Origin of the sequence: Sulfitobacter sp. NFXS29, from assembly GCF_040148765.1 — a bacterium.
GTDB lineage: Bacteria > Pseudomonadota > Alphaproteobacteria > Rhodobacterales > Rhodobacteraceae > Sulfitobacter.
On sequence record NZ_JAGDED010000003.1, the window covers coordinates 1 to 54,585 of the forward strand.

61 protein-coding genes and 2 tRNA genes (1 of these 63 only partly in view) are annotated in these 54,585 nt (G+C 61.7%); 32 read left to right on the plus strand and 31 right to left on the minus strand.

Translation table 11 applies throughout. From position 1 onward, the window contains the following. Window positions 1-689: 689 nt before the first annotated feature. Window positions 690-765: transfer RNA gene (locus J3456_RS06540), tRNA-Trp, on the minus strand. 143 nt (window positions 766-908) lie between these two features. Between J3456_RS06540 and J3456_RS06545 the strand changes: the two genes are divergently transcribed. After that, entirely contained in the window at window positions 909-1,406 is a 498-nt protein-coding gene (locus tag J3456_RS06545) for a DUF892 family protein (protein WP_349579439.1), read from the plus strand. 161 nt (window positions 1,407-1,567) lie between these two features. On the opposite strand, the gene tuf is transcribed toward J3456_RS06545, so the two are convergent. Both tuf and J3456_RS06555 read right to left on the minus strand, forming a co-directional pair. Further along, window positions 1,568-2,743 (minus strand): elongation factor Tu, encoded by a 1,176-nt coding sequence (gene tuf / locus J3456_RS06550; protein ID WP_067622157.1) that lies wholly within the window; start codon window positions 2,741-2,743, stop codon window positions 1,568-1,570. 162 nt (window positions 2,744-2,905) lie between these two features. After that, complete coding sequence (locus J3456_RS06555) at window positions 2,906-3,484, minus strand: hypothetical protein (RefSeq protein ID WP_349579440.1); 579 nt, start codon at window positions 3,482-3,484, stop codon at window positions 2,906-2,908. A 125-nt stretch (window positions 3,485-3,609) separates the two neighbouring features. Between J3456_RS06555 and J3456_RS06560 the strand changes: the two genes are divergently transcribed. Continuing rightward, the gene (locus J3456_RS06560) at window positions 3,610-4,968 is read left to right on the plus strand and encodes a cytochrome P450 (protein WP_349579441.1); all 1,359 of its coding nucleotides are present in this window, start codon (window positions 3,610-3,612) and stop codon (window positions 4,966-4,968) included. Between the two features lie 25 nt (window positions 4,969-4,993). On the opposite strand, the gene J3456_RS06565 is transcribed toward J3456_RS06560, so the two are convergent. Continuing rightward, window positions 4,994-7,435 carry a DNA topoisomerase IV subunit A gene (locus J3456_RS06565; RefSeq protein ID WP_317390172.1) on the minus strand — a complete coding sequence of 814 codons (2,442 nt, stop codon included), beginning with the start codon at window positions 7,433-7,435 and terminating at the stop codon, window positions 4,994-4,996. A 224-nt stretch (window positions 7,436-7,659) separates the two neighbouring features. Between J3456_RS06565 and J3456_RS06570 the strand changes: the two genes are divergently transcribed. The 6 genes from J3456_RS06570 (at window position 7,660) to J3456_RS06595 (ending at window position 11,931) form a co-directional block, all read left to right on the plus strand. After that, entirely contained in the window at window positions 7,660-8,355 is a 696-nt protein-coding gene (locus J3456_RS06570; RefSeq protein ID WP_349579442.1) for an SH3 domain-containing protein, read from the plus strand. 57 nt (window positions 8,356-8,412) lie between these two features. Continuing rightward, window positions 8,413-9,246, plus strand: coding sequence for an SDR family NAD(P)-dependent oxidoreductase (locus tag J3456_RS06575; protein ID WP_349579444.1), 834 nt, complete (start codon window positions 8,413-8,415; stop codon window positions 9,244-9,246). 57 nt (window positions 9,247-9,303) lie between these two features. Then, on the plus strand, window positions 9,304-9,510 hold the full coding sequence (locus J3456_RS06580) for a twin transmembrane helix small protein (RefSeq protein WP_174860550.1): 207 nt from the start codon (window positions 9,304-9,306) through the stop codon (window positions 9,508-9,510). Beyond that, window positions 9,510-10,085: a cob(I)yrinic acid a,c-diamide adenosyltransferase gene (locus J3456_RS06585; RefSeq protein WP_349579445.1), complete on the plus strand. Its 576-nt coding sequence runs from the start codon at window positions 9,510-9,512 to the stop codon at window positions 10,083-10,085. The genes J3456_RS06580 and J3456_RS06585 overlap by 1 nt, the downstream gene beginning before the upstream one ends. A 161-nt stretch (window positions 10,086-10,246) precedes the next feature. Next, window positions 10,247-11,005: an electron transfer flavoprotein subunit beta/FixA family protein gene (locus J3456_RS06590; RefSeq protein WP_349579446.1), complete on the plus strand. Its 759-nt coding sequence runs from the start codon at window positions 10,247-10,249 to the stop codon at window positions 11,003-11,005. Beyond that, window positions 11,005-11,931, plus strand: a complete 927-nt coding sequence (locus J3456_RS06595) for an electron transfer flavoprotein subunit alpha/FixB family protein (RefSeq protein ID WP_349579447.1) — start codon at window positions 11,005-11,007, stop codon at window positions 11,929-11,931. Before J3456_RS06590 ends, J3456_RS06595 begins: the two co-directional genes overlap by 1 nt. 76 nt (window positions 11,932-12,007) lie before the next feature. Here the strand turns inward: J3456_RS06595 and J3456_RS06600 are convergent, their stop codons facing one another. After that, complete coding sequence (locus J3456_RS06600) at window positions 12,008-12,841, minus strand: DUF6473 family protein (RefSeq protein ID WP_349579448.1); 834 nt, start codon at window positions 12,839-12,841, stop codon at window positions 12,008-12,010. 157 nt (window positions 12,842-12,998) lie between these two features. Between J3456_RS06600 and J3456_RS06605 the strand changes: the two genes are divergently transcribed. Further along, window positions 12,999-13,874 carry a 3-hydroxybutyryl-CoA dehydrogenase gene (locus J3456_RS06605; protein ID WP_349579450.1) on the plus strand — a complete coding sequence of 292 codons (876 nt, stop codon included), beginning with the start codon at window positions 12,999-13,001 and terminating at the stop codon, window positions 13,872-13,874. A gap of 76 nt (window positions 13,875-13,950) precedes the next feature. Here the strand turns inward: J3456_RS06605 and J3456_RS06610 are convergent, their stop codons facing one another. The 7 genes from J3456_RS06610 to J3456_RS06640 are packed head-to-tail and all read right to left on the minus strand — an operon-like array spanning window position 13,951 to window position 19,329. Then, window positions 13,951-14,835: a lysophospholipid acyltransferase family protein gene (locus tag J3456_RS06610; RefSeq protein WP_349579451.1), complete on the minus strand. Its 885-nt coding sequence runs from the start codon at window positions 14,833-14,835 to the stop codon at window positions 13,951-13,953. A 34-nt stretch (window positions 14,836-14,869) separates the two neighbouring features. Continuing rightward, window positions 14,870-15,139, minus strand: coding sequence for an HPr family phosphocarrier protein (locus tag J3456_RS06615; protein WP_067623964.1), 270 nt, complete (start codon window positions 15,137-15,139; stop codon window positions 14,870-14,872). Window positions 15,140-15,155: 16 nt separating this feature from the next. Then, window positions 15,156-15,548 (minus strand): PTS sugar transporter subunit IIA, encoded by a 393-nt coding sequence (locus tag J3456_RS06620; protein WP_120351889.1) that lies wholly within the window; start codon window positions 15,546-15,548, stop codon window positions 15,156-15,158. Beyond that, entirely contained in the window at window positions 15,545-16,450 is a 906-nt protein-coding gene (gene rapZ / locus J3456_RS06625; protein ID WP_349579452.1) for an RNase adapter RapZ, read from the minus strand. The genes J3456_RS06620 and rapZ overlap by 4 nt, the downstream gene beginning before the upstream one ends. Beyond that, window positions 16,447-16,875 (minus strand): HPr kinase/phosphorylase, encoded by a 429-nt coding sequence (locus tag J3456_RS06630; protein WP_349579453.1) that lies wholly within the window; start codon window positions 16,873-16,875, stop codon window positions 16,447-16,449. The genes rapZ and J3456_RS06630 overlap by 4 nt, the downstream gene beginning before the upstream one ends. 21 nt (window positions 16,876-16,896) lie before the next feature. Beyond that, window positions 16,897-18,585 carry a sensor N-terminal transmembrane domain-containing protein gene (locus J3456_RS06635; RefSeq protein ID WP_349579454.1) on the minus strand — a complete coding sequence of 563 codons (1,689 nt, stop codon included), beginning with the start codon at window positions 18,583-18,585 and terminating at the stop codon, window positions 16,897-16,899. A 42-nt stretch (window positions 18,586-18,627) separates the two neighbouring features. After that, on the minus strand, window positions 18,628-19,329 hold the full coding sequence (locus J3456_RS06640) for a response regulator transcription factor (RefSeq protein WP_067260621.1): 702 nt from the start codon (window positions 19,327-19,329) through the stop codon (window positions 18,628-18,630). A gap of 379 nt (window positions 19,330-19,708) precedes the next feature. Between J3456_RS06640 and J3456_RS06645 the strand changes: the two genes are divergently transcribed. Next, window positions 19,709-21,307, plus strand: a complete 1,599-nt coding sequence (locus J3456_RS06645) for a phosphoenolpyruvate carboxykinase (protein WP_349579455.1) — start codon at window positions 19,709-19,711, stop codon at window positions 21,305-21,307. 76 nt (window positions 21,308-21,383) lie between these two features. Here the strand turns inward: J3456_RS06645 and J3456_RS06650 are convergent, their stop codons facing one another. Beyond that, the gene (locus J3456_RS06650; RefSeq protein WP_349579456.1) at window positions 21,384-22,292 is read right to left on the minus strand and encodes a LysR family transcriptional regulator; all 909 of its coding nucleotides are present in this window, start codon (window positions 22,290-22,292) and stop codon (window positions 21,384-21,386) included. A 164-nt stretch (window positions 22,293-22,456) separates the two neighbouring features. Between J3456_RS06650 and J3456_RS06655 the strand changes: the two genes are divergently transcribed. Next, window positions 22,457-22,813, plus strand: coding sequence for a helix-turn-helix domain-containing protein (locus tag J3456_RS06655; protein WP_349579457.1), 357 nt, complete (start codon window positions 22,457-22,459; stop codon window positions 22,811-22,813). 129 nt (window positions 22,814-22,942) lie between these two features. On the opposite strand, the gene smc is transcribed toward J3456_RS06655, so the two are convergent. From smc to J3456_RS06690, 7 genes are all read right to left on the minus strand, one after another. After that, the gene (gene smc, locus J3456_RS06660; RefSeq protein WP_349579458.1) at window positions 22,943-26,398 is read right to left on the minus strand and encodes a chromosome segregation protein SMC; all 3,456 of its coding nucleotides are present in this window, start codon (window positions 26,396-26,398) and stop codon (window positions 22,943-22,945) included. 238 nt (window positions 26,399-26,636) lie between these two features. Continuing rightward, window positions 26,637-26,927, minus strand: a complete 291-nt coding sequence (locus J3456_RS06665; RefSeq protein ID WP_349579459.1) for a hypothetical protein — start codon at window positions 26,925-26,927, stop codon at window positions 26,637-26,639. A 95-nt stretch (window positions 26,928-27,022) separates the two neighbouring features. Further along, entirely contained in the window at window positions 27,023-27,583 is a 561-nt protein-coding gene (locus tag J3456_RS06670; RefSeq protein ID WP_120352287.1) for a F0F1 ATP synthase subunit B, read from the minus strand. A 15-nt stretch (window positions 27,584-27,598) separates the two neighbouring features. After that, window positions 27,599-28,135: a F0F1 ATP synthase subunit B' gene (locus J3456_RS06675; protein WP_259946397.1), complete on the minus strand. Its 537-nt coding sequence runs from the start codon at window positions 28,133-28,135 to the stop codon at window positions 27,599-27,601. 90 nt (window positions 28,136-28,225) lie between these two features. After that, window positions 28,226-28,450 (minus strand): F0F1 ATP synthase subunit C, encoded by a 225-nt coding sequence (locus J3456_RS06680; RefSeq protein WP_007118046.1) that lies wholly within the window; start codon window positions 28,448-28,450, stop codon window positions 28,226-28,228. 64 nt (window positions 28,451-28,514) lie between these two features. Beyond that, window positions 28,515-29,276, minus strand: coding sequence for a F0F1 ATP synthase subunit A (locus tag J3456_RS06685; RefSeq protein ID WP_349579460.1), 762 nt, complete (start codon window positions 29,274-29,276; stop codon window positions 28,515-28,517). Between the two features lies 1 nt (window position 29,277). After that, complete coding sequence (locus J3456_RS06690; protein WP_093738098.1) at window positions 29,278-29,628, minus strand: AtpZ/AtpI family protein; 351 nt, start codon at window positions 29,626-29,628, stop codon at window positions 29,278-29,280. Window positions 29,629-29,868: 240 nt separating this feature from the next. Here J3456_RS06690 and J3456_RS06695 point away from each other — a divergent pair, with 240 nt between their 5' ends. Next, on the plus strand, window positions 29,869-30,225 hold the full coding sequence (locus J3456_RS06695) for an ArsR/SmtB family transcription factor (RefSeq protein ID WP_067627198.1): 357 nt from the start codon (window positions 29,869-29,871) through the stop codon (window positions 30,223-30,225). A gap of 194 nt (window positions 30,226-30,419) precedes the next feature. Here the strand turns inward: J3456_RS06695 and J3456_RS06700 are convergent, their stop codons facing one another. Beyond that, window positions 30,420-31,346 carry a DMT family transporter gene (locus J3456_RS06700; RefSeq protein WP_349579461.1) on the minus strand — a complete coding sequence of 309 codons (927 nt, stop codon included), beginning with the start codon at window positions 31,344-31,346 and terminating at the stop codon, window positions 30,420-30,422. Then, window positions 31,334-32,221 (minus strand): LysR family transcriptional regulator, encoded by an 888-nt coding sequence (locus tag J3456_RS06705; RefSeq protein WP_349579463.1) that lies wholly within the window; start codon window positions 32,219-32,221, stop codon window positions 31,334-31,336. The genes J3456_RS06700 and J3456_RS06705 overlap by 13 nt, the downstream gene beginning before the upstream one ends. Window positions 32,222-32,347: 126 nt before the next feature. Here J3456_RS06705 and J3456_RS06710 point away from each other — a divergent pair, with 126 nt between their 5' ends. The 12 genes from J3456_RS06710 (at window position 32,348) to rpmE (ending at window position 39,476) form a co-directional block, all read left to right on the plus strand. Continuing rightward, window positions 32,348-32,932 (plus strand): FMN-dependent NADH-azoreductase, encoded by a 585-nt coding sequence (locus J3456_RS06710; protein WP_349579464.1) that lies wholly within the window; start codon window positions 32,348-32,350, stop codon window positions 32,930-32,932. Window positions 32,933-33,197: 265 nt separating this feature from the next. After that, window positions 33,198-34,718: a signal recognition particle protein gene (gene ffh / locus J3456_RS06715; RefSeq protein ID WP_349579465.1), complete on the plus strand. Its 1,521-nt coding sequence runs from the start codon at window positions 33,198-33,200 to the stop codon at window positions 34,716-34,718. Continuing rightward, window positions 34,715-35,023 (plus strand): chorismate mutase, encoded by a 309-nt coding sequence (locus J3456_RS06720; RefSeq protein WP_349579466.1) that lies wholly within the window; start codon window positions 34,715-34,717, stop codon window positions 35,021-35,023. The genes ffh and J3456_RS06720 overlap by 4 nt, the downstream gene beginning before the upstream one ends. Before the next feature lie 48 nt (window positions 35,024-35,071). Beyond that, a complete protein-coding gene (rpsP, locus tag J3456_RS06725; protein ID WP_067939640.1) occupies window positions 35,072-35,458 on the plus strand; it encodes a 30S ribosomal protein S16 in 387 nt (128 codons plus the stop codon). A 16-nt stretch (window positions 35,459-35,474) separates the two neighbouring features. Further along, window positions 35,475-36,104 (plus strand): 5,6-dimethylbenzimidazole synthase, encoded by a 630-nt coding sequence (bluB, locus tag J3456_RS06730; RefSeq protein WP_349579467.1) that lies wholly within the window; start codon window positions 35,475-35,477, stop codon window positions 36,102-36,104. Next, window positions 36,104-36,253, plus strand: a complete 150-nt coding sequence (locus J3456_RS06735; protein WP_162931880.1) for a hypothetical protein — start codon at window positions 36,104-36,106, stop codon at window positions 36,251-36,253. Before bluB ends, J3456_RS06735 begins: the two co-directional genes overlap by 1 nt. Further along, complete coding sequence (gene rimM, locus J3456_RS06740) at window positions 36,250-36,777, plus strand: ribosome maturation factor RimM (RefSeq protein WP_259946411.1); 528 nt, start codon at window positions 36,250-36,252, stop codon at window positions 36,775-36,777. Before J3456_RS06735 ends, rimM begins: the two co-directional genes overlap by 4 nt. Window positions 36,778-36,792: 15 nt before the next feature. Continuing rightward, window positions 36,793-37,584 (plus strand): hypothetical protein, encoded by a 792-nt coding sequence (locus J3456_RS06745; protein WP_349579468.1) that lies wholly within the window; start codon window positions 36,793-36,795, stop codon window positions 37,582-37,584. Further along, entirely contained in the window at window positions 37,581-38,369 is a 789-nt protein-coding gene (gene trmD / locus J3456_RS06750; RefSeq protein WP_349579469.1) for a tRNA (guanosine(37)-N1)-methyltransferase TrmD, read from the plus strand. Before J3456_RS06745 ends, trmD begins: the two co-directional genes overlap by 4 nt. Before the next feature lie 68 nt (window positions 38,370-38,437). Beyond that, entirely contained in the window at window positions 38,438-38,599 is a 162-nt protein-coding gene (locus J3456_RS06755; protein ID WP_082849512.1) for a DUF1328 family protein, read from the plus strand. Window positions 38,600-38,865: 266 nt separating this feature from the next. Then, window positions 38,866-39,243, plus strand: a complete 378-nt coding sequence (gene rplS / locus J3456_RS06760) for a 50S ribosomal protein L19 (RefSeq protein WP_067627182.1) — start codon at window positions 38,866-38,868, stop codon at window positions 39,241-39,243. A gap of 11 nt (window positions 39,244-39,254) precedes the next feature. Next, window positions 39,255-39,476 (plus strand): 50S ribosomal protein L31, encoded by a 222-nt coding sequence (rpmE, locus tag J3456_RS06765; protein WP_067262252.1) that lies wholly within the window; start codon window positions 39,255-39,257, stop codon window positions 39,474-39,476. 178 nt (window positions 39,477-39,654) lie between these two features. On the opposite strand, the gene J3456_RS06770 is transcribed toward rpmE, so the two are convergent. Continuing rightward, window positions 39,655-40,329 (minus strand): hypothetical protein, encoded by a 675-nt coding sequence (locus J3456_RS06770; RefSeq protein WP_349579470.1) that lies wholly within the window; start codon window positions 40,327-40,329, stop codon window positions 39,655-39,657. Window positions 40,330-40,562: 233 nt separating this feature from the next. Between J3456_RS06770 and J3456_RS06775 the strand changes: the two genes are divergently transcribed. Further along, window positions 40,563-41,372: a division plane positioning ATPase MipZ gene (locus tag J3456_RS06775; RefSeq protein ID WP_259946419.1), complete on the plus strand. Its 810-nt coding sequence runs from the start codon at window positions 40,563-40,565 to the stop codon at window positions 41,370-41,372. 2 nt (window positions 41,373-41,374) lie between these two features. Here J3456_RS06775 and J3456_RS06780 read toward each other — a convergent pair whose 3' ends face one another. Together J3456_RS06780 and J3456_RS06785 are read right to left on the minus strand one after the other, a co-directional pair. Beyond that, a complete protein-coding gene (locus J3456_RS06780) occupies window positions 41,375-42,259 on the minus strand; it encodes a DMT family transporter (protein ID WP_349579471.1) in 885 nt (294 codons plus the stop codon). A 26-nt stretch (window positions 42,260-42,285) separates the two neighbouring features. Further along, a complete protein-coding gene (locus tag J3456_RS06785) occupies window positions 42,286-42,735 on the minus strand; it encodes a MarR family winged helix-turn-helix transcriptional regulator (protein ID WP_349579472.1) in 450 nt (149 codons plus the stop codon). A gap of 66 nt (window positions 42,736-42,801) precedes the next feature. Between J3456_RS06785 and hmgA the strand changes: the two genes are divergently transcribed. The 7 genes from hmgA to J3456_RS06820 all read left to right on the plus strand — a co-directional run bounded on the left by hmgA (window position 42,802) and on the right by J3456_RS06820 (window position 50,437). Then, window positions 42,802-44,163, plus strand: a complete 1,362-nt coding sequence (hmgA, locus tag J3456_RS06790) for a homogentisate 1,2-dioxygenase (protein WP_502989494.1) — start codon at window positions 42,802-42,804, stop codon at window positions 44,161-44,163. Between the two features lie 26 nt (window positions 44,164-44,189). Further along, the gene (gene fahA, locus J3456_RS06795) at window positions 44,190-45,443 is read left to right on the plus strand and encodes a fumarylacetoacetase (protein ID WP_349579473.1); all 1,254 of its coding nucleotides are present in this window, start codon (window positions 44,190-44,192) and stop codon (window positions 45,441-45,443) included. Window positions 45,444-45,489: 46 nt separating this feature from the next. Next, complete coding sequence (locus J3456_RS06800; protein WP_349579475.1) at window positions 45,490-46,440, plus strand: MBL fold metallo-hydrolase; 951 nt, start codon at window positions 45,490-45,492, stop codon at window positions 46,438-46,440. After that, entirely contained in the window at window positions 46,440-46,694 is a 255-nt protein-coding gene (locus J3456_RS06805) for a hypothetical protein (protein WP_349579476.1), read from the plus strand. The genes J3456_RS06800 and J3456_RS06805 overlap by 1 nt, the downstream gene beginning before the upstream one ends. A gap of 10 nt (window positions 46,695-46,704) precedes the next feature. Continuing rightward, the gene (locus J3456_RS06810) at window positions 46,705-48,336 is read left to right on the plus strand and encodes an FAD-dependent oxidoreductase (protein ID WP_349579477.1); all 1,632 of its coding nucleotides are present in this window, start codon (window positions 46,705-46,707) and stop codon (window positions 48,334-48,336) included. Continuing rightward, window positions 48,333-48,521: a DUF2783 domain-containing protein gene (locus tag J3456_RS06815; protein WP_349579478.1), complete on the plus strand. Its 189-nt coding sequence runs from the start codon at window positions 48,333-48,335 to the stop codon at window positions 48,519-48,521. Before J3456_RS06810 ends, J3456_RS06815 begins: the two co-directional genes overlap by 4 nt. Window positions 48,522-48,757: 236 nt before the next feature. Further along, window positions 48,758-50,437 carry an ABC transporter substrate-binding protein gene (locus J3456_RS06820; RefSeq protein WP_349579479.1) on the plus strand — a complete coding sequence of 560 codons (1,680 nt, stop codon included), beginning with the start codon at window positions 48,758-48,760 and terminating at the stop codon, window positions 50,435-50,437. Window positions 50,438-50,505: 68 nt separating this feature from the next. Here J3456_RS06820 and J3456_RS06825 read toward each other — a convergent pair whose 3' ends face one another. The 6 genes from J3456_RS06825 to J3456_RS06850 all read right to left on the minus strand — a co-directional run. Beyond that, window positions 50,506-51,441 carry an acetamidase/formamidase family protein gene (locus J3456_RS06825; RefSeq protein WP_349579480.1) on the minus strand — a complete coding sequence of 312 codons (936 nt, stop codon included), beginning with the start codon at window positions 51,439-51,441 and terminating at the stop codon, window positions 50,506-50,508. Next, window positions 51,438-52,406 (minus strand): Gfo/Idh/MocA family protein, encoded by a 969-nt coding sequence (locus tag J3456_RS06830; protein ID WP_349579481.1) that lies wholly within the window; start codon window positions 52,404-52,406, stop codon window positions 51,438-51,440. Before J3456_RS06830 ends, J3456_RS06825 begins: the two co-directional genes overlap by 4 nt. Before the next feature lie 74 nt (window positions 52,407-52,480). Continuing rightward, on the minus strand, window positions 52,481-52,912 hold the full coding sequence (locus J3456_RS06835) for an acyl-CoA thioesterase (protein ID WP_349579482.1): 432 nt from the start codon (window positions 52,910-52,912) through the stop codon (window positions 52,481-52,483). 135 nt (window positions 52,913-53,047) lie between these two features. Continuing rightward, window positions 53,048-53,124: transfer RNA gene (locus J3456_RS06840), tRNA-Met, on the minus strand. Window positions 53,125-53,227: 103 nt separating this feature from the next. Further along, on the minus strand, window positions 53,228-54,028 hold the full coding sequence (locus tag J3456_RS06845) for an SDR family NAD(P)-dependent oxidoreductase (RefSeq protein ID WP_349579483.1): 801 nt from the start codon (window positions 54,026-54,028) through the stop codon (window positions 53,228-53,230). 19 nt (window positions 54,029-54,047) lie between these two features. Then, window positions 54,048-54,585, minus strand: partial view of a class I SAM-dependent methyltransferase gene (locus J3456_RS06850; RefSeq protein WP_349579484.1) — the 3' portion only. 455 nt of this gene lie beyond the right edge of the window; 538 of the gene's 993 nt are visible here — the last part of the coding sequence; its start codon lies off the right edge, out of view — the gene reads right to left on this strand; it ends in the stop codon at window positions 54,048-54,050.

A 54,585-nucleotide genomic window follows, 5' to 3' on the forward strand; every position in this document is an offset into this window, starting at 1 on the left:
GTGAAGCTGACACTCTATCATCGACCGAAGCCTAAGAGCGCGATATACAGACGTTGATCCATCGAATGAACCAAACCGCCCACATATCTCTTCAGATATCAAATTTTCAAACAGCGTTGAGACAAAAAAACTGAGATGCGCCCTATAACCTTGGCGCGCCCCGCCCTAATACCTCGAATTCTTATCCGCTTTCCGAACCGAACCTAGCGTCTCCGCTCCCGTCCGCCCCGTCTGGCGCCCCGTCGCTGCATCTCTGCGCCGCCGGTAGAGGGGGTTCTAAGGTGAGTGAGCGAAACCCGCAAGCAGAAAGTTGAGAAAAGTGAGGGCTTCGGGGAACCTTTCAGCAAGTCGCTGAAATTGCCTGCTATTTCGGCACTTTGAAGCAACCCACTGGCTCACCGGAAGGCCAGAAGCTGGAGTATTCGAGACCTGTTGCGGCTGAGGTGGAGTGAATCGCCCTTAATCCCAGGAAGGTCGGAGTCGGATTCCCAGTGAATCGGGGCGCCAATGCAAAAGCCTACTTGGCGGTTCCGTTCGAACGGCGGGGTACAGTTCTGAAGTGTAGGAAATGCGACGACTCACGACAGCCCTTCAGGCGGCAAATCCCACGCCGATGAGACACCAAGCGGCGAAAACAAACCAACCGCCCCGCTAGAAGCGCGGGTCACCATTACAAATTTGAAGAGATGTGGCAGGGGCTGAGGGACTCGAACCCACGACCCTCGGTTTTGGAGACCGATGCTCTACCAACTGAGCTAAACCCCTATGCCGGGGGTTTGGGTAGTCGCAAACGGGCGGCGGATCAAGAGCAGATCTGACCTTTCCGGCAATATTCCTTTCTTTGGGGAACATTGCACGGCCAGCTTACGTTTTCTCGTCGAACCAAGCCCGAAATTGGAGGACGACCGATGACTATGAACAATCTCAAAGATGTCTACACCGACCAACTGCAAGACCTCTACTCTGCCTGTAAGCAGTCGCTTGAAGCGACCAACGCACTGGGCCGCGCGGCCGAGGACAAGGAACTGTCGGAAGCGCTGATCGATGGCAGCAACGGAATCGCCAAGGGGATGGATGTGCTGAAGTCCATCTGCGCGAAACACGACCTCGACCCCGACGCTGAGCACTGCCACGGCATGGAGGGTCTTGTGAAAGAGGCGCATAAACATGTGCTGGAAGAAGACTTCGGCGACAACGATGCCCGCGATGCGATGATCATCACGCAGTACCAGCGCATGGTGCATTATGCATTGGCCGGATATGGCTGCGTTGTGGCCTTCGCAAATCGCTTGGACGAGGATGAAGACGGCGCGCAGCTGCAAGAGCAGCTTGATCACACCTATGACGGCGACCGCCGCATGACTGAGATTGCGACCAAGGGCGGTGTAAACGCAGACGCCGCGTAATTGCCATAGATATGAATGCGAAAGGCCGGCTCTTATAGGAGCCGGCCTTTTTTCGTTTCAAGGGCCGCAGGTGCCCCCTCCCCCACAAAAGCAAAAGGCCGCAGCAAACGCTGCGGCCTTTCAAATCTCTCAGACGTCAGGCCCGAAGGCCCCGCCCAAAATCACTCAGTGATTTTGGAAACAACGCCAGCGCCAACAGTACGGCCACCTTCGCGGATCGCGAAGCGCAGACCGTTTTCCATGGCGATCGGTGCGATCAGCTCAACGCCGAAGGACACGTTGTCGCCGGGCATGACCATCTCGGTGCCTTCTGCCAGCTGAACGGTGCCGGTCACGTCAGTTGTACGGAAGTAGAACTGCGGACGGTAGTTCGCGAAGAACGGCGTGTGACGGCCACCTTCCTCTTTGGTGAGGATGTAGGCTTCGGCTTCGAACTTGGTGTGCGGGTTCACGGAACCGGGCTTGCAGAGAACCTGGCCGCGCTCAACGCCGTCACGCTCAACGCCACGCAGCAGCGCGCCGATGTTGTCGCCAGCTTCACCACGGTCCAGCAGCTTGCGGAACATTTCCACACCGGTGCAGGTGGTTTTCTTGGTGTCGCGGATGCCGACGATTTCGATTTCGTCGCCAACGTTGATCACGCCACGCTCAACACGGCCGGTCACAACGGTACCACGGCCAGAGATCGAGAACACGTCTTCGACGGGCATCAGGAACGGCTGGTCAACAGCACGCTCTGGTGTCGGGATGTAGTTGTCGACTTCTTCCATCAGCTTGCGGATCGCGTTCTCGCCGATGTTTTCGTCACGGCCTTCCATCGCCGCCAGAGCGGAACCGGGCACAACGGGGATGTCGTCGCCGGGGTAGTCGTAGGAAGACAGCAGCTCGCGGATTTCCATCTCAACCAGCTCAAGCAGCTCTTCGTCGTCCACTTGGTCGACTTTGTTCATGAAGACGACCATGGCGGGGATGCCAACCTGACGGCCGAGCAGGATGTGCTCACGCGTCTGGGGCATCGGGCCGTCGGCCGCGTTCACAACCAAGATCGCGCCGTCCATCTGAGCGGCACCGGTGATCATGTTTTTGACATAGTCAGCGTGGCCGGGGCAGTCGACGTGGGCGTAGTGACGTGCTTCGGTTTCATACTCAACGTGCGCGGTCGAGATGGTGATGCCGCGGGCCTTTTCTTCGGGCGCGCCGTCGATCTGGTCATACGCTTGGAAGTCACCGAAGTATTTGGTGATCGCCGCGGTCAGCGTGGTTTTACCGTGGTCAACGTGGCCGATTGTGCCGATGTTGACGTGTGGCTTGTTACGTTCAAACTTTGCCTTTGCCATGGTGGCGCCCTTTTAATTGAGGGGCCCCAACGGGGACCCGAACCCTATCTGGCGGGCGATGTATTGGGTTCGGGCGGTAAAATCAAGCGTGACTTGCGTCTTGGGGCCACTTAAAGCCCATCGGGGCCATGCGGCAGCGGTTCGGCGCGCCTTGATGGGGGGTTATTTATCCTCCGGCTCCCCGGCAGGCGACGATGCCACACCACCACTGAACCAACCCTCTTCGCGGTTTTGCTTGACCAGATAGGTCTCGATCGACTTTGCCGCGTTCTGGCTGAGGTTCTTGAGCTGCTCTTCGGCGGATTTGGTATAGCCGGAGCCAACAACCGGACCCTGATCGAGGGATTCGAAAACGGTGATCTGATGCGGCTCGGGGTTCAGCTTCATGTTCTTCGCGTCATCCCAGACCGTGAGATTAAGGATCAGGATCGACTTCGGGGCAAAGACCAGCGGGATGCCCGGCTGCGCCAGCACGTAGCCTTCGACGCTGATGCCGAAGTGATAGAGGCGTTCCCCGTCATAACGGTCAAAGCGTTCGGCGGTGGCGGCGCGCACGGCCTCGGCCAGTTCTTCTTTGCTGACCTCGCGGCTCAGCGGCCCCTTCTGCGCTTTGGGCGCCACCACGATATTGTGGTGCAGGTTGAAGTTCCCCAGCGGGGTCGGCGCTTTGTCGAGGTCGGAGGCCCCGTTGCAGGCGGCCAGCGTCGCGACGAAGGTCAACAGGGCGAGAACTCGGAGCATGGGCAATCCTTCGGGGCGTTAAGATTTCGAAAAGGGGTAGCCGATGGCCGGGAGGGGCGCAATCATTTGCCGCAGTTGCGCGCCTGCCGGTCCGGTCTATCTTGGATATGAGTGAGGACAGCATCATGACCCAACCATCCCCCCTGCCCGTGCGCGTACCGCTGGTGACCGAACCTGTGGGAATGCTCGGCAGTTTGCAGATGGCCCGGCGCAACGTGCTGAGCATCATCCCCAAGATCGCAACCACCCAGCCCATGGTTTCGGGCAAGACCGGCAAGCGCTGGCATATGCTGATGGATCCGGGTGCAATCCGGGAAATCCTGCTCGACCGGCTGGAGGACTACCCGAAGTCCGATGTCACCAAGAACCTGCTGCGCCCGGCCATCGGGGAATCGCTCTTCATTGCAGAGGGCGCGCATTGGCGCTGGCAGCGTCGGGCGGCGGCCCCTGTCTTTTCGCAGCGCAACGTGCGCAACCTCGCCCCGGTGATGAGCGCCGCCGCTGACCGCTCGGCCAAGCGAATCGCCGCTGCTGGGCCGCGCGCGGTCAACATGCTCGATGAGATGGTGACGACGACTTTCGAGGTGATCGGCGACGTGACCTTCTCAGGCGATGGCACCTTTGACCGCGACAAGGTGCATGGCGCCATCGACGACTATATCGCTGAGGCGGGTAAGATCAGCCTCTTCGATATCCTCGGCCTGCCCGATTGGCTGCCACGTCCGGGGCGGATGATGTCCGGCCAGGCGCTGAAGCAGATGAAGGCGATGGCCGACCAGGCGATCGAAGCGCGGGTGGCGCGCGGCCATAACGGCACGCCCGATCTGCTGGACCTGCTGCTGGAGGGCGAGGACCCCAAGACCAAGCGTCAGATGAACACCGGAGAGCTGCGCGACAACCTTCTGACCTTCATCGTCGCGGGGCATGAGACAACGGCACTGACGCTGGCTTGGTCGATGTACCTCATGGGGTTCGACCCCGCGATGCAGGCGCGCGCCCGCGCCGAGGTGCGCGATGTACTGCAAGGACGTCCCTGCACTGGCGACGATGTGGACAAGCTGCCCTTGGTGCGGATGATCATCGACGAGGCGCTGCGGCTCTACCCCGCCGCCGGGATTATTTCGCGCACGGCGCAAAAGCACGACAGGCTCTGCGACCGCGAAATCCGCCCCGGCGACACGGTGATGATCCCGATCTACGCGCTAGGCCGCAATGAACTGCTTTGGGACGATCCCGATGTTTTCCGGCCCGAGCGCTTCGCCGACCGCAAGGCGATCGACCGCTATGCCTATCTGCCCTTCGGGGACGGACCGCGCATCTGCATTGGGGCGAGCTTTGCGTTGCAGGAGGCGGTGATCATCCTCGCCACCCTGCTGGGGCGGTTCAAGTTCACGCCTGTGCCGGGCAAGGACCCGGAGCCGGTGATGATCCTGACCCTGCGCCCCGAGGGCGGCGTCTGGATGACCGCCGAGCCGCTGGACTGACCGCGCCCCGAAAGGCGCGGCTGTTTCACGTGAACTTGTTGTCGCGCGGGAAGCCGCGGGGGGCCATGCGACCCGAACTTGCGCGCTTGCCGGTCCATTCGGCCAGATCGGCCTCGGTACGTGTCCGGCCCGCCGGGTCTTGCCAGCTAAGGCCCGCTTCCCGCGTGAAGGTCGTGGCGTCCGACAGGCCGCCATCCTTGTACTTCTGCAGGCGCACGCCCTTGCCCCGGCCCATCTCGGGCAATTCATCAAGGCCAAAGACCAGCACCTTGCGGTTCTCGCCCACGGTGGCAACGCTATCCCCCGACACCGGATGACAGACCAGCGCCGAGACGCCTTCGCCACGCACGTTGAGCACCTGTTTGCCGCTGCGGGTCTGGGCCACGACGTCATCCTCGGGCACCACGAAACCATCGCCTGCCGTCGAGGCAACCAACAGCTTGCGCCCCGGCTGGTGGATAAAGAGTGACACGATCTGCACTTCGTTGGGCAGATCAACCATCAGACGCAAAGGCTCGCCCATGCCGCGCCCGCCGGGCAGGTTGGCGGCGGAAACGGTGTAGAAACGCCCGTTCGAACCGAAGACCAGTAACCGGTCCGTTGTTTCGGCGTGGAAGATAAAGCGCGGGCCGTCGCCGTCTTTGAACTTCAACTCGCGGTTCAGGTCGATATGGCCAGTCATGGCGCGGATCCAGCCCATCTGGCTGCAGACCACGGTGATCGGCTCACGGTCGATCATCGCCTCAATCGGGACATCCTCAACCTCTCCGGCGGTGTCGAATTCGGTCAGGCGCTGGCCGCGCTTGACGCCGTCGATCACCCAGTCCTTGCCGAACTGCTTTTTCGTCGCGCGCAGTTGGTCAGCGATAGTGGACCATTGCAGGTCGTCGCTCTCCAGCAGGTCTTCGAGCCCCGCGCGTTCGGTCATCAGCGTGTCACGCTCTTTCACCAGCGCGTCTTCTTCCAAGCGCCGCAAGGACCGCAGGCGCATATTGAGGATCGCCTCGGCCTGCACATCCGACAGGCCATTCTCGCGGCCTGCATAGCTGTGCGGGATGGCGCGGGTGTCACCGCTCTCAGTCAGTACGCCGGTGGCTTCGGCCTCGGCATCCGCGATTACCGCCAGTTTCGACACATCGACCCCCGCCAAGGGCGAGACATAGGCGGATTCGTCCATCGCGCGGCTCAGCGTATCCTGATGCGCGCGGCTCCAATCCTCGTACATCAAGGCGGCTTTGGGGTCGTCGTCGTAGCGGATGATCTCTATCACCCGGTCAAGGTTCAGGAAGGCCGTGATCAAGCCCTGCAGCACCTCAAGCCGGTGGTCGATCTTGTCCATCCGGTGCCGCGAGCGGCGTTGCAGCACCTCGCGCCGGTGGTCGAGGAAAGCGCGCAACACTTCCTTGAGCGAGCAGACCTTGGGCGTTTGGCCATCGATCAACACGTTCATGTTGAGCGAGAAGCGCACCTCAAGGTCCGAGTTGCGGAACAGCATCCCCATCAGCACGTTCGGATCGACGTTCTTCGAGCGCGGCTCGATGATCATGCGGATGTCTTCGGCGGATTCGTCGCGGACATCGGCAAGAATCGGGATCTTCTTGGTCTGGATCAGTTCGGCGATCTTTTCGATCAGCTTGGATTTCTGAACCTGATAGGGAATTTCGGTAACGACAATCTGCCAAGCGCCCCGGCCAAGGTCCTCAACTTCCCAACGACAACGCAGCCGGAAGGAGCCGCGGCCCGTGCGATAGGCATTGGCGATATTCTCAGGCGGCTCGACGATCACGCCACCGGTGGGGAAATCCGGGCCGGGGACGTAGTTCAGTAACGTCTCGTCGCGGGCGTCGGGTGTCTTGATCAGATGAATACAGGCGTCACACAGCTCGGCAATGTTATGCGGCGGGATGTTCGTGGCCATGCCCACGGCGATGCCCGAAGAGCCATTGGCCAGCAGATTCGGGAACTGCGCGGGCAGCACCACCGGTTCGGTCAGCGTGCCGTCGTAATTCTCGCGGAAATCGACGGCGTTCTCGTTCAGCCCTTCCAGCATGGCTTCGGCCACGGCGGTCATCCGCGCCTCGGTATAGCGCGAGGCCGCCGGGTTATCGCCGTCGATGTTGCCAAAGTTGCCCTGCCCGTCGACCAGCGGATAGCGCACGTTGAAATCCTGCGCCAGACGCGCCATCGCGTCATAGATCGCGGCATCGCCATGCGGGTGATAGTTCCCCATCACGTCGCCCGAAATCTTCGCTGATTTGCGGAAGCCGCCCGTTGAAGACAGCCGCAACTCGCGCATGGCATAAAGGATGCGGCGGTGCACCGGTTTCAACCCATCGCGCGCATCGGGCAGCGCCCGGTGCATGATCGTGCTCAAGGCATAGGTCAGATACCGCTCTCCCAAGGCGCGGCGCAGCGGCTCGGACAGGTCATTCGGGTCGAGTTCTGGGGGTGTGCTTATGTCTGACATGACGGGTCTTTTAGCCAAGCACGGCAGAGCGGGCAAGCGACAGATTGCCCGCTGTTTGCCCGCAGTCGACTCAGAAAAAAAGATCGCCAACACGGTTTCAAGTGAGAAAAAAGCAATACTTTCCGGATATGCGAATTCTTGCCAATCGGAATTGAACCATTCGCGAAGTTTCGCGTTGGTCTCTCAACAGCAACATGGTTTGACACGGGACAAGGAACAGCAAAATGAAACGGTTCATCTTTTTGACATTTGGTTTCATGGGCTGGGCATTCTACGAGATGAGCGGCGGGGCGGATTTCGTGCCTGCAGGCCCGCAGATGGCCAGCTCTGAGACGGCAGCATCGGCGCTGATCGCCAGCGCAGAAGCCGGCACAACCTCGTCCAACCTTGTCACGGCCGCCGCGGCAAATGCAGCCCGCAAGGCCGAAAGCCCCATCACCCCCTTCGCCGAGCGCGCCCCGGCACGGGATGTGACTACGACCCGCGTGGCGCTGAACCTTACGACCCTCAGCGACTTGCCGCAGGCCAATGACGCGATGGTGCAAAAAGCCGTGGCCACCCCCGCGGACCGCGCTGGCGCGAAAGTCGTCAAAGCCGTCAGCACCAGTGCCCCCAAAGTAGAAAAAGCCGCCTATTCCACCACCAACGCCAATGCGCCTGTCGTCATTCCAAGCCTGATCAGCGCCACCGACAACGGCACGACCTATGTCAGCACCACCCAGGCCGACATCCGCAAAGTGAATGGCACCCGCGTCAATGTCCGCGGTGGGCCGGGCACCAATTTCGGTGTGGTCGGCAAACTGGGCAAAGGTGACGCCGTTGAGGTGGTCGAAGACAACGGTGCCGGTTGGGTGCGCTTTCGCAGCGTCGACGGCACGGCATCCGGCTGGATGGCGGACTTCCTGCTCAACAACGGCTAACTTGCCAATCTTACAGCATCGCGCGATGAAGGGCCTTTCAAACGAAGGGCCCTTTGCATGTCTGCGACCCGTTCTATCCTGATCACCGGTTGTTCCAGCGGCATCGGCTATGCCGCCGCCCATGGCATGCGCGCCCGCGGCTGGCGCGTCTTTGCCGCCTGCCGCCAACAGGCGGATTGCGACCGGCTGAGCGCCGAAGGGTTCGACGCGCCCCGTCTCGATTATACCGATGAGGCCAGCATCCAAACGGCCCTCGCCCAAGTATTGGATCAAACCGGCGGCAACTTGGATGCTGTCTTTAACAACGGCGCCCACGCCACGCCCGGACTGGTCGAAGACCTTCCCACCGATGCGCTGCGCGAGATATTCGAGGCGAATTTCTTTGGCTGGCACAGCCTGACCCGCGCGGTGATCCCGGTGATGCGCAATCAAGGGCATGGGCGGATCGTGCAATGTTCTTCGGTGCTTGGCATGGTGGCGATGCCCTGGCGCGGGGCGTATAACTCCACGAAATTCGCGCTGGAGGGGCTGACCGATACCCTGCGGCTTGAAATGCGCGGCACGGGGGTCGAGCTGATCCTGATCGAACCCGGCCCCGTCACCTCAAAGCTGCGGACCAAGGCGATCCCGCGCTTCGAGCGTTGGATCGACTGGAAAAACAGCCCCCGCGCGGCGGAGTATGAGGCCACCATGCGCCCCCGACTTTATGACGATAGAGGCAAAAAGGACCGTTTCGAACTTCCGCCCGAGGCGGTGGTCGAAAAACTGGCCCATGCCGTCGAATCCCCCCGGCCCCGCCCGCGCTATTTCGTCACAACCCCAACCCATATCGCCGGTGTTTTGCGGCGTATCCTGCCGACGCGGGCGCTGGACTGGGTCACCAGCCGCTGATTTTGGTTGCGCGACTGCCCCGCGCCGCTACATCTCGGGGCAACGAAAGGACAGCCCATGCCAAATGATCCGTTTTTCGTGATCGTCCTACTTGCCGTCGTGGCGGTCGCCGTCGTGCTCCTGATGGGGCTGGGCGGCTTTGCCACGGGGGGCAAATTCAACAAACGCAACGCCAACAAGCTGATGCGCTGGCGGATCATCGCGCAGTTCATCGCCGTGCTGCTGATCCTTGCCTATGTCTATTTCCGAGGGGGCACGATCTGATGGTTGTACTGAACAAGATTTACACCCGCACCGGGGACAAGGGCACGACTGCGCTTGGCAATGGCGACCGTGTCGCCAAACATGACGCGCGGGTCGAGGCCTATGGCACCTCGGATGAGTTGAACTGCTTTGTCGGCGTTGCCCGGCTCGAAGCTACCGGCGCCACGGACGAAGCACTGGCCCGCATCCAGAACGACCTTTTTGATCTGGGCGCCGATCTTTGCCGCCCCGATATGGAGGCCGACCGCGATGCGGAGTACCCGCCCCTGCGGGTCACGCAAGAACAGGTCGCCCGGCTTGAACGCGAGATCGACGTGATGAACACCGAGTTGGAGCCGCTGCGGAGCTTCATCCTGCCCGGTGGCCGCGCGCTGGCCGCACATCTGCATGTCTGCCGCACTGTGGCGCGCCGCGCCGAACGGCTGGCGGTTTTGCTGTCAGAGCAAACGGCGATCAACCCGGCCTGTGTCACCTATCTGAACCGTCTCAGCGACTGGTTCTTCGTCGCCGCCCGTATGGCCAATAACGCGGGCAAGGAAGACGTGCTATGGGTGCCAGGCGCGAACCGCGCATAAAATAGCGCTAACAGACGAAAATCGGGGAAAACGCCGCGTTCAAAACTACCGACCTGCCGATTTTGGCCTGTTTTGATCCGATCCGCTTCGTTACACCCGTGTGGAGAATTAGGGAGACCGGGCCACCAGCCCGCGTCGCAAACTGAGGAGAGAGACCGCTCATGAAGGTATTGGTGCCTGTCAAACGCGTGATCGACTATAACGTGAAAGTTCGTGTCAAAGCGGACGGATCGGGTGTTGATCTTGCCAATGTGAAAATGTCGATGAACCCCTTCGACGAAATCGCCGTTGAACAAGCGATTCGTCTGAAAGAAGCCGGTCAGGCTGAAGAGGTCGTTGCTGTCTCCATCGGTGTGAAGCAAGCGCAGGAAACGCTGCGTACCGCGCTCGCCATGGGTGCAGACCGCGCGATTCTTGTTGTGGCGTCGGACGATGTCCACAAGGACATCGAGCCGCTGGCCGTGGCAAAGATCCTCAAAGCCATCGTCGACGAAGAGCAGCCGGGCCTCGTGCTCTGCGGCAAACAGGCGATCGACAATGACATGAACGCCACCGGGCAGATGCTCTCGGCGTTGATGGGCTGGTCGCAAGCGACATTCGCCTCGGAAATCGCCATCGAAGGCGACAAAGCGAAAGTCACCCGCGAAGTCGACGGCGGCCTGCAGACCATCGAAGTCTCCATGCCCTCAGTCGTCACCGTGGACCTGCGCCTGAACGAGCCGCGCTATGCTTCGCTGCCGAACATCATGAAGGCCAAGAAAAAGCCGCTGGATGAAAAGACCGCCGAAGACTACGGCGTCGATGTCTCCAACCGCTTGGAAATCGTTAAAACCGTTGAGCCTGCCGAACGTGCCGCTGGCATCAAGGTCGGTTCGGTTGACGAGCTTGTGGCGAAACTCAAAGAAGCGGGGGCTGTGTAATGGCTGTTCTTCTGATTGCAGAGATTTCCGACGGCGAACTGTCGATGGACGCAACCGCCAAGGCGGTATCCGCGGCCAAGAAACTGGGCGACGTGACCATTCTGGCGGCGGGCAGCTCTGCCGCGGCGGCAGGCGAAGCGGCGGCCAAGATCGATGGCGTCTCCAAGGTGCTGGTCGCCGAAGACGAGATGCTGGGCCACCGTTTGGCCGAAGCCACCGCAGCGCTGATCGTGTCGCTGGCTGGTGACTACGACCACATCGTTGCCCCTGCCACCACGGATGCCAAGAACATCATGCCCCGCGTCGCGGCCCTGCTTGATGTCATGGTGATTTCGGATGCTTCGGGCGTTGTCGACGCCGACACATTCGAGCGCCCGATCTATGCGGGCAACGCCGTACAAACCGTGAAGTCGAACGACGCGAAGAAAGTCATCACCTTCCGCACATCGACTTTCGATGCCGCGGGTGAAGGCGGCTCTGCTTCGGTCGAGACCATCTCGGCTGCCGACAACCCCGGCCTGTCCACATGGGTCGAAGACAAAGTCGCCGAATCCGATCGCCCCGAGCTGACAAGCGCAGGCGTGGTGGTTTCCGGTGGTCGTGGTGTCGGGTCCGAAGAGGACTTCGCCCTGATCGAAAAACTGGCCGACAAACTTGGCGCGGCTGTTGGCGCCTCGCGCGCGGCGGTCGATTCGGGCTATGCGCCGAACGATTGGCAGGTTGGTCAGACCGGCAAAGTTGTGGCTCCTGACCTCTATATCGCGGTCGGCATCTCCGGTGCGATCCAGCACCTTGCGGGGATGAAGGACTCCAAGATCATCGTCGCGATCAACAAAGACGAAGAATCGCCGATCTTCCAAGTCGCCGACTTCGGGCTCGTAGCCGACCTCTTCGACGCGGTGCCTGAACTGATCGAAAAGCTGTAAAGTTCTTCACGTGAAACACCAAAGGCCCGCCGTTCTCGGCGGGCCTTTTTCGTCGCGTGCGCCTGTATCGTGAGCGTCAGGACATGCTTTGCAGCGCATCGGTCAGGGCGGCGGCAGCATTGGCATGAGCCATCGGGCCCAGCATTTCCGACGCGGCCTGCGCCTCGAATTCGCTGACCACCATGCCAGCGGTCGGCCCGGCAAAGGGGTCTTTGGGAGAGACGACCTCAATCTTGGCCGTGGCATGTAGGGCCACCGCGTCCAACATTTCGCGTGTCACGAACAGCGGATCATGGCCCAACTCCCCGACCGGCTGCTCTGCCTCCGCGACCGGCGGGCGGTCGGCCAACCAAAGCAAAAGCGTGCGCCCCTGTATCTGCCCCAGCATCAAACGCATGCGTGCCAGCCAGGCTTGCTGAAGCTCTGCGCGCACCGCCTCAAACCGCTCAGGCGAGACTTGCATGAGGTGGGTCAGCATATGGCGGTTGAAGTGGAACTGGGAAAAATCGACCTCGCGGTAGATCGTCTGCAACAGCGCGGAGGCCCCGACAAACCGGTCGTTCCGGCGCCGGTGGACCGAATAGAAACGGTTGGTCATGTTCTGCGCGCCCATGACCTGAACCACCGTCACATCCGCCTGCGAAGCGGCCTGCGCGACGAAAGGATCATGCGCAAAGGCGTCGATCCCCGCGTTGGGGAAACCGAAATTCACGCAGGTCTTGCCGATCTCGGCTTCGACCCGCGCGGGAAACGGCTCCTCAATGAATTTGCCATAGGTCTCCGTCCCGCCGAGAAAGGCGATATAGGGCGCCTCCAGCCTGCGGCGGGGGCCGCGAAACATCAGCTTTGAGGTGCCATAGCGGCATGGCAAATAGTCCAGAGGCGCTAGCCCCGCTGCGTCATAGGTCATTGAACCCACCTTTGTTGTTCACCCAAAGCCAGATTGCACGGTAGGGCCTGCGATTCTGTTAACGGGCGAAATTGCCGTGAGTTTTCGTAAACAGCTGCCCTTGCGGCACCCCCGCCACGCGCCCTATTGTGCGCCGAACTCAAGCAAAGGACAGGCCATGGACATCCAGAAAATCGGTATCGTTGGAGCAGGGCAAATGGGCAACGGGATCGCCCATGTCATGGCGCTGGCGGGCTACGACGTGCTGCTGAACGATGTCAGCGCCGATGCGCTGGCCAAAGCGATGAAAACCGTGACCGGCAATATGGACCGTCAAGTCAGCCGCGAGAAGATCACCGCCGCCGAGCGCGACGCCGCCATGGCGCGTATCACCACGACCCAGACGCTGAGCGATCTGGGCCAGAGCGATCTGGTGATCGAAGCCGCGACTGAGCGGGAGACGGTGAAACAGGCGATTTTCGAAGACCTGATCCCGCATCTGAAACCGACGACGATCCTGACCTCGAACACCTCGTCGATCTCGATCACCCGTCTGGCCAGCCGCACGGACCGCCCCGAGAAATTCATGGGTTTCCACTTCATGAACCCTGTGCCGGTGATGCAATTGGTCGAACTGATCCGCGGCATCGCCACGGATAAGGAGACCTATGACGCCTGCAAGGCCGTGGTGGACCGCCTGGGAAAAACCGCCGCCTCGGCCGAGGATTTCCCAGCCTTTATCGTGAACCGCATCCTGATGCCGATGATCAACGAGGCGGTCTATACGCTTTACGAAGGAGTCGGCAATGTCGAGTCGATCGACAGTTCGATGAAGCTGGGGGCCAACCATCCCATGGGGCCGCTGGAGCTTGCGGATTTTATCGGTCTGGACACCTGCCTTGCCATTATGAACGTCCTGCACGACGGGCTGGCGGATACGAAATACCGCCCCTGCCCGCTGCTGACCAAATATGTCGAAGCCGGCTGGCTGGGCCGCAAAACAAAGCGTGGTTTCTATGATTACCGGGGCGAAACACCGGTACCGACGCGCTAAGCCGCAGGGTGTTGGGGGCCCTGCCCCATCGCGCCAAAGGCGCGATTCCCCCGCGGTATTTTCAAAAGGATGAAGATCAGTTGGTCAGCGCTAGGGTGTGGGCGCGGAGCCAAGCCATGAAGCCGCGCGGGTCGTCCGCCCAGCGGTCGATCTCTTCTTTGGCAAGCGGATGGCCGACGATGGGGCCTTGGGGTTTGTCGCAGGCGTGGGCGATTTCGTGTAGCAACAACCCTTGGCGCAGCATCGGGCTGAGCTTGTTTGCGATCTGATAGGCGCGGCTGTTCTGGCCGGGAAAGCGCATCGGGACCACCTGCGCACCAGAGCGGCGGATCATCTTGGCGGTGAAAACGTTCCATTCCGCTTCGACCGCGGGGCCCCACCAGCTTTCCGATGCGGCAACGACGCCGGAGGGGAACAGCGCCACAACGCCGCCGTCTTTGAGGTGGGCCATGGCTTTGGCGCGCATTTCAACGCCTTTGCGCTGCGCATCCGGGTCGTGTGGGAAAGGCACCGGGATCATGTAGCTGCCGGCCACTTCGTCGATAGACGTGAGCAGCGACCGGGTGAGGATACGGTAGTCGGGGCGCACACGACCGATGAGATCAGCGAAAATCATGCCGTCGACCATGCCGTGGGGGTGGTTCGCCACGACCACGACCGGCCCTTCTTTGGGGATGCGGTCAAGCTGCTCTTGCGGGGTGGAGAGATCGATGCCCATCGTGTCGAGTGCGGCGCGCCAGAAGGCTTGGCCCGAGGGGGTGCCGCGCTGCTCAAACTTGCGGATCAGGCGCAGGATTTTGAGCTTGCCTGTGAAAAGCTCCATCGCGGAGATCACACGCGCCTTCCATGGGTCATCGAAGGTCGAGGCATAAGACAGGCTGCGGCGGTCGTATTTGGTGAAGGTCACCGTGCCGTCACCTGTCTGGGCCGATTTGGCCGCCTGCTTTTGCGCGTCATCCATAGGGTCGGAGGATCCTTTTTCCCGCCCGGCGGGCCTAGTACCCTTCGCCGAACTTATCCGCCACGAGGGCGGTCAAAGCATCGGCCAAGGCATCGGCGTCGGGCCCGGAAGTTTGGACATCAATCGAGGTGCCGCGGGACGCGCCGAGCATCAAGAGCCCCATGATACTGTCGCCCGAGGCAGACATGCCATCTTTGCTGACTTCGGCACGGGCATCAAAAGCCTCGACCACTTCGACCAATTTGGCGGAGGCGCGCGCGTGCAGGCCTTTTTCGTTTACGATCTTTAAAGAGAATTCGGGCATGACGTACTGGGGCCTTCTAACCTGCGCTGACATTCTGGCTGTCGATATACTTCTTACCAGCTTCGAGTGCGGCACGCACGGCATCGGGCACATCCATATGCCGCGATTTGGCGAGTTTAATCAGCATTGGCAGGTTCGCGCCGTAGATGATGCGGCGGTTTTCCGGGCGGCACGCCAAGAGGCTGAGGTTTGAGGGTGATCCGCCGAAAAGGTCGGTGACGACCACGACGCCGGCGCCTTGATCCACCGCATCGGCAGCGGTGCAGATTTCGCGCTCTTTATCGGCGCGGTCGTGGTCGGCCTCGATCGCGATGGCGCGGACACCGAATTGGGATCCCACGACATGTTCGATGGCGGCAAGATACTCTTGCGCCAGCCCCCCATGTGCGACGATGACGATCCCGATCACGGCTTGTTTTCCTCACGATGCTGACGGTCCAGCTCACGGTGCCTAATTGACACCTGCCAGCCCTGCTCTGCAAGGCGCAAAGCGTGACCTTCGGCCATAGCAACGGAGCGGTGTTGCCCGCCCGTGCAGCCAAATGCGATGGAGATATGCGATTTGCCCTCTTCGCGGTAAGCGGGCAGCAACAGCAGGCTAAGGTCGAGCACCTTATCGGCGAAATCTGTGTAGCGCTTATCGCCTGCCACATGGGCCGCGACAGCCGCATCCCGCCCGTCGCCACTGCGCAATTCGGGCACCCAATAGGGGTTTCTAAGGAAACGGCAGTCATGCACCACATCGACGCCGCGCGGCAGGCCGCGTTTGTAGGAAAAGCTCTGCACCGAGACCGTGAGGTGGCGCTGGCCGCCGGGGGCGAACCACTGCTCCACCTCGGCGCGCAGCTCGTGGACGTTGAGCGTTGTCGTGTCGATCAACACATCGGCGCGGGCGCGGATCGGGTGTAGCAGCTCTTGCTCGCGGGTGATGCCGTCAACGGGGCGGTCGGCGGGGGCCAGCGGGTGGCGGCGGCGGGTTTCGGAAAATCGCTGCAACAACACATCGGGAGCACAGTCGAGATAAAGCAGCTCTGCGCTCCACCCCTGCTCAGCCGACAGGCGGCCCATCAGTTCAAGTACACCTTCGGTTGAGAAGTCGCGGTTGCGCGCGTCGATGCCCAAGGCCACCGATTGCGCATCACCGGGCCGGTCAAGCAGCGCGGGCAGCAGACGCAGCGGCAGATTGTCAATCGCCTCAAAGCCAGCATCCTCCAGCACGTTGAGCGCAGAGGACCGCCCGGCGCCCGAAGGGCCGGTGACAAGGACCAACCGCCGAGTGGCGGGGTCTGTTGATGAGGTCTGACTGATCAATTCGGTTCTTTCACACCCGCTATATACAGATGAATTGCTGCCGCAAAATGAGCGCTATCGCATTTGTGAAAACAGGGCAACGTGACACCCTGTATCAGATGACTGTGGCGCTCTGGAAGGCGCTGGTGTTCGGTATGGGCCAGATCGACGACAAGACCCAATGGCACGGGGCCGTGATCTTCGACCCGCAGAATGCCCACGTAGCGCGCTTCGATCAGGCCGCGGATCGTGCCAGGAACGCTGGCGATCACCTGCTCGCCATGGCGGGTGACATCGGTTCGGTCATCTGCCACGAGCTTGGCGCCGAGGGCAATCAGCTGCAAGGCTAGGGCCGATTTGCCCGCGCCGGAGGGGCCGAGGATCAACACTCCACGCCCGTTGATCGCGACGCAGCTGGCGTGGAGGTTTTCGCGCTCGACTGTCATATCAGGCCCCGTGCCCGTGTTTTATGTAGGCAGCCCCACGACAAAACGCGCGCCGAGCGGTTCGGAGGTGATGTCAGCTTCGGTTGGGCGAATGTTCTCAGCCCAGATCACGCCGCCGTGGGCTTCGACGATCTGTTTCGAGATCGCGAGTCCGAGGCCGGAGTTATTGCCGAAATGCTCTTCCGGGCGCTGCGAATAGAAGCGTTTGAAAATCTTGCCAAGCGCCTGTTCAGGGATGCCGGGGCCGGTGTCCTCGACCACGATTAGCACGCGGTTGGCACGCTTGCGCGCCCAGACCCGGATCGCATCGCCATCTTCGCAAAAAGAGATCGCGTTGGTGATGAGGTTCACAAAAACTTGCGCCAAGCGAGCCTCAAGCCCATGTACGGTGATCGGCGCGGCAGGCAGATCGGTGATAAAGTCGATGCCCTTGGATTTCGCGTCCTCGCCCAGATATTGGCCTAGATTGCCCAGCATTTGCAGCAGGTCGAAGGGCTCTTCCTCTTCCTTGACCAGTTCGGAATCAAGCCGCGAGGCGTTCGAGATATCGCTGACCAGCCGGTCGAGGCGGCGCACGTCATGCTCAATCACATCCAGCAGCTTCTCGCGTTGGTCGTCGCGTTTGACCATGCGCAGGGTGCCAACAGCAGACCGCAGAGAGGCGAGCGGGTTTTTGATCTCATGGGCCACATCGGCGGCGAATTGTTCGTTGCCGTCGATCCGGTTGTATAGCGCCGAGACCATCCCGCGCAGGGCGCCTGACAGGCGGCCGATCTCGTCGGGGCGCGCGGTCAGGTCGGGGATGCGAATGCGGCCGGGGTTCATCTTGCGCGCATCCTTGTCGCGGCCCAGTTCGGCGGCAGTGGACAGTTCGGCCAGCGGGTTGGCAATGGTGGAGGCCAGCACGAGGCTGAGCCCGATAGAGACCAGTGTGGCGATGACGAACATCTGCAATACGCGCTCACGTTCGCTGCGCACAAGGCGGTCAATCTCTCCCGCCGCGCTGGCCACGGCGACCACGCCGACGGGGGTGTCGCCCTGCATGATGGGGGTCACAACGCTGAACAGCGTCCCGCCTTCGATGCCAAGCGTGCCTTCCAGTCGGGTGCCGCCGGTCACGCTGGTGCCGACCATGCCGCGCAGCTGTTCTTCGAGCGGTGGGGTGGCGGTGACCTCATCCGTGCCGAAGGGGGCCGAGACCCGCTCCCAAAGCCAGTTCAACCCGTCGTTCAACAGTGTCCGCTCGCCCGCTTCGGAAGCGGCGAGCGCTTCGGCAACAGTCAGGCTGCCAGCGGTGCGGGCCACCAGCGTTTCCGCCGGGTCATAGACGAAGACTTCGATGCCGCCGCGCAGGTCCAGCCCCTCAAGCGTGGCGGCCACATCGACACCGTCGCCGGTGGTCAGGTTCACAGGCGCCCCTGTGGGAAGCTGCGCTTCGATCACATCGGCGATCAGCTCAGTCTCGGACACCAGCGCCGCGGCGCGTTGCAGCGCCAGACTGTCGCGCGAGGAATTGAGGTAAAGGATCCCCGCCACCAAAACGCTGAGCGCGATCAGATTAAAGGTAATGATCTTGCGTGTCAGCGGCGAGGAGCGGAGCGAAAACAGCCCCCGCCGTTCGCGCTTGACCCGAATTTCATCCGGCGCGGCACTGTCAGGGGTGACCCAATCGTCCCCCAGTACAACATCACCGTCTCTGCCAGCAGTCATGTCCCGCACAAGCTTCCTTTCGACCCGCGTTAAGCGCCGGGTTTACTCTTCGTTATATCTATAGCCGATGCCGTAAAGCGTCTCGATCGCCGAGAATTCATCATCTGCGCTACGCATCTTTTTGCGCAGGCGCTTGATGTGGCTGTCGATCGTGCGGTCATCCACATAGACCTGATCGTCATAGGCCACGTCCATCAGTTGGTCGCGCGACTTCACGAATCCGGGGCGCTGCGCGAGAGCCTGCAACAGCAGGAATTCCGTCACGGTCAGGGACACGTCCTTGCCCTTCCAGCTGACCGCGTGGCGCAGCGGGTCCATCCGCAGATCGCCACGTTCCATCACTTTGGTCTCTTCGGTATCGCCCACCTCATTCGTCTCTACCGCGTCTTGGCGGCGCAGAAGCGCGCGAATACGCTCGACCAGCAGGCGTTGGCTGAACGGCTTTTTGACGTAGTCGTCGGCCCCCATGCGCAGGCCCAGCACCTCGTCGATCTCATCATCTTTGGAGGTCAAAAAGATCACCGGCATCGCGGTTTTCTGACGCAAACGTTGCAGCAGATCCATGCCGTCCATGCGGGGCATCTTGATGTCCAGCACCGCCATATCCGGCAGTTTCTTGTTGAAGGCATCCAACGCGGCTTGGCCGTCGTTGTAGGTCTCCACTTCGAAGCCTTCAGCTTCAAGAGTCATCGAAACGGATGTCAGGATGTTCCTGTCATCGTCTACCAATGCAATCTTTGACATTGCCTGCTTCCTTATGCTGCTCAATTCGTTCTTATTTTTGGAGTCAGTGATCTCCAATATTACAGATCGAATCAATCCTTAAGTGCGAATCGTGCCTTTGAGATGCACCAATTCGGTCATAATTTGGTTAGGAATGGCTAAATTGCCGCACTTTAATTACTCTCACCCAAGATAAGACAAGGGTGGTGCGCGTCGCTTTGGGCCGGGATCTAAGCGCTTCGAAACAAAGTTTTACATGATGGCGCTAACTGTGACAAAGCCGCCTGTTCAACCTGAAAACGCCCGTGTTAAGAGGCTCTCAAGGCCCCCGATGCCCAGGGCAATTGCGCCCGCTCGGACACGTACTGCGCAGCTCACGCGCTACCACAGGAGACATCATATGACATTTGGACGGGTAAACCCGCAGTTCAGCCTCGAAGATCAACAGATCAGCGGGCTCGGCGATGTCTATTACAACCTGACCGAGCCTGCGCTGGTCGAGGCGGCATTGAAACGGGGCGAAGGCAGCCTTGGCAAAGGCGGTGCCTTTCTGGTGACCACCGGCAAGTTCACAGGCCGGTCGCCCAAAGATAAACATGTGGTCAAAACCGACAGCGTGGCCGATAGCATCTGGTGGGAAAACAACGCCGAAATGTCGGCCGAGGGGTTTGACGCGCTCTATCAAGACATGATCGCCCATATGCAGGGCAAGGACTACTTCGTCCAAGACCTCGTTGGCGGGGCGGACCCAAAGCACGCGATTAACGTGCGGATGGTGACGGAACTGGCATGGCACGGCCTCTTCATCCGCACCATGCTGCGCCGCCCCGATGCCGAAGCGCTGCAGGACTTCACCGCCGATTTCACCGTCATCAACTGCCCCAGCTTCCAGGCTGATCCAGCCAAGCACAACTGCCGCAGCGAGACCGTGATCGCGATGAACTTCGACCGCAAGATGATCCTCATCGGCGGCACTGAATACGCGGGCGAGAACAAGAAGTCGGTCTTCACCCTGCTGAACTACCTGCTGCCGGAAAAGGGTATCATGCCGATGCACTGTTCGGCCAACCATGCCACCGGAAATCCCGTTGATACGGCCGTTTTCTTTGGCCTGTCGGGCACCGGCAAAACCACCCTCTCGGCTGACCCTGAGCGCACTTTGATCGGCGACGATGAGCACGGCTGGTCCGACAACGGCACCTTCAACTTCGAAGGCGGCTGCTATGCCAAGACCATCAACCTCAACCCCGAGGCAGAGCCGGAAATCTACGCGACGACCTCCAAGTTCGGCACGGTGATCGAGAATATGGTCTTCGATCCCGATACCTTCGAGCTGGACTTCGATGACGACTCGCTCACGGCCAACATGCGCGCCGCCTACCCGCTGCACTATATCTCCAATGCCAGCGAGAAGGCCGTCGGCGGCCACCCCAAGAACATCATCATGCTGACCTGCGATGCCTTCGGCGTGCTGCCTCCGATTGCGCGGCTCAGCCCGGCGCAGGCGATGTACCACTTCCTGTCGGGCTTCACCTCCAAGGTCGCAGGTACCGAGCGTGGCGTGACCGAGCCTGAGCCCACATTCTCCACCTGTTTCGGCGCGCCCTTCATGCCGCGCCGGCCCGAAGTCTACGGCAATCTGCTGCGCGAAAAGATCGCCCAGCACGGCGCGACCTGTTGGCTGGTCAACACCGGCTGGACTGGCGGCGCCTATGGCACCGGTTCGCGGATGCCGATCAAGGCGACCCGCGCGCTCTTGTCTGCCGCGCTTGAAGGGCGTCTCGCAGATGCCGAATTCCGCAAAGATCCGAACTTTGGCTTTGATGTCCCTGTCGAGGTGAACGGCGTCGCCGACATCCTGCTCGACCCGCGTCGCACATGGGATGATCCGGAATCCTATGACCGTCAGGCAGCCAAACTGGTCAAGATGTTTTCGGACAACTTTGAGCAGTACCTGCCCTACATCGACGATGATGTGAAAGCGGCAGCGATCAGCTAAGGCTTTTTGACATAGCCGATACAGAAAGGGCCGCCTTGATGGGTGGCCCTTTTTCACGTCTGACGTTCTTCACAACCTACCCTGTGAATGTCACCTTCGCATCCAACGGCATCTCCTGCAGGAAGGTATCGTCGACCCCTTCGATATTCACGGATGTCGATCGATCAACAGCAGCAATCAGCGCAAAGCTTTTGTCTGGATACCGCCCGGCCATCAGCAGGCGTTTGTAGGCCAATGGCACCGGCTCGCCCCCCTCTTCGCGTGGGATTTGGGTAGCCACTTCGTCCAATCGAACGCCACAGGTCGCCTCCACCTCCCGAAAGGGGAAGTTCAGCATATTCTCAAACTCAGGCCCGCCCGGAAACAGCTTCAGCGGCCGTCCGATGCTGCTGCGCGCGTTGGTCCAGCCCCACCACTGCGTGTAGAACGATTTCTCCCCAACTTCGGTACAGATCCATCCATTGGGCGAGTCGCGATACACCAACACATAGGGGCGCATGGCGCGAAAGGCTTCGCTCTCCAACTCTCCCCGGCTCAGGCACCACGCCTGAAGCGCGGCCTGCAGCATCGCGGAGCCCCCATCCCAGATCAGTGACAAGGGCTGCTGCTGCTGGTGAAAACTCCATCCGTTCGGCTCTTCGTGCGAAAGGCGCAGCATCCCGTCGGCGTGGCGCGTCTTGCCATCCAGCCACAGCTTGCCCCGATCAATGATATCGCGCGCTTCGGGCAAAGCCTCCACGCCCGCCTTCGTCAGGGAATAGCGCCGGTTCTCAATCGTGAACAGCGGCGCGCCCATCGCCTCTTCCAGATGCTGGATATGCCGGCGAACCGTTTGTCGCGTGCTTGCCAGTTGCGCGACCGCATGGCTGAGGTTCAGCGTCTGCGCCAAGGTCACGAACGAGCGTATCATCTCGAACAAAAGGGCCGGCGCAGGGTCCTTTTGCGGGGTCGGGGGCACGGGTGCGACCGGCTCAATATCGGACATATGTTGGTTCATAGGCAAATGATGGTACATGAATCATCCGGTAACGCAACATAATCCATCCAGCCAAGGTAAATCGGTTAACCCAAATCGGCCAGATCTAGGCAATTGATCCTCAACACATTGCGGGTAGTGAATGTATAGTACTCAACCTGAGGTATTGAACTATGTCCCACCCTGTAGACGTTCACGTCGGTCGCCGGCTCAAGCAGGCCCGCACCCTGCGAAGGCAATCCCAGACCGATGTGGCGCGTGAACTCAAACTGTCGTTTCAGCAGATCCAGAAATATGAAATCGGCTCCAACCGGATTGCCGCCAGCCGCCTGCATGAGCTTGCCCGGATACTGAATGTGACCCCCGGCTATTTCTTCGAAGGGCTGGACGACGACCACACCGAGAACAGCAACGACCCCTCCCTTGAAATCGTAAATGCCATCGGCTCCATCAAGGACGATGCGGTAAGGGCCCGAATTCTAACGTTTATTGAGGACGTCTCTGGCGTTACAGTGTCGCGCAAAAGCTGATCGCGGCTGCCTATCCACACTAGATACGGCCACGCGGCTTGCAGCAGCTTTACGGCAGCAAGCAACCCCGCGACAATCTGATGCGCGCACGCTTTAAGGGCCGGTCCTCGCAACCGGCGTCTCCCACCTTTACGCGACTAAGGTTTCCGCTTTCTTAAGATCGACAGAAACCAACTGGCTGACCCCCTGCTCCGCCATGGTCACCCCAAAGAGCCGGTCCATCCGGGCCATCGTCACCGCATGGTGCGTGATGATGAGGAACCGCGTGTCGGTCTGACGGCACATCTCATCCAGTAGATCGCAGAACCTGGTCACATTTGCGTCATCAAGCGGCGCGTCGACCTCATCCAGCACACAGATTGGCGCCGGATTGGCCAAGAACACGGCAAAGATCAGCGCCATCGCGGTCAGGGTCTGCTCCCCGCCCGACAGCAGGCTCAAGGTGCTCAGCTTCTTGCCCGGCGGCTGGCACAGGATCTCCAACCCGGCTTCCAATGGATCATCGCTTTCGACCATCACAAGGTTCGCCTCGCCGCCACCAAAGAGGTGGGTAAACAGCATCGAGAAGTTCGCGTTCACCTGCTCAAAGGCTGTCAGCAGACGTTCCCGCCCTTCGCGGTTGAGGCCCGCGATGCCGCTGCGCAGGGTCTTGATCGCCTCTTCCAAATCGGCCTTCTCGGTCAGCAGCGCGCCGTGCTCTTCGCGTATTTCTTTGGCGTCATCCTCGGCGCGCAGGTTCACCGCGCCCAAGGAATCCCGCTGCCGTTTGTAACGGTTCACGTCCTCTTCCAGCGCGTCCACCGGCGGGGTCTGATCCGCCTCGATGTCCAGCGCATCGCGCAGGGCCTCGGGCGTGGCTTGCCGCTCATCCTGAATGCGGTCCGCCGCATGGGTCACCGTCTCGCGCGCGGCATCGCGCAGGGCCTCGGCCCGGGCGCGGGCTTCCCGCGCGTCCGAGGCCTGCCGTTCCGCGTCGCGTTCGGCATCCGTCGCCGCTTTCAGCGCGGCCTCTGCGGCGGCCAGCGTGTCGGTCGCATGGGCGCGTCGCGTTTCGGCGGCGGTGATCGCACCGGACAATTCTTCCCGCTTCGCCGCGATTTCCGCCGGTACGGCACCCGCCTCGGCCAACTCCGCCTCGGAGGCGGCTTTGCGCTCGACCAATTCGGCGGTGCGCTTGCCCGCTGTTTCCAACCGGTGCCGCCAGCCGCTGACCTCTTTCGAGACTTCCTGCACCCGGCGTCTGCGGGCTTCGCCTTCGCGGCGCAATTCGTCATGGGCCGAGCGGCGCGACATCATGGTGATCCGGGACGCTTCGACCGTCATGCGGATATCGTCAACAGTCGCACGGGCAGCGGCAAGATCGTCCAACCCCGCCAAGGTACGTTCGGCGTCCATCACTTCGGCCCGCGCGGTAATCGCGGCCTCCTCATGGCGCTTCACGGCGAGGCCAAGGGATTCCAGACGGCTTTGGGCAAGGTTGCGATCCGCCTCCGCCCGGCTCAGGGCGCGGCCTGCCTCGGCCACCTGTCGATCCGCGTCGCGTCGCGCTTCGCGGGCACGTTTGTCGGCCTCGGCCTGCTCGGCCAACTGCTGCTGCAGGGTCTCATGTGCGGCCCGTGCCGCATCGGCACGTTCGCTCACCTGTTCCAGCGCCTGTTTCAGAACGTCCAACCGGTTCAACTGCTGCAGGCGCAGGGCCGCAGCCGATGGCGCGTCCTCGGCCATGGCACGGAACCCGTCCCACCGCCAAAGATCACCCTCTGCCGAGACCAGCCGTTGCCCGGGCAGCAGCTGCGCCTGAAGCTGCGCGCCCGCCTCAGGGTCTACCAGCCCAATCTGGCTCATGCGGCGTTCCAGCACCTTCGGGACGGTGACATGCTGCGTCAGCGGCGTCGCCCCTTCGGGCAGCGGCTGCGCCTCTGGGTAGCCCGGCAAGATCGACCAGCCAGAGGGCCGATCGGTAGCAACTTCTGGCGCGCGCAAGTCATCGGCCAAAGCCGCGCCGAGCGCCTTTTCAAACCCATGCTCAACCTGCAACTGGTCGAGGATCTGCCCGCCTTCCGCCGTGTCGCGTTGGACCAGCTTTGCAAGCGCGCCAACCTCTGCGCGCAGCGCATTCGCCTCGCCCTCGGCCTCGGACCGCTCTGCACGGGCATCGGCTTCGCGCGACTGCGTGTCGGCGCGGGTTTCTTCCGCGGCCAAAAGGGCCGCATCCGCCGCTGCTGAGGCCGTGACGGCGCTCGCCTCGGCCTGCTGGGCCGCTGCGAAATCCACACCCGCTTTGTCGAGGGTCGCTTGGCTCTGAGCGACTGCATCGCGGGCCTTGCGGGCTTCGGCTTCCGACTTCTCCAGCGTTTTGCGGCTGTCCTGCAGCAGACGTTCGGCTGAGCTGTGCCGCGCCGCCAGACGGGCAACATCTTCGGTCTGCTGGGAAAGGTCCGCCTCGCGGCTCTGCAAGACTTCCGCCGCCTCGCGCGCGGCCTCTGCCGCCGCCTCAAGCGCGCTGTCGTGTCCCTCATCGACTGTGGCAAGCTCGGATGCTTCCCGTTCGAGACGCTCGATCGTTTCTTCCGCGTCGCGGTTCAGCCCGCCTTCCCGCTCGATATCGCGGGTCAACTGGGTGATGCGACTGGTCAGGGTGTCGATCAATGACGCGGCACGGGTTTCTTGATCGGCCAGCGTGTCGCGCTGCGTGGTCAGACGTTGCAGAATCGCGGTCGCAATCGCCTCCTCCTCGCGCAATGCGGGCAAAGCGGTCTCGGCCTCCTCACGCCCTTCGGCCACGCGCCGCACCTGTGCTTCGGCCTCTGCCGTTGCGGCAACACGGGCGCGCAGGTCCTCCTCGGCCTTGCCGCGCGCCTCGTCCGCTTCGCGCCAGCGGCGGTAGAGCAACAAGCCCTCGGCGCGGCGCAGTGCTTCGCCAATCTCGCGGTATTTCGCGGCCTGCCGCGCTTGCCGGGCCAGCGTGGCCAATTGAGCGGCCAATTGTTCAACCACATCATCGACGCGGGCGAGGTTCTGTTCGGCCCCGTTGAGTTTCAACTCGGCCTCATGGCGGCGCTGGTAGAGGCCGGAAATACCTGCGGCCTCTTCCAGAATGCGGCGGCGGCTTTTCGGCTTGGCGTTGATCAGCTCTGCAATCTGCCCTTGCCGGACCAGCGCCGGGCTATGCGCCCCGGTGGAGGCATCAGCAAAGAGCATCTGCACATCCCGCGCTCGGACATCATTGCCGTTCACCTTGTAGGCGCTGCCGACATCGCGGGTGATGCGGCGCACGATCTCAAACGCGTCTTGTTCGTTAAAGCCCGCAGGTGCCAGCCGGTCGCTGTTGTCGAGATGCAGCGCCACTTCGGCAAAGTTACGCGCCGGGCGCGAGGCGGCCCCGGCAAAGATCACGTCTTCCATGCCGCCGCCCCGCATGGCGGTCGGGCGGTTTTCGCCCATGACCCACCGCAAGGCTTCGAGCAGGTTGGATTTGCCACAGCCGTTCGGCCCCACGACCCCGGTCAGCCCGTCTGAAATGACGAGGTCCGTCGGGTCCACGAAGCTTTTGAAGCCGGTTAATCTGAGTTTGGAAAAACGCAAGTTTGCCCTGCCGTGATTGATTCTTGCCTGAGCGGCGAACTTGCCGTTTGGCACGGGTCCGAGTCAATCAAAAGCCCCAAGGGACAGGGGGCGGTCGGCGGTTATCCACAAGATATTGTCGCATCGCGGCCATTTCAGCGACGGGCTTCCGCCAGTGCCACCGCATCGGCGCGGGTTGTCATTCTCACACCTTCCAAGTCACAGCTCGGCGTTCCGCCCCAGCCACAGCAAGCGCCTTCTAGTCGCAATCCAACACGCCAACGGCCAGCGCCTGATCGCCCAAGACCTCTTTCACCTCACAACCACTCGCCTGTGCCATCGCACGTCCTGCCCGCGCGCGGATGGGGCCAAAGCGTGGCGCGTATTGGGTGTTCACCCGCACCGCTTCCGCCCGCTCCCCCCGAACGCGCACATCGAAAACAGAGCCATCCACGGTGATGCGTTGGGCCGGAAGGCCCCTGAAGTCCCGACTAGGCGCTGTACAGGCCGCAAGGCCAATCACCACCGGAATGATAAGGAGCAAACGCATGGTTTGAGCCTGTCGCGGTTGGGTTAATAAAAGCCTAACGCAAAAGAAAAAGCCCCGGCGAAACCGGGGCTTTCAAAATTCGATGGGGCGCTGGCTTAGTGCAGCTTGGCTTCGACTTGGGCGATACCATCGTCGATCAGCTTGTTGCCCTGTGCAGCGGTCATCTGCTTGGCGATCACATCGCGCGCAGCGGCCACAGCAATGGTCACGGCTTGGTCGCGGACTTCCTTCACAGCGGCGGCCTCGGCCGAGCTGATCTGGTCCTTCGCGGCGGCCATGCGACGGTCAAGCGATTTGGCCATATCCGCCCGTGCCTGTTCGGCTGCAAGACGGGCATCTTCCTTGGCGGAAGACACGATGCGGTCCGCTTGATCCTGCACCTCTTTCTGCTTGCGCTCATAGGAGGCGAGCAAAGTCTGCGCTTCTTCACGCAGGGCGCGGGCTTCTTCCAGCTCGGTCTTGATGCCATCGGCACGTTTATCGAGCATGCCGATCAGCAGCGTCGGAACCTTAAAGTAAATCAGGATCCCGAGGAACAGCAGGAACGCCAGCAACACGATGAAATCGGTGTTGCGCAGCGAAAAGAAAGGCCCCGTGGCGGCAAGCGCCGGCGAGGCCGCAAGACCGGCGAGCAGGGTCGAAAGTGTCAGGCGCATGGATTTGGTCATGGCTTATCCTTTCATCCGCGCGTCGACGGCGGCATCAACGGTTGCAGCATCTGCCGTGCCACCAAGGGCGGCGACGAGCGCTTCTGCGGTGTCCTTGGCAACGGCTTGTACGTTGTCCATGGCGCCCGCGCGAATTTCGGCAATGGCTTTTTCCGATTCCGCCACTTGCGCGGCAATCTCGGCATCGGCCTTGGCCATTTCAGCATCCAGATCGGCCTGCATGTCCGCCTTGGCTTGGGCCACGATCTGCTGTGCCTCGGCACGGGCGTCGATCAGGGCTTTGTCATAGGCGGCTTCGGCTTCCTGTGCCTTGACCTTGAGGTCTTCGGCAGCCGCGATGTCATTGGTGATGGTTCCTTGGCGCTCGGCCAGAACCGCACCGATACGGGGCAGAGCCACGCGCGACAGGATCAGGTAGGTGGCGATCAGCGCCAGGATCAGCCAGAAAATCTGGTTGCCCCAGTGATCGAAATTTAGCTGCGGCATGCCCGGTGTGGCTGCTGCCTCGGCCAGTCCGTCGCTAGTTGTTACAGTTGCCATCGTGGCTTCTCCTTGGAAACTTTGCCGTTACAGCCGGGCAGACACGGCGATGCGCGCCTGCCCGCTCGTAAGGATTACAGTTCCGAGAGCTTAGACAGCGAACATCAGCAGCAGAGCGACGAGGAACGAGAAGATCCCCAGAGCTTCTGCAAACGCGATGCCGATGAACAGGGTCGCTGTCTGGCTTGCGGCTGCCGATGGGTTGCGCAGTGCGCCGGACAGGAAGTTGGCGGCAACGTTGCCGACACCCAGGGCTGCGATGCCCGTGCCGAGACCTGCAATGCCTGCGCCGATATGTGCGAGTTGACCTTCCATGGGGGTATCTCCTTACGATTGGAAGTTAAAACTTTGGCGAAATATTCCGCCGTTGTTGGGGTTGTTAGTGTGCGGGGTGCAGCGCGTCCTTGAGGTACACGCATGTCAGGATGGTAAAGACATAGGCCTGGATAAAGGCCACCAGCACTTCGAGACCGTACATCGCGGTAATCGCGAGCACCGACACCGGAGAGATCACTGCGATGGCAGCGAAACCGGCAAAAACTTTGATAACCGCGTGGCCCGCCATGACGTTACCCGCCAAACGAATGGAGTGGCTAACCGGGCGCACGAAGTAGCTGATCAATTCGATGATCGCCAGCACCGGGCGCAGGGCCAGAGGTGCCGACGACACCCAGAAGAGGCTCAGGAACGCCGCGCCGTTCTTGACGAAGCCCACGACGGTCACGGTGATGAAAACCGCCAGCGCCAACACCACAGTCACAGAGAAGTGGGATGTAGGGGTAAAGGCTGTCGGGATCAGGCCGAGGAAGTTGGCCATCACGATGAACATGAACAGGGTCATGATATAGGGGAAGAACTTCAGCCCTTCTTTGCCGCAGATGTCTTCGACCATCTTGTGGATGAAGCCATAAGCCAATTCGGCCACCGACTGCATCCGGCCCGGCACAACAGAGCGACGTGCGCTGCCCAGTACCAGCAGAGCGAAAGTCGCCAAAACGGCCAGCGCCATCCAGAAGGTGGCGTTGGTGATGGTGTACCAAGCAACGCTGCCGCCTTCATCAAAGAGAGGCGACACGATGAACTGGTCCATCGGGTGGAATTCGAGACCGCCTGTTTCTGCGCCTTCTGTCGTCGTTGCCATCTCAGGCTCCCTCGTCCTTGCCCGAATGGGGCGTATCCTGTTCGGCCGGTTCGGCCTGCTGCTTGTCCTGGATTTCCTTAGCGGTGCGGAGCATCGTCTTCACTCCCGCCGCAAGGCCCAGCATCACAAAAAGCACCATGAAGATGGGCAGCGTGCCAAAGAGCACATCAAGCCCGTATCCGATGCCGAAACCGATCCCAAGACCGGCCACAAGTTCGATCACCATCCGCCAAGCCATATTGGCCTGAGAATAATGCTCATCCGCTCGGGGCTTGGGTGCGCCGCGTTGTTTCGCAGCCGCCAGTTTGGCCTCAAGCTGCTCCATCTGCTGCCGTTGGTCCGGGCTGGTCACACCAAAATCCCCTTAGGAATATCTGCTGCGGTGCTACTGTCAGGGCGGGTTAGAGTCAACAACCTTGGACGCCGGAGGTTTTCTCGCTTTTACAGCGGGTTAGGCGGAACGAGACACTGCCACCCTTGAAACAGCACAGGCAAATCCCAGTGAAACCGCGCCGGAAGCTTATTCAACCCCGTGGTTAAGTTAGCCGCAATGCCCGCTTTCCCACCCCCGCGCCCCGCGCTATGCAGGCGCATGACCCAAGACCTAGATCAGGTGTTTGCCGCCCTTGCGGACCCCACCCGCCGCGCTATCCTCGCGATGCTGCTGGAGGATGATATGGCCGTGACCGATGTGGCCGAGCCGTTCGAGATGTCGCTGGCCGCGATCTCGAAACATCTGGGCGTGCTGACAGCGGCGGGGCTGATCAGTCAGGAAAAGCGGGGGCGTGTGAAATGGTGCAAACTGGAGCCGGATGCCTTACGGAATGCGTCGGTCTGGATGCAGGGGTTCGGGCAGTTTGAGCCGGTGAACCTTGATGCCTTCGAGCGATTTCTGGAAATCGAACTGCCTGAGACTGCGGAAGGCGTGACGCGCTCTGGGTCTGAGTAAAGTTAGTGATCCCCCCTTGCCACGAGGTAAATAAGACAAGGGGAGGATCAATCGACGATCAGATGACGCCGAATGCAAAACGCAAAATAGCCAATACCACTACAATCAACCCGATAAGGTAAATAATACTACGCATGGTTGTGTCCTTCACTTTGATTTCACGCCCCAACGCGGGGCCAGGCGGTCCGGTTCCATCAAATCCGCATCTTTTTGAATTTTTGTGATTTTTCCGTGCTGTCGTCGCGCAGCAGCAGGTAAAGCGCCAGAATGGTCAGCAGGACGCCACCCCAAATCAGCCCGCCCGGCAGGGCATTGCCAAAGCCCAGCTCCCACAGGATCACCCAGCTTGGCGTGAGATAGGTATAGGCCATCACTTTCGCCGAGGGCAGCCGCAGCGCCGCGAATTGCAACAGAACCACCGTCGCCGCCGTGGCAAAGACCGCAACGTATAGAATAGTGATCCAGACCAAGGGGCGAAGCGCACCCCAGTCCGTCGCACGAATATCCTGCCAGCCGTAAAGCCCCAGCAACACCGATCCCGCCAGCAAGGTGCCAAAGGTGAACATCACCGCGCTCTCGTCTCGGTTCAGCCGCCGTACCATGGGCGTATAAAGCGCGTGACTGATGCAGCCGATGAAATAGATCGCCTCCCCCCGGCCGATGTCGAACGCCAACAGCGCCGCGAGGTCGCCGCGAAAGATCACCCACAGCGCCCCGGCCCCGCCGATCGCCAAAGCCAGCGCCATGCGCGGCGTCATGATCTGCCGCATCAATGCCCAAGCAAAGCCCGCCGCCATGACTGGGACAAGGGTAAAGACCGCCGCCGCAGCCACCGGCGGCGCAGTCTTGAGCCCTTCGAACATGAGCACGAAATAGAGTGTAAAGAGCCCCGCCAGCACGAAATAGCGCCAAGGTGCTGCAAAGCCCGCCCGGTTGATATCGCCCCGCCCCCAAGCCAAAGCTCCGACCAATACCGTGGCCAAGGCGAACCGAACGGCATTGAGGGCCGTGGGGGTGATCTCATTCGCCACCTGCGCCCCGAGCGAGAATGACCCCGCCACCAGCGCCGAGAAGCAGAGCATCGCCAGATGCCCCTGCGCCGCCGCACTCAGTCGGGGCATGTGACCGCATCCTCGGCATGTTCCTTCAGGAACCGCAGCACCGCTTGCACCTTGCTGGTCCGGTGCAGATCGACATGGGTGACCAGCCACAGGGCACTGCTCCAATCCGGGCGCGGGGCGTGAATCTCGACCAACTGCGGATCATTGCGCCCCATGGCGGCGGGTAGGCCACCGATTCCTGCCCCGGCCCGCAGCGCCGCCTCCATCGCCGCGCCGCTGGTGCTGCGCCACGTCACGCTTTCTTCAGGCACCGTGGCCCAGAGCCACTTGTGATAGGGCGCGCGGCTGTCGCGGTTATCGGCAGCGATGAAGCGGTGCTTGTGGTAGTCCTCCGGCCCCTGCGGAATGCCGAATTGCGCCACGTAATCCCGGCTCGCATAGGCGCCCACCGCCAGTTGCGCATAGGGCTGTACCACATTGTCGGGCTGGTCCGGTGCGGCCCCGGCGCGGATGGCGACATGCGCCTCGCCATACTCCAGCCGGAACAGGCGATCCCCGATTAGGTAACGCACGACCAACTCAGGGTTCTGGCGCTGGAACTCGGTTAACAACGGCGCCAGTTGCGGGGCAAGGAAATCAAGCGACGTGATCACTAATTCGCCCGACACATCACTGCCACGCCCCTTGATCCGCCCGGCCAACTGGCTGAACTGATCATCCGTGGCCCGCGCCACCCGCAGCAGATCCTCGCCCGCCTCGGTCGCCGTATAACCGCGCGCGTGACGCTGGAACAACTTCACACCAAGCCGCCCCTCCAAGGCATCAATGTGGCGGATCACCGTGGCATGATGCACGCCCAGTACCTCCGCCGCGCCGCTGACGGTGCCAAGTTGCGCGACCTGATAGGCCGTCCTGATCTCATCCCAATTGTCCATGGTTCACCCTGCCTTCCTGACTTGTGCATTTACGAACATGGTCACGCTCATTCTGGCAGTTGCGTTCGGGAGCACAATGCCCAATTCCATGTCATTAGATTGACCCTTGGAACAAGGAGCCGCCAAATGGCCACCCTGCGTATCGAAACATCCGTGAACCGCGAGAGCTCTGTCACCCGTAAGCTGACAGACCGCATCATCTCAACCCTTGGTGACAGCGATGTGGTTACCCGCGACATCGCCATTGAGCCCCTGCCGCTGATCGATTCCACATGGGCCAGCGCCCGCGTGAAACCCGCCGACGAGCGCAGCACCTTGGATCAAGAAGCCCTCGCCCTGTCCGACGCGCTGGTCGCCGAAGTCCAAGCCGCCGACACCATCGTCATCAGCGCCCCGATCTACAACTTCACTATCCCCGCGTCTTTGAAAGCGTGGATTGACCTGATCGCCCGCGTCGGCGTGACCTTTAACTACACGGCAGACGGCCCCGTCGGCTTGTTGGAAAACAAGCGCGTCATCGTCGCCTTCGCCTCTGGCGGCACCGGCATCGATTCCGCCGCTGATTTCGCCAGCGGCTATCTGCGCTTCGTGCTGGGGTTCTTGGGCATCACCGATGTGACCTTTGTCGCGGCGGACCAATTGGCCGTAGACGCCGAAGGCACCATCGCCCGCGCCAACGCCCAGATCGACGCGCTGCGCGACGCGGCCTAAGCAGCCTCGCCCTCAGAAACAGCCGCGTCCCGTCACCGGGGCGCGGCTTTCGCAGGGCGGTGCTTTGCCGCCCGCCCTGCCCGGCTTGACTCGCGCCGCGCCAGCGCGTAAACGCCCTTCAACCTCCGGAAGCATTGCCTTCCGGTCCCGGCATGGCGTCGGGATCGCCCCCAGTCAGCGCGTTGCGCCCACTGGGGCATTTGTGCATTTTCGCGCGCGTCCTTAAATAGGGGCAAGTGCAACCGACCCGAAAGGCCCTGTGCCCATGTTTGAAAATCTCAGCGAACGGCTCTCTGGTGTCTTTGACCGCCTGACCAAGCAAGGCGCGCTCAGCGACGAAGATGTCAAAACCGCCCTGCGCGAAGTGCGCGTTGCCCTGCTGGAGGCTGACGTTTCGCTGCCCGTGGCGCGCGAATTCGTCAAAACGGTGCAGGACAAGGCCACCGGCCAAGCGGTGACCAAATCGGTCACGCCGGGCCAGCAGGTCGTCAAAATCGTCCATGACGCGCTGATCGACACGCTGAAAGGCGAAGGCGAGCCCGGCGCGCTGAAAATCGACAGCCCGCCCGCCCCGATCCTGATGGTCGGCCTGCAGGGTGGCGGTAAAACCACGACCACCGCAAAATTGGCCAAACGCCTAAAAGAGCGTGACGGCAAGCGCGTGCTGATGGCTTCGCTCGACGTGAACCGCCCTGCGGCGATGGAACAGCTGGCGATCCTTGGCGTGCAAATCGGCGTCGACACGCTGCCGATCGTCAAGGGCGAGACCCCAGTGCAAATCGCCAAACGCGCCAAGACGCAGGCGGGCTTGGGCGGCTATGACGTCTATATGCTCGACACCGCGGGCCGCCTGTCGATCGACGAAGAGTTGATGCAGCAGGTCAAAGCCGTGCGTGACGTGGCCAATCCACGTGAAACATTGTTGGTGGTCGACGGCCTGACCGGCCAAGACGCCGTGCACACCGCCGAGAACTTTGACGAGCGTATCGGCATCACCGGTGTCGTTCTGACCCGGATGGACGGCGATGGCCGTGGCGGTGCGGCGCTCTCGATGCGTGCCGTGACGGGCAAGCCGATCAAATTCGTCGGTCTTGGCGAAAAGATGGACGCGCTTGAGACTTTCGAGCCTGAGCGCATCGCGGGCCGTATCCTCGGCATGGGCGACATCGTCGCGCTGGTCGAAAAGGCCCAAGAAACCATCGAGGCCGAACAGGCCGAGAAGATGATGAAGCGCATGGCGAAGGGTCAGTTCAATATGAACGACCTGAAGATGCAGCTTGAGCAGATGATCAAGATGGGCGGCATGCAGGGCATGATGGGCATGATGCCCGGCATGGGGAAAATGGCGAAACAGGTCGAAGACGCCGGTTTCGACGATAAGATCCTCAAGCAACAGATTGCCCTCATTCAGTCGATGACCAAGAAAGAGCGTGCCAACCCTGCCCTGCTGCAAGCCAGCCGCAAAAAGCGCATCGCCCGCGGTGCCGGCATGGAGGTTTCTGACCTCAACAAGCTGATGAAGATGCACCGCCAGATGTCCGACATGATGAAGAAGATGGGCAAAATGGGCAAAGGCGGCATGCTCAAGCAGGCTATGAAAGGCATGATGGGCAAGGGCGGCATGCCCGGCGGCATGGACCCTAGCCAGATGGACCCAAAGGCGCTCGAAGCCGCGGCCAAGCAGATGGGCGGCAAGCTGCCCGGCGGCCTGGGCGGCGGCAATCCATTCGGCGGCGGCGGCATGGGCCTGCCCGGCGGCCTCAGCGGTTTCGGGAAAAAGAAATGACCGACACCACCACAGATATCGCCAACCGCGCCGCCGAGCTGTTGAAAGGGCACCGCGCCTCGATCGACCGGCTCGACGCGATCCTCGTCTATACCTTAGGCGAGCGGTTCAAACACACACAGGCCGTGGGGAAACTCAAGGCCACACACGACCTTCCCCCGTCCGATCCGGCCCGCGAAGCGGCCCAGATCGCACGGCTCGAAGATTTGGCGAAAGAGGCCGACCTCGACCCCGAATTCGCCAAGAAGTTCCTGAACTTCATCATCGCTGAAGTCATTCAGCACCACAAAAGCCACCAATCGTAAGGCGGGGCGCAGCCCCTTCTTGCTTACAAACTCAAAGGACTACTCATCATGGCCATGAAAATTCGTCTCGCCCGCGGCGGCTCCAAAAAGCGCCCCTTCTACCGTATCGTTGCAGCCGACAGCCGCATGCCGCGCGACGGCCGCTTCATCGAGAAGCTGGGCACCTACAACCCGCTGCTGCCCAAAGACAGCGAAGACCGCGTAAAGATGGACGTTGAAAAGATCGAAGCATGGATCGCCAAAGGCGCCCAGCCGACCGAGCGTGTGACACGTATGCTGGAAGCCGCTGGCGTTCGCGAAAAGACCGAGCGTAACAACCCCAAGAAGGGCACACCGGGCAAGAAAGCTCAGGAACGCGTTCAAGAGAAGGCTGACAAAGCCGCTGCCGCTGCCGAAGCTGCCAACGCACCTGCTGAAGAAGCTTCCGCAGAATAAGCTGCGAGCGCCCGGCATGGATGCATTCTCTGAAGACTTCCGTGCCGGGCTGCACGACCTGATGCGATGGCGGCGCGATGTGCGCCGCTTTCGCACAGACCCGCTGGACGAGGCGCTGGTGCAAACCTGCTTCGACAGTTTTACCCTCGCCCCTTCTGTGGGCCTGTCGGAACCATGGCGGATCATCCGCGTGCAGTCCGACACCGCGCGCCAAGCCGCGCTTGAGAATTTCCAAACTGCCAATGCACACGCCCTTGCCGGATATGACGGTGAGAAGGCCGCGCTCTATGCCGGGCTCAAGCTTTCGGGCATGAGCGACGCGCCCGAGCAATTGGCGATTTACTGTGATGAAAGCACCGACAAGGGCAGCGGCCTTGGTGCCGGAACGATGCCCGAGATGCGCCGCTATTCCGTGGTGGGTGCGATCAACTATTTGTGGCTCACCGCCCGCGCCCATGGCCTTGGGCTGGGCTGGGTTTCCGTGCTTGACCCTGCGCGGCTGAACCGTGATCTTGCCGTTCCAAAGGACTGGTCGCTGGTGGCATATCTTTGCATGGGCTGGCCCGAGGACAACAGCCTGACGCCGGAACTGGAAACCAAAGGGTGGGAGGTGCGCGCCCCGCACCTGAAGGTCGAGGCCCGTTAATGAAAAAGCTACTGTTCCTTCTGTCCGTGCTCGTGCTCGGCTTTGTCCTTGGCATCCGCTACGATCGGCAGTTAATGCAGGACGAATGCAAAGCCGGGGCCGGAGAATGGACCGGGACGATCTGCGTGAATTCGGAGTTGTTGCAATGAGTGACCAAGACCTGATCTGTGTCGGTGCCATCGCGGGTGCCTACGGCGTGCGCGGCGAAGTGCGCGTGAAAAGCTACTGCGCCGTTCCCGAAGACATCGAGGGCTACCGCCCGCTGAGCACCGAGGATGGCAGCCGGACCTTCACCCTTGCTCTGCTGCACCCGGTCAAGAACGGCTTTGCCGCCCGCATCGCCGAGATCACCACCAAGGAAGAGGCCGACGACATGCGCGGTGTCTCGCTCTTTGCCGCGCGCGACCAACTTCCCGGTCTGCCGGATGATGAGTTCTACCACGCCGATCTCATCGGGCTTGAGGTCTATGACACCGGCGGCGCGCTGCTGGGCCGCGTGAAAACGGTGCAAAACCACGGGGCGGACGACCTGCTGGAACTGCAATTGGCGGGCACATCGGCCACCACATTCCTGCCCTTCACCAAGGCCGCCGTGCCGACCGTCGATCTTGCATCGGGCCGGATCGTTGCCGACCCGCCCCTGGGCGTGCTGCCGGATGGCAAGGATGGCTGAGACCGGAGCCGGATGATGCCCCGCCGGATCATCCTGCACGCTGGCTTTCATAAGACCGGGACCAGCTCCCTTCAGGCCACATTGCGCGCGAACCGCAGCGCGCTGAAACCCCATGTCGCGCTGCGCCTGCGTTGGCAAATGAAAGACCTGCTGCATGCCACGCGCGGCTATTCCACATGGCGCGATCCGCTTACGCTGCTCAAGGCCGAACACCGCTTCGTCGCCTTGCTCGACGCCCTGCCCCGGATGCCACGCCGGACCCTTATCCTCTCGGCTGAGGAACTGGCGGGCCATCTGCCGGGCCGGGGCGATCTGGCCGATTACAGCGCCGCGCCCGAGTTGTTGGACAGCTTCACCAGCAGCCTGCGCCAACGGTTTCCTCGGGCAGAGATCATGGTCTACCTCTCGACCCGTGACCCGGCGGAGTGGATCGCTTCGGCCTATTGGGAACATGTCAAAGCCTCGTCCATGACGCTGGACCTTGCCGAGTTCACCGCCCGCTACGCCCCTGCGGCGGCATTGGACACGGTGGTCGAGACAATCGCCCGCCGCCTGCCCTGCCCCGTGCATCACGCGCGGCTGGAGGCGTGCCGCGACCTACCGCTTGGCCCGGCAACCCCGCTGCTGGATCTGTGCGAGCTGCCGCCCGAGGTCATGGCGCAGTTAACGCTGCCACCGCCCGTGAACCGACGCTTGCCTGCGGAACTCTTGCAGGCTCTGCTTGACGCCAACCGCCAACACGCCGATGACCCTCAGGCGCGCCGCCGCGCCAAGACCGCCCTACTGACACAGGCAGGAACCGCATGAAACCCACCCGCTCTCACGGACGCCAAAGCGCACGGCCCAGCCTGACACCCCGCGCCTTGATGCAAGACGCGCCCGATTACGCCGATGTCTGGCAAGCCCGGATCGTGACCCTGTTTCCCGATCTATTCCCCGGCGTGCTGGGGGCCAGCCTGACCGGCAAGGCCTTGCACGAAGGCCGCTGGCAGCTGCACACCCACGACCTGCGCGATTTCGGCATCGGCAAACACCGCAATGTCGACGACACCCCCGCGGGCGGCGGGGCGGGCATGGTGATGCGCGCCGATGTGGTTGGCCCGGCTCTGGCCCGCGCGCAAAGCCACGCTCATGGGCGCTGGCCGATCCTTTACATGTCACCGCGCGGGCGACGGTTCGATCAGGCCATGGCGCGCGATCTGGCAAGCTGCGCAGGGGTGACGATGCTCTGCGGGCGGTTTGAGGGCGTCGATGAGCGGGTGATCGAGCATTTCGGCATCACCGAGGTCAGCTTGGGCGATTTCGTCATGACGGGTGGCGAGCTGGCTGCACAGGCGATGGTCGACGCCACCGTGCGCCTTTTGCCCGGCGTCTTGGGCAATGCCGAGAGTATCGAAGAAGAAAGCCATGCTTCTGGACTGCTGGAACACCCGCAATACACCCGCCCCGCCGAATGGGAGGGGCGCGAAATCCCCCCCGTGCTGATGTCGGGCAACCATGGTGAGATCGCGAAATGGCGGCAGGCGCAGGCCGAAGACCTGACCCGCAAACGCCGCCCCGACATGTGGGCCGCGTTTGAGGGCAAAGACTAAGCAAGCGGCCCCCAGGGAACCCGGCCCCGCGCGATGCGTTGATCCCCCATATTGGAGGGAGAAACCAAATGCTTGAACTAATTCTCATTCTGCTGATCGTCGCCGCTGTGGCGGCTCTCTTGGGCTTTGGCCGCGTGTCGGGGGCTGCGATGACCGGGGCGAAGGTGCTGATCGGCATCGTGCTGGTGCTTTTCCTGCTCGTCGTCTTGGGCGTGATTGCGCTGGCCTGACGCGCTGAGCTGAAAATCTGGGGATCAAGGCGGCAACAGCCCCCTTGATCCTTGAGCGATTGCCCCCTATACCCCGCGCATCCGGAATCGCTTTGGCGGCTCCGGTGCTTTGCGTTTCGGCGCAAGCGAATAAAGTAATGACGACGATACCTCCGGCGGGGGCCCTTGTGATCGAGAATGATCCCGGCGCTGCCCGATAGAACCCGAAGCTCTGGGTCGCGACATAATTTCGTGGAATACCGCGAACATCATAGGAGATAGGTCAGATGAACCTGATCGCAGAGATCGAGGCGGAACAAGTCGCCGAACTGGGGAAAGAGATCCCCGACTTCCGTGCCGGTGATACCGTTCGCGTTGGCTTTAAAGTCACCGAAGGCACCCGCACCCGTGTGCAGAACTACGAAGGCGTCTGCATTTCGCGCAAGAACGGCCACGGCATCGCCGGGTCTTTCACCGTGCGCAAGATTTCCTTTGGCGAAGGCGTGGAACGTGTATTCCCGCTGCATTCGACCAACATCGACAGCATCACCGTTGTGCGCCGTGGCCGCGTGCGTCGCGCCAAGCTGTACTACCTGCGCAGCCGTCGCGGTAAATCCGCACGGATCGTCGAAAACGCTCACTACAAGCCCCGCGCGAACGCATAAAGGACTGGTCGATGAAAACCGATACACATCCCGAATACCACATCATCAACGTCAAAATGACCGACGGCACCGTTGTGGAAATGAAATCGACATGGGGCAAAGAAGGCGACCAACTGTCGCTCGACATCGACCCTTCCGTGCACCCCGCGTGGACCGGCGGCACTGGCCGCATCATGGACACCGGCGGCCGCGTGTCGAAGTTCAAGAACAAATATGCAGGTCTGGGCTTCTAAGCCTACCCTACATTGTGAATGCAAAGGCGCGGCCCCTATGGGTCGCGCCTTTTGCGTTGCGGAAAAGGGGGCCGGGACCGGGCGTATGTTGCAAGCGGTTGGGCGGTATTTTTAAAAGGATGAAATGGGGGGAGGGCTGCGCATCGGTGGAGAACGGCGCGCGTGGAGGAGGCCGGGGTTAGAGGCGGCGCTCTTGTAAAGCGGCTTGGGCACCGTAGCCGTGCAGGTGCGAGAGCACCGCGCCGTAGGCGATCAGCAGGTAGGCGAGCAGCTCGGTGCCTTCTTGGACGGTGGTTTTGACTTGGGGGTCATAGGCGGCGCCCATGACGGCCTCCCACAACGCACCGGTGCCGAAGGTCCGCGAAAAGAACAGCAGCAGCACCACACCGATATAGACAAAGGTGGCAGAGCGGGTTCGCAAATGGTGCAGCATCGGCAGGAGCGTTGTCCCGCGGTTGCGCCACGCGGTGAAGCTGCCCACGGCCAGCGTCACGAGGGCGGGATAAATCCAGAAGCCGTGTTGGATACGGTCGAGCGCGGCATCATATTCGCGCAGAAACATGCAGGCGAAGAGCGTGGCCGCCAATGTGAGATAGCCCCGCATGCCCACGTGTTTGTATGCGCCCATCATGAAGATGGCAGCTGCGATGGCGAGCAGGGTGTTGTGCATGTGTTCTGTCAGCGAGTCTTCGGAGACGCCATCGCTCAGAACCGCTGTATCAAGGTAGACCGTGATCGGCACCAGCGCCACCAGCAGACAGACAAGCGCGAATTCCGCGATCACTGCGCCTAAAGACGGCAGCACGCCCCGCGCGGTTGTCGGTTTTGATGAGGTGGGGTGGTGATCTGCCATAAGGGGACCTTGGGTGAACGGTTGCTTTGACCGCCTGTCAGGGCGGTAAGGCGCGGTGTTACACTGGGCCTTAGCTGGTGAAAATAGGGCAAATCCCTCTGTTGTCCAAACGCGGCAGCGCTGCCACGGTCTGGCTGAACACGCCGCCTCGCCACTTTCCAAAGGCGTGAACCCTACATATAGTGCGGCTCAACAATATCCTGCTGAAGCGGCAGGCGCGAAGGGACAGCAGTATGGCGCATATAATCGTCGTCGGTAACGAAAAAGGCGGCGCGGGCAAATCGACCGTTTCCATGCATGTGGCGACGGCCTTGGCGCGCCTTGGCCATAAGGTCAGCGGGCTGGACCTCGACCTGCGGCAGCGGACCTTTGGCCGCTACATCGAGAACCGCCGTGATTTCATGCGCGACTCTGGTTTGACGCTTGCCAGTCCGACGCTTTGCGAATTGCCGGATGTGGAGGCCAGCAGCCTCCGCCCCGGTGAAAACATGTATGACCACCGTATCAGTGCGGCTGTGGCGGAGTTAGAGCCCGACAATGATTTCATTCTGATCGACTGTCCCGGCTCTCATACCCGGCTGAGCCAGGTCGCGCATTCGCTGGCAGACACGCTGATCACCCCGCTTAACGACAGTTTCATCGACTTTGACCTGCTGGCCCATATCGACGCCAATGGGGAAAAGATCACTGGGCCATCGGTCTATTCCGAGATGGTTTGGAATGCGCGGCAATTGCGGGCGCAGGCCGGGCTTTCGGCGATTGACTGGGTCGTGGTGCGCAACCGTTTGGGTGCGCAGCGAATGGTCAATAAGGAAAAGATGGAACGCGCAATTGGCAATCTTAGCAAGCGGATCGGCTTTCGCACCGCACCGGGATTTAATGAGCGGGTGATCTTTCGGGAGCTTTTTCCGCGCGGCCTGACGCTGCTGGACCTCAAAGATATCGGGGTGAAACAGCTCAATATCTCCAACATCGCGGCGCGTCAGGAGCTGCGCGAATTGATCAAGGCGTTGGACCTTCCGGGCGTCACCCCCGACTTTTAAAGTTAGTGATGAGGCAGCGGCGGCACGACACGGCGGCGGCGTGACAGGGCGATGAGGTTCGACAGGAACAGCGCCCCCACAACGATGCCGCCGCCGATCAGCGGATAGATGCCCGGGTCTTCGCCCAGTACGGCCCAGACCAACAGCGGAGCGAGCACGGATTCCAAAAGCACCAGCAGGCCCACTTCGGCGCTTGAAATATAGCGCGGCCCAAGGGCGATGAGCCCAGCACTGGCCGCCATAAAGACGGCATAGAGTAGCATTTGGGGCAACTCTGAGCCGGGCATTTGCAAGGGTTGCGCCACGGGAAGCAGCACCGCTCCGGCCAGCAGATAGGCCAGCGCGACCGCCGGCACCATCGACACCGCGCGCGCGTGGCGCGCCGCAGTCAGCGCACCGGCAAAGATCGCCGAGATCGACAGCGCCAGCAGGTCCCCCGCGCGCGAGGCATTTTCGGTCTCGCCCGAGCCAAAGGCGATCACGGCAAGCCCGGCCAGCACCGCCGCGATGGTAAAGAACATGCGTCGGCTGATCGGCTCACCCAGAAAGACCTTGCTATAGATCGCCGCGAAGACGGGCAATGAGGCGAGGATGAAGACCACATTCGCCACCGAAGTCAGGCGCACCGCCAGCACAAAGCCGACCCCGGCGCAGGCCACGCCGCCGACGTAAATCGCGCTGGCCCAACCGGCGCGGCGCAGGGCGCGGAAGGGCGCGATGCCTTGGCCCAGCAGCAACCCTGTGCCAATCGCCGATCCCACGAGGGTCACTTTCCAGAACGCCAGCGTCAGCATTGGCGCGTCGATGACGCGCACGAAAAGCGCCTCGGGAACGATGCACATCACCCCGAGAAAAGTGAGCAGGAGGCCTTTGGTCTGATCTGTCATGCGCCATCGGTGGCGATTTCCACAGCCTAAGTAAAGCCCTCTTGCGCCACATCCGAAAGCTTGAGCAGCGTCCGCCGCAGCACCGCGGCCTCGGCAGGGTCGAGCGTGTCCATCAGCGCCGCATTATAGCGCTGTGCCACCGCGCGCAGATCGTCATAGGCCGCTTGGCCTTGCCGGGTCAGCGACAGATGCTCTACCCGGCGATCGCCATCGTCGCGGGTGCGGGTGACAAAGCGCCGTTCCGTCAGGCGGTGCACGGCGCGGCTGATCTTGGTCTTATGCATCCGCGCGCGCTGGCCGATCTCACTCGCCGTGAGTTGCCCGTAAAGCCCGAGGTGGAACAGCACCCGCCATTCGGTGCGCAGCATCCCATAGCGACTTTTGTAGATCTGCTGAAACTCAAGCGATGAGGCCTCTGCCGCTTGGTTCAACAGGTAGGGCAAAAAATACTGAAGCTGAAAATCGTCGTCCGCCATACTACACCGCTTGTTAGTTACAAATCCAACTATTACAGTCGCAACAGATTCTGCAAGGGGGCACAGATGACCAGCCATTCAAAGCCGACGACGATGACAACCGCGGCCACCACCTCGGGCATGCATCCGGGCTATATGCCCGGTTTTGGCAATGATTTTGAGACGGAGGCCCTGCCCGGTGCGCTGCCGCAGGGCATGAACTCCCCGCAGAAATGCAATTACGGGCTCTATGGCGAACAGCTTTCAGGCACCGCTTTTACCGCACCGTCTCATCAGAACGAGCGCACGTGGTGCTACCGCATCCGGCCCTCGGTGAAACACTCGTCGCGGTACGCGCGGATCGACCTGCCCTATTGGAAATCCGCCCCGCATCAGCCGCAGGACGTGACCAGCCTTGGCCAATACCGCTGGGATCCGGTGCCGCATTCCGACGCGCCGCTGACCTGGCTTACCGGCATGCGCACTATGACCACGGCGGGGGATGTGAACACGCAGATCGGCATGGCGAGCCATATCTATCTGGTCACCGACAGTATGGTGGACAGCTATTTCTACTCCGCCGACAGCGAGTTGCTGATCGTCCCGCAGGAAGGCACGCTGCGCTTTTGCACCGAGTTGGGCGTGATGGACATCGCCCCGCAAGAGATCGCCATCATCCCCCGCGGGCTGGTCTACCGTGTCGAAGTGCTCGACGGTCCGGCGCGGGGGTTTGTATGTGAGAACTATGGCCAGAAGTTCCACCTGCCCGGCCGCGGCCCGATTGGCGCCAACTGCATGGCGAACCCGCGCGATTTCAAAACCCCCGTGGCCGCCTTTGAAGACCGCGAGACGCCTTCGACGGTGACGATCAAATGGTGCGGCCAGTTCCATGAGACCAAGATCGGGCATTCGCCGCTCGACGTGGTGGCATGGCATGGCAACTACGCCCCGGTGAAATACGACCTGAACACCTATTGCCCCGTGGGCGCGGTGCTCTTTGACCATCCCGACCCGTCGATCTTTACCGTTCTGACCGCGCCCTCGGGCGTCGAAGGCACCGCCAACATCGACTTCGTGCTGTTCCGCGACCGCTGGATGGTGGCCGAAGATACCTTCCGCCCGCCGTGGTATCACAAGAACATCATGTCTGAGCTGATGGGCAATATCCACGGTCAGTATGACGCCAAGCCCAAGGGTTTTGTCCCTGGCGGGATGTCCCTGCACAACATGATGCTGCCGCATGGGCCGGACCGAAATGCATTCGAGGGGGCGTCAAACGCTGAGCTTGCACCGCATAAGCTCGACAACACCATGTCCTTCATGTTCGAGACCCGCTTCCCGCAGCATCTGACCGAATTCGCCGCCAAAGAAGCACCCCTGCAGGACGATTACATCGACTGCTGGGAGAGCCTTGAGAAGAAATTCGACGGCACACCTGGCAAGAAGTGACCCGCCTGCCCCCTGAAAGGACCGACATGACCCTGATGACCTCTTGGGTGGAAAGCGCCAACAGCGCCGATACCGATTTCCCCCTCAACAATCTGCCCTACGGTGTTTTCACGACCAATCGGCTGGAAGCGCGCTGTGGCGTGGCGATTGGCGATCAGATCCTCGACATGGCCGCTTTGGAAGAAGAGGGGCTAATCACCCTCGCCGAAGAGCCGGTGTTCGATGTGCCCTATTGGAACGATGTGATGGACCTTGGCCCAGCGGCATGGGCCTCCCTGCGGGCGCGGCTGGTGGAGCTGCTTAGCGCGGATGCCCCGGATCAGGCCGCCGTCGCGCCGCATCTGGTACCGATGGACGAAGCGCGGCTGCACATGCCGATGATGGTCTCGGAATATACGGATTTCTACGCGGGCAAACATCACGCCACCAATGTCGGCACGATGTTTCGCGGGGCCGAAAACGCCCTGCCGCCGAACTGGCTGCATATCCCCATCGGCTACAATGGCCGCGCTTCTACCGTCGTCGTATCGGGGACCGAGATCACCCGCCCCAATGGCCAGCTAAAAGCCCCAGACGCCGAGGCGCCGCATTTTGGCCCCTGCCAGAGGCTGGATATCGAGCTTGAGATGGGCGCGATCGTCGGCACGTCGACCGAGATGGGCCAGCCCGTCAGCATCGACGAGGCGGATGAGATGATCTTTGGCTACGTGCTGCTCAACGACTGGTCAGCGCGGGATATTCAGGCGTGGGAATACCAACCCCTCGGCCCGTTCCAAGCCAAAGCCTTCGCCACATCGATCTCCCCTTGGATCGTGAGCCGCGACGCGCTTGAGCCGTTCCGCACCTCCACGCCAGAGCGCGAGAAGGACCTCCTGTCCTACCTGCGCGAAGAGAAGCCCGGCCTCTATGACATTGACCTGTCGGTGCTGCTCCAGCCCGAGGGGGGCGCGGCCGAAGAAATCGCCCGCACCAACTACAGCGAGATGTACTACTCCGCCGCGCAGCAGTTGACCCATCACGCCTCTTCGGGCTGTGCGATGAACGCGGGCGATCTGCTGGGGTCCGGCACGATCTCAGGCCCCGAAAAATCACAACGCGGGTCGCTGCTGGAACTGTCATGGGGCGGCAAAGAGCCGATCACCCTCGCAGATGGCAGCAGCCGCAGCTTTGTCGAGGACGGCGACACGCTGACCCTCACCGGCCACGCACAGGGCGATGGCTTTCGCGTAGGCTTCGGCAGCTGCACCGGCAAAATTCGCCCGGCAATCGACTTTTCCTGAACAGGCCGCGCAACCGCGCAGGCGAACCAAGACAGAAGGACATCACATGGCCAAGCAATTCGCATCCCAAGGCGACATGACCGAAAAGGAAATCTCCTTCACAGAGGTGGGCGAGGGACTTTACGCTTTCACCGCCGAGGGCGATCCGAACTCTGGCGTCATCATCGGCGACGACAGTGTGATGATCATCGAAGCGCAGGCCACACCGCGTCTGGCGAATAAGGTCATCGAATGCGTCCGCTCGGTCACCGACAAACCGATCAGCCATGTGGTGCTGACCCACTACCACGCCGTGCGCGTGCTCGGCGCCTCGGCCTTTGGCGCGCAGCAAATCATCATGTCCGAGAAAGCCCGCGCCATGGTCGCCGAGCGTGGCCAAGAAGATTGGGACAGCGAGTTCGAGCGTTTCCCGCGCCTGTTTGAAGGCCACGAGAGCATCCCCGGCCTGACATATCCCACCACCACCTTTAACGGCCGTATGAGTGTCTATCTCGGCAAGCGCCGGGTCGACATCATGCAGCTTGGTCGCGCCCATACGGCGGGTGATGCGGTGATCTATGTGCCCGATCAGAACGTCATGTTCACCGGCGACATCGTCGAATACCACTCCGCCTGCTACTGCGGCGATGGGCATTTTCACGACTGGCCCGGCACGCTGGAACGCATCCGCGCCTTTGACCTCGACGCCATCGCGCCGGGTCGCGGCGACGCGCTGGTGGGCCGCGAGATGGTCAACTCGGCGATCGACAGCACCGCCGACTTCGTGCGCTCCACCTACCGCCCGGCGGCCCGCGTGGCCCTCCGCGGTGGTACGCTGAAAGAGGCATGGGACGCCGTGCGCGCCGAATGTGACCCCAAGTTCGGCGACTATGCGATTTATGAGCACTGCCTGCCCTTCAACGTCGCCCGCGCCTATGACGAAGCGCTCGACATTGACACGCCGCGCATCTGGACCGCCGCACGCGATAAGGAGATGTGGGAGGCGCTGTCGGACTGATGCCCCTGCCCGCGCTCCTTACTGCCCTGATATTACTGGCACTGGCGCTCTGGTTCTATCTGGTCTTTGCACTGGTGATGGATCACCGCCGCCAAGCTGCACGCCGGAGCGGGCAGCCCTATGCGGGGCTGCGCGATACGGCACAGGTTTGGTCAAAGATGCTGCGCGCGCCAGAGCACCGCAAGTCGCGCCGACGGGTGACGCTGACCACACTGGCCTTGCTTGCCCTGCTGCTTTTGCGCGCTCTTGTCTGAGGAAACCGCCATGGCCTATGCCTACACCCCCTTTCCCTACAGCCCCCCGCCCGGCCTCACCGCGCCCGAGCCACGGCACCCGGTGGTGATCGTGGGCGCGGGCCCCATTGGCCTGTCGATGGCCGTGGACTTGGCCCTGCGGGGCGTGAGCTCGGTCGTGCTGGATGACAACAATGTCGTCTCGCTCGGCTCTCGCGCGATCTGCTGGGCCAAACGGACGCTAGAGATTTTCGACAGGCTGGGCATCGGTGAGCGGATGCTGGAAAAAGGCGTGACATGGAAAGTGGGCCGCCAGTTTCACGGCGAAAGGGAGGTCTATAACTTCGATCTGCTGCCCGAACCGGGGCATAAATACCCGGCCTTCGTGAACCTCCAGCAATACTATGTCGAAGAGTACCTTGTTGAACGCGCACAGGATTTTCCCGACCTGATCGACCTGCGGTTTTTAAATAAAGTCATCGATCACAAGGGCCACGCCGATCACGTCGAACTGACGGTTGAGACGCCGGACGGCCCGTATCAACTGGAAACCGACTGGTACATCGCCTGCGATGGCGCAGGCTCCGCCACCCGCAAACGCATGGGACTGCCCTTCGAGGGCCAGACCTTTGACGAACATTTCCTGATCGCCGACGTAGAGATGGAAACCTCCCCCTTTGGCGACCATGACACGCCCGAGCGTTGGTTCTGGTTCGCCCCACCCTTTCACAACGGCCAATCCGCGCTGCTGCACAAACAGCCCGACAACATCTACCGCATCGACCTGCAACTGGGGCCAGAGACCGACCCGAAGGCCGAGGCGACCGAAGAGAAAGTCGTGCCGCGCCTGAAGCAGATGCTGGGCGATGCGCCTTTCCGACTTGATTGGATGAGCGTCTATAAGTTCCGCTGCGCACGGTTGGAGAAGTTCGTGCATGACCGCGTGGTCTTTGTCGGCGACAGCGCCCATGTGGTCAGCCCCTTCGGCGCGCGGGGCGGCAATGGCGGGGTGCAGGATGTCGACAACCTCGGCTGGAAGCTTGCCGCTGTCGTGCAGGGCGACGCGCCCACCAGCCTGATTGAGAGCTATGACATCGAACGCGGGCATGGCGCGGATGAGAACATGCGCAACTCCGCCCGCGCGACGAATTTTATGACACCCAAATCCCCCATCGAAACCCTGTTTCGCAATGAGGTGCTGACCCTCGCCGCGCGTCATCCTTTCGCCCGCAAACTGATTAACTCGGGCCGCCTGTCACAACCCTGCACGCTGGCCCATAGCCCGCTGCAAACTGCAGGCGATGCCCCTCTGCGCCCCGGCAGCGCGCTGATCGACGCGCCGCTTGCCGGGCCTGTGGGGGATCGCTGGCTGCTGGGGGAGGCTCAGGGCCAGTTCACCCTGCTGGCGGTCGGCGGGATCACGGCCCCGGACATCCCCGGCCTGAGCCGTATCGGCATCGACCAATCGCAGGATGCCTACCCCTGTTTTCAGGGCAAGGATGGCCATGCACAGCGGCGCTATGGCAGCGGGTTCCTCTATCTGCTGCGCCCCGATGGCCATGTCTGCGCCGTCTTCGACCAGCCCGACAGGGCCGCGATTTCCCGCGCCTTTGCCCGTGCCTTTGACGGCGCTTTGGACTGCGCGAAAGGAGCCACCGCATGATCCTTCAAGACAACCTCGGCGCCGAGGGCGACACCGTCTATGCCGCGCTCATGGCCGCCCACGAAGGGCTGAGCGAAGCGGAAAGCCACGCCCTGAACGCGAGACTGGTGCTGATGCTGGCCAATGAGGTCGGCGACCCCGCCCGGCTCGAGGCGCTTTTCAAAGCGGCGCGTGATCCGGCCTAAACCGCCATTTTGACGGCGATTTTTCCCGGCCAGCCCGCTTGCCGGGGCGGTTTCCTGCGCTAGCTTGCTGCTCAACTTCCCGCGACAGGCTTGACGCAACGCGCCTGATCGGCAGACTAAACACCCCGCGCCCACCTCAAGAGGCGACAAAAGCAGGTCAACTGCATCACCTGCCCCACCCTTAAAAGTGGGGATCCGCGACGGCTCCGGCCAGCGCACCAACAGAGAGGAAAATCATGGAATTTTTGACACGCACCGGAAAACCGCTGCCGCAATCCGTGCTGACATCAGCCGAGAACGCCAAGAAAGACCCCGTCAGCAGACGCGAGTTTCTGGCGATTGCGAGCGCCTTCGGGGCCACGTCCGCCACAGCTTATGGGATGCTTGGCATGGCCGCGCCCGCGCGTGCGGCGGCCCATGCCAACCTCAAGGACGGCGGCACCGTGCGGATGCAGATGGAGGTGCGTGCCCTGAAAGACCCGCGCACCTATGACTGGTCTCAGATCGCCAACTTCAGCCGCGGCTGGCTGGAATACCTCGCCATCTGGGAGAACGACGGCACCTTCACCCCCGGCCTGCTGGAAAGCTGGGAGATCAACGACGACGCCACTGAATACACGCTGAACGTCCGCAAGGGCGTGACATGGAACGACGGCACTGCCTTCACCGCGCAAGACGTGGCGCGCAACATCGAAGGCTGGTGCGATAAATCGCTCGAGGGCAACTCCATGGCGGGCCGTTTCGCCACGCTGGTGGATGAGGAAACCGGCAAGGCCATCGAAGGTGCGATTGAGGTGATTGATGACCACACGGTCAAGCTGAAGCTGCCCAAATCCGACATCACGTTGATCCCCGGCATGGCCGACTACCCCGCCGCGATCACGCCCGAGGGCTTTGACCCCGACACCATGTTGGAAAACCCCAAGGGCACCGGCCCCTACCTGCCCGAATCGCTCGAAGTGGGCGTGAAAAGCGTGTTGGTGAAGAACCCCGACCACACATGGTGGGGCACTGAAGTCTTTGGCGGCCCCTACATCGACCGTCTGGAATACATCGACTACGGCACCGACCCTTCCGCATGGATCGCCGCTGCCGAGGCCGAAGAAGTCGACGCTTTCTACTCCATGGAAGGCGAATACATCGACGTGATGAGCACGCTCGACGGTTGGGTCGAGAACGAGATCGCCACGGCGGCGACCATCGTGATCCGCCCCAACCAATTGGCCGAAATCGACGGCATGAAGCCTTACGAAGATAAGCGTGTGCGCAACGCGCTGCAACTGGCGGTCGACAACGCCGTGCTGCTGGAACTGGGCTATGCCGGTCGTGGGATCGTGGCCGAAAACCACCACGTCGGCCCGATGCACCCCGAATATGCAGAGGTCGAACCGCCCAAGACCGATCCCGAAGCCGCCCGCGCGCTGATGGAAGAAGCTGGCATGGCCGATTATGAGCATGAGCTCTTCTCGATCGACGATGCGTGGCGCAAGGACACGACCGATGCCGTGGCCGCGCAGCTGCGTGACGCGGGCATCAAGGTTAAGCGGACGATCCTGCCCGGCTCGACCTTCTGGAACGACTGGGTGAAATACCCCTTCTCCTCCACCAACTGGAACGCGCGGCCTCTGGGCGTGCAAATCTGGGCACTGGCCTACCGCTCGGGCGAGGCGTGGAACGAGTTTGGCTATGCCAACCCCGAGTTCGACGCCCTACTCTCCGAGGCGCTGGCCACAGCCGATGTTGACGCACGGCGCGAGATCATGGCCCGGGGTGAGAAGATGCTGCAAGACGATGGCGTCACGATCCAGCCCTACTGGCGCTCGCTCTACAACCACACCCGCGAAGGGTTGGTGGGTGCCGCGCACCATATCGGGTTTGAATACCACCCGGCGCGGATGGCTTGGGCAGAGGAGTGATCTGCCACTAGGTAGAAACGCAAAAGGGCCGCAGCGATGCGGCCCTTTTTCTTTGGTTGGCGCTGGCACTAACCGCCGATCAGGTCTTTCGCCATCATCATATGCACGCCCTTTTCGCGGTTCACCGTCTGAGTAATGCGCAGATCCCCCGCCAGCGAACAGAGCACATAAGCATCCTCACGGCTGATCCCCGCGCGTGCAGACACCAATGCGATCATCTCCCGCAGGGCCATCTCCGCGCAGCGGTCAAGGTCGGGGGCCATGCCCATGGTGATCACATGGCTCGGCGTTTCGGCCTGCGGATAGCTGAGCCCGCGGTCCTTCAACACAGTCAGGCGAAAGCGCCCCTGTAGCGCCGTCTCAATCGCCGTGACGCAGACTTCGCCATCGCCTTGCGCGCCGTGTCCGTCCCCGCAGGAAAACAGCGCCCCTTCGTTGAAAACCGGCAGGTAAAGCGTGCTGCCCGCCACTAACTCCTTGTTATCCAGATTGCCCCCATGTTTGCGCGGCTCAATGGTGGCGATCCGGCCCCATTCAGGCGGCGGTGCTACGGCCATGACGCCAAAGAACGGAGCCAAGGGCAGTTCCTGCCCCCAAGGCAGACGGGCGATGCCCCGCTCTGCGTCCAGCGGGATGTTGCTGTGATAGGTCTCGGTGAAATCCTGCGGCAGTGTGCCCGCCAAGGGGCGGATGAAGTTATAGCCCCAGTCCTGCCGCAGCGCGACATCAAGGATATCGACTTTCAGCACATCCCCGGGCATCGCGCCTGCAACGGCCACCGGGCCGGTCAGGATATGACCGGGCATCGGCGGCGGGCCGGCCTTGTGGATGTCGTAAAGTTCGGGCGGGACATGGAAGCCCTCGGGCGGCAGGCAGTTCGGCGCGCCCGAGACGGTGTTGATGATCACCTCGTCGCCGCTTTGGATCGTCAAGGCAGGCGGGCGGCTGGCCTCAAAGTAGCCCCAGTGGCAGGTTTCGGGCGATGACTGCAAGGTGGCGGTCATGACTGCGCCCCCCGGTTGGCCAATATGCCTTCGATAAGCTCCTGCACGCGCAGCCCCTCTTCTGGTGTGGCCAGTCGGCTCGGGCCGCCGTCCATCAGAAGCGCCATGTCGTCAAGCTGCGCTTTGAGGCTGGTGGCGCGGGTGTCGGTGGGGCTGCTGTTGGTCGGCGCGAAGGCTTCTCCGGTCGACAGGGTGTCGATAGCAAACTCCGAGATGCGGCGGCTGGCCTTGGCCCCTTTTACCGTCACTTCTTGCCGGTCCGGCTGCACGCCACCAACAGAGCCGAGGATCGAAACCGGCAAGCCCTCGGCATTGACCAGCCGTGCCGCGACATGGGTCTCGCAAAGTTTGGCGTCGGGGTATTCCGCATGGGCCCATTGCAGGGTCAGCGGCCCCAGCACCCGCTCGCTCAAAAACAGGAAATGCGAAATTACCTCGCGGGTCATGCCGCCCTCTTGGGCAAAGCGCAGCCAATCCGCGTCCACCTGCCACGCACGGGGCCAGGCCGGATAGGTCACGATGATGTCGATACCGCAAAGATCGCCAAGCGCGCCCTCACCGATCGACCGCGTCAGATCGGTCAGCGCCGCCCCTGCCGCTTGGGTGAAATTCACCGCTGCCGGGACGCCCGCAGCCTGCAACTCGGCTACCAAAGCGCGGCTCTCCGCGATGTCCACGCCCAGCGGTTTTTCGAGGAAGATCGCCTTGCCCGCCGCCGCGGCCTCAAGCGCATAGGCTTTGCGCGGCACCGGAGGGCAGGCGAGGTAAACGAGATCGACATCGGCCATCGCCTCGGACGCCGTGGCCGACACTGTGGCCTCCGGCGCGATCTTTTGCGCGGCGGCACAGGCTGCAGGATCCGGATCCCACATGGTGGTGACGGTGAAGCCGGGGTGCAGCACCATGTTCTCGGCCATGCGCCGGCCCATGATCCCCAATCCGATTACCGCAGTCCTGATCGTCATCTCTGTCTCCCTCGATATGCAGCGCGATAAGACGCTGCAATCAGGGGAACTTCAACCGCCTCAGACCGATTGCCTCAGGCGAGGTCGGTGCGGACAAGTGGTTTGATCACCCGGGCCAGTTCTTCGGGGGCGGATTGGCTTTCGAACACATCCGCGATGGTGAAGACGCAGGTGAACGACCCCTCGAAACACAGCACACCGTTCTGCCGCGCCTTCATGCCGAAGGTAATGGACTTATTGCCGAGCCGAGTCGGATAAGTTTCGCACATCAACTTGTACCGTGGCGTGACCGGGCTGCGGAAATCCATCGAAAGGTTCACGAAAGGCGTGCCGATGTTGCGGTCGATCTGCAACTGGAACCAACCATCGCCATCGAAATGCGCCTCCCACCATGCGTTGATCGCATCCAGCGCAAAATAGGGCAGCCGCGCCGTATAGGCGATCTGCGCCGGGTCACAATCGCCCCAGGTGACGTTGATCTCGTGAACGAAGTTTTCCGTGGTCATAAGGCTGCTTTCATCTGCTCAAACCCGCGCGGGGCATGGGCTATCTTCTATCCCTTCCAGCGCAGCGTGCAACCCAAGCGCAGGTGGCCTGTACAATCCCAGCAGGCATATCGTCATACGAAAAAGGGGGGAGGATGGTGGCGTTACCTGGATTTGAACCAGGGACCTAACGATTATGAGTCGTTCGCTCTAACCAACTGAGCTATAACGCCGTGGCGCGTCGGATAAGGCAGCTTGGCATTGGGGTCAAGGGCGAAAGATGGATGAATTCATTTTTGCCGAAGAAAACTGCCGCCCCGCCTTGAGGCGCGGGTTTCAATGCGCGGGGGCCGAGACCACATCAAGCAAGGTGCGCCCACCATCAATGGTCATGATCTCACCGGTCATAAAGCCCGAGCTTTCGGCGGCGAGGAATTGCACCGCCTCGCAAAGTTCATTCGGCCCGGCGATACGGCCAAGCGGCGTATGCGCGCGAATATCCTCGCGCCAATCGCGGTTTTCGGCCACGGCGGCGCGCAGCGACGCGCTCATCACCGACCCGAAAGAGATCGCATTCACCCGTATCCGGTGCTGCGCCAGCACCAGCGCCAGAGAGCGGGTCATCTGCTGCACCGCCGCCGAGGCAATGGCATAGCCCATCATATCCGGCTGGTGACGTTGTGCCGCAATGGAACTGAGGTTGATGATTGACCCCACCTGCCCCTCGCTCTGGCCCTCGGCCTGTTTTATCATCCGCCGCGCCACTTGCTGCGACAGTTGCAGCGCCGTCATCAGGTTTTGCTGTAACAGCGTATCAACCGAGCCGTCTTCCACATCCAGCGGATCGGTCGGCAACACCTGCCGCGAGGCATTCACAAGGATATCGACCTGATCGTAGGCGTCGATCGTGGCCGAAACGAGGTTGGCGATGGTCAGCCGCTGGCGTAGGTCCCCGGCAAAAACGCGGATATTGCCCTCGTCCGGCGTGTCGCCCAACTCCTCCATCAGCTTTTTCTCGTTAGAGTCGGCACACATTACATTGGCGCCCCGGTCGGCCAGATGCCGTGCAATGGCAAGGCCGATGCCGTCTGCCGCACCGGTGATGATGGCCGTTTTACCAGAGATCGAGAAAGACATCGGGATACCCCCTTAAGGCTTAGCGGCGCCGGGTCAGCGGGCGGGTGGCGTGGAACAGTTTGAACCGCGCATCGCCTCCAAGCTCCGCCACCTGAGCAAAGCGTTTCTTCAGTTCCGCCTCATAGGGCAGATGCCGGTTGGCCACCATCCACAGATCGCCCTGCCCCGATAGCATACGCGCGGCGGCGGCAACAAAGGCTTGACCAATTTGCGGCTCAGCGGCGCGGCCGGTGTGGAAGGGCGGGTTCATCACGACGGTGTCCATCCGGTGCGGCGGCTGCCATTCGGTGGCGTCTTCCCAATGAAACACGGCGCGATCATCGGTCACGTTATGACGCGCGCATTCCAGCGCCAAATGCCCGGCCTCGACCAGATGCACGGTCTTCACCTTGGGCCGGGTCAGGATATGCGCCGAGAGGAACCCCCAGCCCGCGCCCAGATCGGCCACCTCGGCCCCAAGGTTATCAGGCAGCACATCCACCAACAGCGCCGAGGCCAGATCAACCCCATCGGCAGAGAAAACCCCCGGCGCGGTCCAAAAGCCGCCCTCTGTCTGG

Excerpts from the sequence above, each read along its gene's own strand:
- J3456_RS06545 (WP_349579439.1), top strand. The coding sequence starts at position 909 with ATGACTATGAACAATCTCAAAGATGTCTACACCGACCAACTGCAAGAC.
- tuf (WP_067622157.1), bottom strand. The coding sequence starts at position 2,743 with ATGGCAAAGGCAAAGTTTGAACGTAACAAGCCACACGTCAACATCGGC.
- J3456_RS06555 (WP_349579440.1), bottom strand. The coding sequence starts at position 3,484 with ATGCTCCGAGTTCTCGCCCTGTTGACCTTCGTCGCGACGCTGGCCGCC.
- J3456_RS06560 (WP_349579441.1), top strand. The coding sequence starts at position 3,610 with ATGACCCAACCATCCCCCCTGCCCGTGCGCGTACCGCTGGTGACCGAA.
- J3456_RS06565 (WP_317390172.1), bottom strand. The coding sequence starts at position 7,435 with ATGTCAGACATAAGCACACCCCCAGAACTCGACCCGAATGACCTGTCC.
- J3456_RS06570 (WP_349579442.1), top strand. The coding sequence starts at position 7,660 with ATGAAACGGTTCATCTTTTTGACATTTGGTTTCATGGGCTGGGCATTC.
- J3456_RS06575 (WP_349579444.1), top strand. The coding sequence starts at position 8,413 with ATGTCTGCGACCCGTTCTATCCTGATCACCGGTTGTTCCAGCGGCATC.
- J3456_RS06580 (WP_174860550.1), top strand. The coding sequence starts at position 9,304 with ATGCCAAATGATCCGTTTTTCGTGATCGTCCTACTTGCCGTCGTGGCG.
- J3456_RS06585 (WP_349579445.1), top strand. The coding sequence starts at position 9,510 with ATGGTTGTACTGAACAAGATTTACACCCGCACCGGGGACAAGGGCACG.
- J3456_RS06590 (WP_349579446.1), top strand. The coding sequence starts at position 10,247 with ATGAAGGTATTGGTGCCTGTCAAACGCGTGATCGACTATAACGTGAAA.
- J3456_RS06595 (WP_349579447.1), top strand. The coding sequence starts at position 11,005 with ATGGCTGTTCTTCTGATTGCAGAGATTTCCGACGGCGAACTGTCGATG.
- J3456_RS06600 (WP_349579448.1), bottom strand. The coding sequence starts at position 12,841 with ATGACCTATGACGCAGCGGGGCTAGCGCCTCTGGACTATTTGCCATGC.
- J3456_RS06605 (WP_349579450.1), top strand. The coding sequence starts at position 12,999 with ATGGACATCCAGAAAATCGGTATCGTTGGAGCAGGGCAAATGGGCAAC.
- J3456_RS06610 (WP_349579451.1), bottom strand. The coding sequence starts at position 14,835 with ATGGATGACGCGCAAAAGCAGGCGGCCAAATCGGCCCAGACAGGTGAC.
- J3456_RS06615 (WP_067623964.1), bottom strand. The coding sequence starts at position 15,139 with ATGCCCGAATTCTCTTTAAAGATCGTAAACGAAAAAGGCCTGCACGCG.
- J3456_RS06630 (WP_349579453.1), bottom strand. The coding sequence starts at position 16,875 with ATGACAGTCGAGCGCGAAAACCTCCACGCCAGCTGCGTCGCGATCAAC.
- J3456_RS06635 (WP_349579454.1), bottom strand. The coding sequence starts at position 18,585 with ATGACTGCTGGCAGAGACGGTGATGTTGTACTGGGGGACGATTGGGTC.
- J3456_RS06640 (WP_067260621.1), bottom strand. The coding sequence starts at position 19,329 with ATGTCAAAGATTGCATTGGTAGACGATGACAGGAACATCCTGACATCC.
- J3456_RS06645 (WP_349579455.1), top strand. The coding sequence starts at position 19,709 with ATGACATTTGGACGGGTAAACCCGCAGTTCAGCCTCGAAGATCAACAG.
- J3456_RS06650 (WP_349579456.1), bottom strand. The coding sequence starts at position 22,292 with ATGTCCGATATTGAGCCGGTCGCACCCGTGCCCCCGACCCCGCAAAAG.
- J3456_RS06655 (WP_349579457.1), top strand. The coding sequence starts at position 22,457 with ATGTCCCACCCTGTAGACGTTCACGTCGGTCGCCGGCTCAAGCAGGCC.
- J3456_RS06665 (WP_349579459.1), bottom strand. The coding sequence starts at position 26,927 with ATGCGTTTGCTCCTTATCATTCCGGTGGTGATTGGCCTTGCGGCCTGT.
- J3456_RS06670 (WP_120352287.1), bottom strand. The coding sequence starts at position 27,583 with ATGCGCCTGACACTTTCGACCCTGCTCGCCGGTCTTGCGGCCTCGCCG.
- J3456_RS06675 (WP_259946397.1), bottom strand. The coding sequence starts at position 28,135 with ATGGCAACTGTAACAACTAGCGACGGACTGGCCGAGGCAGCAGCCACA.
- J3456_RS06680 (WP_007118046.1), bottom strand. The coding sequence starts at position 28,450 with ATGGAAGGTCAACTCGCACATATCGGCGCAGGCATTGCAGGTCTCGGC.
- J3456_RS06685 (WP_349579460.1), bottom strand. The coding sequence starts at position 29,276 with ATGGCAACGACGACAGAAGGCGCAGAAACAGGCGGTCTCGAATTCCAC.
- J3456_RS06695 (WP_067627198.1), top strand. The coding sequence starts at position 29,869 with ATGACCCAAGACCTAGATCAGGTGTTTGCCGCCCTTGCGGACCCCACC.
- J3456_RS06700 (WP_349579461.1), bottom strand. The coding sequence starts at position 31,346 with ATGCCCCGACTGAGTGCGGCGGCGCAGGGGCATCTGGCGATGCTCTGC.
- J3456_RS06705 (WP_349579463.1), bottom strand. The coding sequence starts at position 32,221 with ATGGACAATTGGGATGAGATCAGGACGGCCTATCAGGTCGCGCAACTT.
- J3456_RS06710 (WP_349579464.1), top strand. The coding sequence starts at position 32,348 with ATGGCCACCCTGCGTATCGAAACATCCGTGAACCGCGAGAGCTCTGTC.
- ffh (WP_349579465.1), top strand. The coding sequence starts at position 33,198 with ATGTTTGAAAATCTCAGCGAACGGCTCTCTGGTGTCTTTGACCGCCTG.
- J3456_RS06720 (WP_349579466.1), top strand. The coding sequence starts at position 34,715 with ATGACCGACACCACCACAGATATCGCCAACCGCGCCGCCGAGCTGTTG.
- rpsP (WP_067939640.1), top strand. The coding sequence starts at position 35,072 with ATGGCCATGAAAATTCGTCTCGCCCGCGGCGGCTCCAAAAAGCGCCCC.
- bluB (WP_349579467.1), top strand. The coding sequence starts at position 35,475 with ATGGATGCATTCTCTGAAGACTTCCGTGCCGGGCTGCACGACCTGATG.
- J3456_RS06735 (WP_162931880.1), top strand. The coding sequence starts at position 36,104 with ATGAAAAAGCTACTGTTCCTTCTGTCCGTGCTCGTGCTCGGCTTTGTC.
- rimM (WP_259946411.1), top strand. The coding sequence starts at position 36,250 with ATGAGTGACCAAGACCTGATCTGTGTCGGTGCCATCGCGGGTGCCTAC.
- J3456_RS06745 (WP_349579468.1), top strand. The coding sequence starts at position 36,793 with ATGCCCCGCCGGATCATCCTGCACGCTGGCTTTCATAAGACCGGGACC.
- trmD (WP_349579469.1), top strand. The coding sequence starts at position 37,581 with ATGAAACCCACCCGCTCTCACGGACGCCAAAGCGCACGGCCCAGCCTG.
- J3456_RS06755 (WP_082849512.1), top strand. The coding sequence starts at position 38,438 with ATGCTTGAACTAATTCTCATTCTGCTGATCGTCGCCGCTGTGGCGGCT.
- rplS (WP_067627182.1), top strand. The coding sequence starts at position 38,866 with ATGAACCTGATCGCAGAGATCGAGGCGGAACAAGTCGCCGAACTGGGG.
- rpmE (WP_067262252.1), top strand. The coding sequence starts at position 39,255 with ATGAAAACCGATACACATCCCGAATACCACATCATCAACGTCAAAATG.
- J3456_RS06770 (WP_349579470.1), bottom strand. The coding sequence starts at position 40,329 with ATGGCAGATCACCACCCCACCTCATCAAAACCGACAACCGCGCGGGGC.
- J3456_RS06775 (WP_259946419.1), top strand. The coding sequence starts at position 40,563 with ATGGCGCATATAATCGTCGTCGGTAACGAAAAAGGCGGCGCGGGCAAA.
- J3456_RS06780 (WP_349579471.1), bottom strand. The coding sequence starts at position 42,259 with ATGACAGATCAGACCAAAGGCCTCCTGCTCACTTTTCTCGGGGTGATG.
- J3456_RS06785 (WP_349579472.1), bottom strand. The coding sequence starts at position 42,735 with ATGGCGGACGACGATTTTCAGCTTCAGTATTTTTTGCCCTACCTGTTG.
- hmgA (WP_502989494.1), top strand. The coding sequence starts at position 42,802 with ATGACCAGCCATTCAAAGCCGACGACGATGACAACCGCGGCCACCACC.
- fahA (WP_349579473.1), top strand. The coding sequence starts at position 44,190 with ATGACCCTGATGACCTCTTGGGTGGAAAGCGCCAACAGCGCCGATACC.
- J3456_RS06800 (WP_349579475.1), top strand. The coding sequence starts at position 45,490 with ATGGCCAAGCAATTCGCATCCCAAGGCGACATGACCGAAAAGGAAATC.
- J3456_RS06805 (WP_349579476.1), top strand. The coding sequence starts at position 46,440 with ATGCCCCTGCCCGCGCTCCTTACTGCCCTGATATTACTGGCACTGGCG.
- J3456_RS06810 (WP_349579477.1), top strand. The coding sequence starts at position 46,705 with ATGGCCTATGCCTACACCCCCTTTCCCTACAGCCCCCCGCCCGGCCTC.
- J3456_RS06815 (WP_349579478.1), top strand. The coding sequence starts at position 48,333 with ATGATCCTTCAAGACAACCTCGGCGCCGAGGGCGACACCGTCTATGCC.
- J3456_RS06820 (WP_349579479.1), top strand. The coding sequence starts at position 48,758 with ATGGAATTTTTGACACGCACCGGAAAACCGCTGCCGCAATCCGTGCTG.
- J3456_RS06825 (WP_349579480.1), bottom strand. The coding sequence starts at position 51,441 with ATGACCGCCACCTTGCAGTCATCGCCCGAAACCTGCCACTGGGGCTAC.
- J3456_RS06830 (WP_349579481.1), bottom strand. The coding sequence starts at position 52,406 with ATGACGATCAGGACTGCGGTAATCGGATTGGGGATCATGGGCCGGCGC.
- J3456_RS06835 (WP_349579482.1), bottom strand. The coding sequence starts at position 52,912 with ATGACCACGGAAAACTTCGTTCACGAGATCAACGTCACCTGGGGCGAT.
- J3456_RS06845 (WP_349579483.1), bottom strand. The coding sequence starts at position 54,028 with ATGTCTTTCTCGATCTCTGGTAAAACGGCCATCATCACCGGTGCGGCA.